Origin of the sequence: Methylobacter arcticus, assembly GCF_050917435.1 — a bacterium.
Taxonomy (GTDB): domain Bacteria; phylum Pseudomonadota; class Gammaproteobacteria; order Methylococcales; family Methylomonadaceae; genus Methylobacter_A; species Methylobacter_A titanis.
Map to the genome: position 1 here is coordinate 57,672 of NZ_CP159583.1, position 57,671 is coordinate 115,342.

The 57,671-nt window shown below is 48.2% G+C and carries 48 protein-coding genes, 2 tRNA genes, 3 rRNA genes and 2 pseudogenes (2 of these 55 cut by a window edge); 35 read left to right on the top strand and 20 right to left on the bottom strand.

Annotation, left to right across the window (positions count from 1 at the left end; all coding sequences use genetic code 11):
• The 3 genes in view from ABXJ76_RS00295 to ABXJ76_RS00305 are tightly spaced (at most 11 nt apart) and all read left to right on the top strand, a layout consistent with a single transcriptional unit that may run on beyond the window.
• A protein-coding gene (locus ABXJ76_RS00295; RefSeq protein WP_432743052.1) for a DUF2782 domain-containing protein crosses the window boundary here: on the top strand, positions 1-35 show its final stretch. It extends 301 nt beyond the left edge of the window; the window shows 35 of its 336 coding nt (coding positions 302-336); its start codon lies off the left edge, out of view; its stop codon occupies positions 33-35.
• Between the two features lie 11 nt (positions 36-46).
• Positions 47-1,015: a homoserine kinase gene (locus tag ABXJ76_RS00300; protein ID WP_432743054.1), complete on the top strand. Its 969-nt coding sequence runs from the start codon at positions 47-49 to the stop codon at positions 1,013-1,015.
• A complete protein-coding gene (locus ABXJ76_RS00305; protein ID WP_432743056.1) occupies positions 1,012-1,374 on the top strand; it encodes a SirB2 family protein in 363 nt (120 codons plus the stop codon). Before ABXJ76_RS00300 ends, ABXJ76_RS00305 begins: the two co-directional genes overlap by 4 nt.
• A gap of 4 nt (positions 1,375-1,378) precedes the next feature.
• Here the strand turns inward: ABXJ76_RS00305 and ABXJ76_RS00310 are convergent, their stop codons facing one another.
• Positions 1,379-2,200 (bottom strand): hypothetical protein, encoded by an 822-nt coding sequence (locus tag ABXJ76_RS00310; protein ID WP_432743058.1) that lies wholly within the window; start codon positions 2,198-2,200, stop codon positions 1,379-1,381.
• A gap of 3 nt (positions 2,201-2,203) precedes the next feature.
• Positions 2,204-2,650, bottom strand: coding sequence for an Rrf2 family transcriptional regulator (locus tag ABXJ76_RS00315; RefSeq protein WP_432743059.1), 447 nt, complete (start codon positions 2,648-2,650; stop codon positions 2,204-2,206).
• 181 nt (positions 2,651-2,831) lie between these two features.
• On the opposite strand from ABXJ76_RS00315, the gene ABXJ76_RS00320 reads away from it, so the two are divergent.
• The 3 genes from ABXJ76_RS00320 to ABXJ76_RS00330 all read left to right on the top strand — a co-directional run bounded on the left by ABXJ76_RS00320 (position 2,832) and on the right by ABXJ76_RS00330 (position 5,110).
• Positions 2,832-3,203: a group I truncated hemoglobin gene (locus ABXJ76_RS00320; RefSeq protein ID WP_432743061.1), complete on the top strand. Its 372-nt coding sequence runs from the start codon at positions 2,832-2,834 to the stop codon at positions 3,201-3,203.
• Between the two features lie 28 nt (positions 3,204-3,231).
• Positions 3,232-4,212, top strand: a complete 981-nt coding sequence (locus ABXJ76_RS00325) for an FAD-binding oxidoreductase (protein WP_432743063.1) — start codon at positions 3,232-3,234, stop codon at positions 4,210-4,212.
• An 88-nt stretch (positions 4,213-4,300) separates the two neighbouring features.
• Complete coding sequence (locus tag ABXJ76_RS00330; RefSeq protein ID WP_432743065.1) at positions 4,301-5,110, top strand: MOSC domain-containing protein; 810 nt, start codon at positions 4,301-4,303, stop codon at positions 5,108-5,110.
• A 297-nt stretch (positions 5,111-5,407) separates the two neighbouring features.
• Here the strand turns inward: ABXJ76_RS00330 and ABXJ76_RS00335 are convergent, their stop codons facing one another.
• The 13 genes and pseudogenes from ABXJ76_RS00335 to ABXJ76_RS00395 form a co-directional block, all read right to left on the bottom strand.
• Positions 5,408-5,800 carry a group I truncated hemoglobin gene (locus tag ABXJ76_RS00335; protein WP_432743067.1) on the bottom strand — a complete coding sequence of 131 codons (393 nt, stop codon included), beginning with the start codon at positions 5,798-5,800 and terminating at the stop codon, positions 5,408-5,410.
• 124 nt (positions 5,801-5,924) lie between these two features.
• Positions 5,925-6,746, bottom strand: a complete 822-nt coding sequence (locus ABXJ76_RS00340; RefSeq protein WP_432743069.1) for a glycosyltransferase family 2 protein — start codon at positions 6,744-6,746, stop codon at positions 5,925-5,927.
• A gap of 233 nt (positions 6,747-6,979) precedes the next feature.
• Positions 6,980-8,328: pseudogene (locus tag ABXJ76_RS00345) on the bottom strand (IS4 family transposase).
• A 219-nt stretch (positions 8,329-8,547) separates the two neighbouring features.
• The gene (locus tag ABXJ76_RS00350; protein WP_432743071.1) at positions 8,548-9,162 is read right to left on the bottom strand and encodes a plasmid pRiA4b ORF-3 family protein; all 615 of its coding nucleotides are present in this window, start codon (positions 9,160-9,162) and stop codon (positions 8,548-8,550) included.
• Positions 9,163-9,520: 358 nt separating this feature from the next.
• On the bottom strand, positions 9,521-9,811 hold the full coding sequence (locus ABXJ76_RS00355; RefSeq protein ID WP_432743073.1) for a DUF1640 domain-containing protein: 291 nt from the start codon (positions 9,809-9,811) through the stop codon (positions 9,521-9,523).
• A 144-nt stretch (positions 9,812-9,955) separates the two neighbouring features.
• Entirely contained in the window at positions 9,956-10,288 is a 333-nt protein-coding gene (locus tag ABXJ76_RS00360; RefSeq protein ID WP_432746583.1) for a DMT family transporter, read from the bottom strand.
• A 163-nt stretch (positions 10,289-10,451) separates the two neighbouring features.
• Positions 10,452-10,652 (bottom strand): GDCCVxC domain-containing (seleno)protein, encoded by a 201-nt coding sequence (locus ABXJ76_RS00365; protein WP_432746584.1) that lies wholly within the window; start codon positions 10,650-10,652, stop codon positions 10,452-10,454.
• Positions 10,653-10,760: 108 nt separating this feature from the next.
• Positions 10,761-11,054 (bottom strand): annotated as a pseudogene (locus ABXJ76_RS00370) (MerC family mercury resistance protein); the annotation flags it as partial.
• Between the two features lie 68 nt (positions 11,055-11,122).
• Positions 11,123-11,629, bottom strand: a complete 507-nt coding sequence (locus ABXJ76_RS00375) for a MerR family DNA-binding protein (protein ID WP_432743074.1) — start codon at positions 11,627-11,629, stop codon at positions 11,123-11,125.
• A gap of 1 nt (position 11,630) precedes the next feature.
• Positions 11,631-12,020, bottom strand: a complete 390-nt coding sequence (locus tag ABXJ76_RS00380) for a VOC family protein (RefSeq protein WP_432743076.1) — start codon at positions 12,018-12,020, stop codon at positions 11,631-11,633.
• A gap of 103 nt (positions 12,021-12,123) precedes the next feature.
• The gene (locus tag ABXJ76_RS00385) at positions 12,124-12,723 is read right to left on the bottom strand and encodes a DJ-1/PfpI family protein (RefSeq protein WP_432743077.1); all 600 of its coding nucleotides are present in this window, start codon (positions 12,721-12,723) and stop codon (positions 12,124-12,126) included.
• Between the two features lie 80 nt (positions 12,724-12,803).
• The gene (locus ABXJ76_RS00390; protein ID WP_432743079.1) at positions 12,804-13,448 is read right to left on the bottom strand and encodes a LysE family translocator; all 645 of its coding nucleotides are present in this window, start codon (positions 13,446-13,448) and stop codon (positions 12,804-12,806) included.
• A 193-nt stretch (positions 13,449-13,641) separates the two neighbouring features.
• The gene (locus ABXJ76_RS00395; protein ID WP_432743081.1) at positions 13,642-14,154 is read right to left on the bottom strand and encodes a hypothetical protein; all 513 of its coding nucleotides are present in this window, start codon (positions 14,152-14,154) and stop codon (positions 13,642-13,644) included.
• Positions 14,155-14,770: 616 nt separating this feature from the next.
• Here ABXJ76_RS00395 and ABXJ76_RS00400 point away from each other — a divergent pair.
• From ABXJ76_RS00400 to tadA, 6 genes are all read left to right on the top strand, one after another.
• Positions 14,771-15,652 carry an integron integrase gene (locus tag ABXJ76_RS00400; protein ID WP_432743082.1) on the top strand — a complete coding sequence of 294 codons (882 nt, stop codon included), beginning with the start codon at positions 14,771-14,773 and terminating at the stop codon, positions 15,650-15,652.
• 138 nt (positions 15,653-15,790) lie between these two features.
• Complete coding sequence (gene guaB, locus ABXJ76_RS00405; protein WP_432743083.1) at positions 15,791-17,257, top strand: IMP dehydrogenase; 1,467 nt, start codon at positions 15,791-15,793, stop codon at positions 17,255-17,257.
• 109 nt (positions 17,258-17,366) lie between these two features.
• Complete coding sequence (gene guaA / locus ABXJ76_RS00410) at positions 17,367-18,953, top strand: glutamine-hydrolyzing GMP synthase (protein ID WP_432743085.1); 1,587 nt, start codon at positions 17,367-17,369, stop codon at positions 18,951-18,953.
• Between the two features lie 168 nt (positions 18,954-19,121).
• The gene (locus ABXJ76_RS00415) at positions 19,122-20,066 is read left to right on the top strand and encodes an IS1595 family transposase (protein WP_432740541.1); all 945 of its coding nucleotides are present in this window, start codon (positions 19,122-19,124) and stop codon (positions 20,064-20,066) included.
• A gap of 17 nt (positions 20,067-20,083) precedes the next feature.
• Positions 20,084-21,226, top strand: a complete 1,143-nt coding sequence (locus tag ABXJ76_RS00420; RefSeq protein ID WP_432743087.1) for an acyltransferase family protein — start codon at positions 20,084-20,086, stop codon at positions 21,224-21,226.
• 175 nt (positions 21,227-21,401) lie between these two features.
• On the top strand, positions 21,402-21,863 hold the full coding sequence (gene tadA, locus ABXJ76_RS00425; RefSeq protein ID WP_432743089.1) for a tRNA adenosine(34) deaminase TadA: 462 nt from the start codon (positions 21,402-21,404) through the stop codon (positions 21,861-21,863).
• A gap of 7 nt (positions 21,864-21,870) precedes the next feature.
• Here the strand turns inward: tadA and mltF are convergent, their stop codons facing one another.
• On the bottom strand, positions 21,871-23,427 hold the full coding sequence (mltF, locus tag ABXJ76_RS00430; RefSeq protein ID WP_432743091.1) for a membrane-bound lytic murein transglycosylase MltF: 1,557 nt from the start codon (positions 23,425-23,427) through the stop codon (positions 21,871-21,873).
• A 14-nt stretch (positions 23,428-23,441) separates the two neighbouring features.
• Positions 23,442-25,097 carry a glucose-6-phosphate isomerase gene (pgi, locus tag ABXJ76_RS00435; protein ID WP_432743093.1) on the bottom strand — a complete coding sequence of 552 codons (1,656 nt, stop codon included), beginning with the start codon at positions 25,095-25,097 and terminating at the stop codon, positions 23,442-23,444.
• Between the two features lie 269 nt (positions 25,098-25,366).
• Between pgi and ABXJ76_RS00440 the strand changes: the two genes are divergently transcribed.
• The 19 genes from ABXJ76_RS00440 to rrf all read left to right on the top strand — a co-directional run bounded on the left by ABXJ76_RS00440 (position 25,367) and on the right by rrf (position 44,294).
• A complete protein-coding gene (locus ABXJ76_RS00440) occupies positions 25,367-25,957 on the top strand; it encodes a hypothetical protein (protein ID WP_432743095.1) in 591 nt (196 codons plus the stop codon).
• Positions 25,958-26,070: 113 nt separating this feature from the next.
• A complete protein-coding gene (locus ABXJ76_RS00445; RefSeq protein ID WP_432743096.1) occupies positions 26,071-26,973 on the top strand; it encodes a copper oxidase in 903 nt (300 codons plus the stop codon).
• Between the two features lie 62 nt (positions 26,974-27,035).
• The gene (locus ABXJ76_RS00450; protein WP_432743098.1) at positions 27,036-27,461 is read left to right on the top strand and encodes a YqaA family protein; all 426 of its coding nucleotides are present in this window, start codon (positions 27,036-27,038) and stop codon (positions 27,459-27,461) included.
• 58 nt (positions 27,462-27,519) lie between these two features.
• Positions 27,520-28,305 (top strand): hypothetical protein, encoded by a 786-nt coding sequence (locus ABXJ76_RS00455; RefSeq protein WP_432743099.1) that lies wholly within the window; start codon positions 27,520-27,522, stop codon positions 28,303-28,305.
• A 94-nt stretch (positions 28,306-28,399) separates the two neighbouring features.
• Positions 28,400-28,825, top strand: coding sequence for a desulfoferrodoxin family protein (locus ABXJ76_RS00460; protein ID WP_432743101.1), 426 nt, complete (start codon positions 28,400-28,402; stop codon positions 28,823-28,825).
• A 162-nt stretch (positions 28,826-28,987) separates the two neighbouring features.
• The gene (locus tag ABXJ76_RS00465) at positions 28,988-30,031 is read left to right on the top strand and encodes a glycosyltransferase family 9 protein (protein WP_432743102.1); all 1,044 of its coding nucleotides are present in this window, start codon (positions 28,988-28,990) and stop codon (positions 30,029-30,031) included.
• Positions 30,032-30,088: 57 nt separating this feature from the next.
• On the top strand, positions 30,089-30,820 hold the full coding sequence (locus ABXJ76_RS00470; RefSeq protein ID WP_432743103.1) for a glycosyltransferase family 25 protein: 732 nt from the start codon (positions 30,089-30,091) through the stop codon (positions 30,818-30,820).
• The gene (locus tag ABXJ76_RS00475; RefSeq protein ID WP_432743105.1) at positions 30,811-32,052 is read left to right on the top strand and encodes an O-antigen ligase family protein; all 1,242 of its coding nucleotides are present in this window, start codon (positions 30,811-30,813) and stop codon (positions 32,050-32,052) included. The genes ABXJ76_RS00470 and ABXJ76_RS00475 overlap by 10 nt, the downstream gene beginning before the upstream one ends.
• Positions 32,045-32,893, top strand: a complete 849-nt coding sequence (locus tag ABXJ76_RS00480) for a glycosyltransferase family 2 protein (RefSeq protein WP_432743107.1) — start codon at positions 32,045-32,047, stop codon at positions 32,891-32,893. The genes ABXJ76_RS00475 and ABXJ76_RS00480 overlap by 8 nt, the downstream gene beginning before the upstream one ends.
• The gene (locus ABXJ76_RS00485) at positions 32,893-33,738 is read left to right on the top strand and encodes a glycosyltransferase family 2 protein (RefSeq protein WP_432743109.1); all 846 of its coding nucleotides are present in this window, start codon (positions 32,893-32,895) and stop codon (positions 33,736-33,738) included. The genes ABXJ76_RS00480 and ABXJ76_RS00485 overlap by 1 nt, the downstream gene beginning before the upstream one ends.
• Before the next feature lie 16 nt (positions 33,739-33,754).
• Positions 33,755-35,557: a lipid A export permease/ATP-binding protein MsbA gene (msbA, locus tag ABXJ76_RS00490; protein WP_432743111.1), complete on the top strand. Its 1,803-nt coding sequence runs from the start codon at positions 33,755-33,757 to the stop codon at positions 35,555-35,557.
• 23 nt (positions 35,558-35,580) lie between these two features.
• The gene (locus tag ABXJ76_RS00495) at positions 35,581-36,156 is read left to right on the top strand and encodes a D-sedoheptulose-7-phosphate isomerase (protein ID WP_432743113.1); all 576 of its coding nucleotides are present in this window, start codon (positions 35,581-35,583) and stop codon (positions 36,154-36,156) included.
• A 37-nt stretch (positions 36,157-36,193) separates the two neighbouring features.
• Positions 36,194-37,561: a bifunctional D-glycero-beta-D-manno-heptose-7-phosphate kinase/D-glycero-beta-D-manno-heptose 1-phosphate adenylyltransferase HldE gene (hldE, locus tag ABXJ76_RS00500; protein WP_432746586.1), complete on the top strand. Its 1,368-nt coding sequence runs from the start codon at positions 36,194-36,196 to the stop codon at positions 37,559-37,561.
• Positions 37,558-38,502 carry an ADP-glyceromanno-heptose 6-epimerase gene (gene rfaD / locus ABXJ76_RS00505; RefSeq protein WP_432743115.1) on the top strand — a complete coding sequence of 315 codons (945 nt, stop codon included), beginning with the start codon at positions 37,558-37,560 and terminating at the stop codon, positions 38,500-38,502. Before hldE ends, rfaD begins: the two co-directional genes overlap by 4 nt.
• A gap of 419 nt (positions 38,503-38,921) precedes the next feature.
• Positions 38,922-40,456 (top strand): 16S ribosomal RNA (locus ABXJ76_RS00510).
• A gap of 69 nt (positions 40,457-40,525) precedes the next feature.
• Positions 40,526-40,602, top strand: a tRNA-Ile gene (locus ABXJ76_RS00515).
• Between the two features lie 50 nt (positions 40,603-40,652).
• Positions 40,653-40,728 (top strand) — tRNA-Ala (locus ABXJ76_RS00520).
• Between the two features lie 366 nt (positions 40,729-41,094).
• A 23S ribosomal RNA gene (locus tag ABXJ76_RS00525) occupies positions 41,095-43,987 on the top strand.
• Between the two features lie 191 nt (positions 43,988-44,178).
• Positions 44,179-44,294: ribosomal RNA gene (rrf, locus tag ABXJ76_RS00530) — 5S ribosomal RNA — on the top strand.
• The 16S, 23S and 5S rRNA genes sit together here with 2 tRNA genes alongside, the layout of an rRNA operon.
• Before the next feature lie 340 nt (positions 44,295-44,634).
• On the opposite strand, the gene ABXJ76_RS00535 is transcribed toward rrf, so the two are convergent.
• The 3 genes from ABXJ76_RS00535 to ABXJ76_RS00545 all read right to left on the bottom strand — a co-directional run bounded on the left by ABXJ76_RS00535 (position 44,635) and on the right by ABXJ76_RS00545 (position 46,916).
• Entirely contained in the window at positions 44,635-44,802 is a 168-nt protein-coding gene (locus tag ABXJ76_RS00535) for a hypothetical protein (protein ID WP_432743117.1), read from the bottom strand.
• 476 nt (positions 44,803-45,278) lie between these two features.
• Entirely contained in the window at positions 45,279-46,151 is an 873-nt protein-coding gene (locus ABXJ76_RS00540) for a MotB family protein (protein ID WP_432743119.1), read from the bottom strand.
• 6 nt (positions 46,152-46,157) lie between these two features.
• Positions 46,158-46,916 (bottom strand): MotA/TolQ/ExbB proton channel family protein, encoded by a 759-nt coding sequence (locus tag ABXJ76_RS00545; RefSeq protein ID WP_432743120.1) that lies wholly within the window; start codon positions 46,914-46,916, stop codon positions 46,158-46,160.
• Between the two features lie 933 nt (positions 46,917-47,849).
• Between ABXJ76_RS00545 and ABXJ76_RS00550 the strand changes: the two genes are divergently transcribed.
• From ABXJ76_RS00550 to ABXJ76_RS00565, 4 genes are all read left to right on the top strand, one after another.
• Entirely contained in the window at positions 47,850-48,416 is a 567-nt protein-coding gene (locus ABXJ76_RS00550; protein ID WP_432743122.1) for an ankyrin repeat domain-containing protein, read from the top strand.
• 151 nt (positions 48,417-48,567) lie between these two features.
• Entirely contained in the window at positions 48,568-53,883 is a 5,316-nt protein-coding gene (locus ABXJ76_RS00555; protein WP_432743124.1) for an amino acid adenylation domain-containing protein, read from the top strand.
• A gap of 261 nt (positions 53,884-54,144) precedes the next feature.
• Complete coding sequence (locus ABXJ76_RS00560; RefSeq protein ID WP_432743126.1) at positions 54,145-55,752, top strand: MBL fold metallo-hydrolase; 1,608 nt, start codon at positions 54,145-54,147, stop codon at positions 55,750-55,752.
• A 164-nt stretch (positions 55,753-55,916) separates the two neighbouring features.
• Positions 55,917-57,671, top strand: partial view of a non-ribosomal peptide synthetase gene (locus ABXJ76_RS00565; protein ID WP_432743128.1) — the 5' portion only. Its footprint extends 1,596 nt past the window's final position; only the first 1,755 of its 3,351 coding nucleotides appear in the window; it begins with the start codon at positions 55,917-55,919; its stop codon lies off the right edge, out of view.

Below are 57,671 nucleotides of genomic sequence, written 5' to 3' on the forward strand. Positions count from 1 at the left end.
CCGAAATCAATATGTGGAAGTTGTTGGAATGGTAGTCGCTTAAGCAGTGTCTGTATTTACCCGCATAACCCGTCCGCAATTCGATCAGTTCTTTAGTGCTTATACCCTGGGTGAAGTCATTAGTTTTGAGGGTATAACGGACGGCATAGACAATACCAATTATGTTGTAATAACCACGCAAGGCAGCTTCGTTTTGACCCTGTTTGAGTCGCTGACTTTCGATGAATTGCCGCATTTTTTAAAATTACTGGCATATCTGGGCAAAAACAGTCTGTTATGCCCCAGTCCTCAAAGCGACCGGCAGAAAAATGCCTTACGCCAGCTTCATGGCAAGCCTGTTGCGATATTTAAACGATTATCCGGCTTAGCCATCGCAACGCCATCCATTTTACATTGTCAGGAAATCGGCTTGCAGCTGGCAAGTTTGCATCGTTGCACACAAGACTACGTGTTCCCGATAAAAAGCGGCAATGATTTAAGTTGGTGCAAAACGGTGCTGCATAAAATCGACGCTCATTTATCGGCAGAAGATCGTGAGTTGATTGATGATGAGCTGGCTTATCAAACTAAAAACAGTCAGGCCGATCTGCCGCGAGGCGTTATTCACGCCGATCTGTTCAGGGATAATGCCTTGTTTGTCGATGACCGTCTCAGCGGACTATTGGATTTTTACAGCGCCTGTACCGATACCTTATTGCTCGATGTTGCGATAGCGGCTAACGACTGGTGCTGTGATAACGGCACCGTTAATGATCAAAAATTTGCGGCGCTGTTAGCGGCTTATGAAAGCCTGAGGCCATTGGAACCGCTGGAAAAACAACACTGGCCGACCCTGCTTAGGGCGGCGGCATTACGTTTTTGGCTATCCCGATTGGAACATCAATATTATCCGCGCCCCGGCGAAATGATCCAGCAAAAAGATCCGTTGGTGTTCCGGCGTATACTAGGGCAGCATCGACAATCGAGCTGTTTATCGAGCCACATAAATACCGTTAACCTCAGGAGCACCGCATGATTAAAATACTTCATCTCACCTTTATTTTATTGTCTATTACCAGTTTTGTGGTCAGGGTCTTTCTGGCAGAAAAACGCCCTGAAGTACTGGAGCAGAAATGGATAAAAATCGGGCCGCATATCGTTAATACTTTTTTGCTGATTACCGGTTTTATGTTGATATTTCAAGGGCAATGGTTGTCAGGCGAGTTCGGCTGGATTGTGGCTAAAATAATAGCGCTGCTGGGCTATATCGGCTTGGGTATGGTGGCTATCAAGAGCCAGGGTGCTCTGCGTTGGCAAGCTTTTGCCGGTGCACTTGCCTGCTTTATTTATATCGGCATAGTCGCGGTCAGCAAGAATGCCTTTTTCTTTTTATAGCTCGCTATAAAGAAAATTCAATTTTACTGATTTGTTGATTCAGCCAACATAAAACATCCTTGCCTTTGTGAAACGAGCTTTGATCAAATTCAGGGATTGGGGTCTTGGTTAATACCGTCCAGCGGGACAGTTGGTTTTTGAGCTGTCCCCGTTCGCTGCCGGTAAAATGATAGCGTTGTAGCAGCTGTGCAAACAGCTTGGGTTCCGGCACTGTCACCAGCTTGGCCAGACGGCTTAACTCCGCCAGCAGGGCTTCAATCGTTACCATATGCGCGGCTATTAATGCCGCAACCTGCTTTGGCTGGATGTCCCCCGCCGGGGATAATTCATTATCTGAAATGACCTTCAGGCAGTGGATTAATTCACCGGTCGAAAAGCGCACCGCCGTTTCATAAAACGCAGACGCTTCCATATCGCACAGATGTTCCTGGCTATAAACCAGCTGCGGCCTTGATACTGTTTGAATGCTTGCCGAGGAGCAAGGCGGCGTAAAAACCAGCGGCGGATAATAGCTTTTCCGGCTGTCGACATCGGTAATTTTATCGATTAAAAACAGGCTGCCGACTGTATGGTCTTTATGTCCGGCGATACCAATATTGAGCAGCACCGGCGGGTTAATCGCAGCAAACAAAGCCTGGGTGTAAGCCACACCGGCAGCCATCGCGCTTTTCCCCAGCCCGGTGACTGTCAGGCAGGTCTCCTTATTCAAATAAACCGCAAACGGCTGAACAGTCGTATCTTTCTTTAAATTGAAATGTTCGACCAGCGGCTTGGCCTCGCAAGGCAGAGCGGCATAGATAAAAATTTTAGGCGGATTTTGTTGCATAGTTTACGGTTTACCTACAGATAATGTTGACAGGCCGATGTTAGCGTCTAAGCTGGCAGCATCAGCCAGGGTGTATTTGTCTAGCACCGTCATAAATGCGCGTTGCGCTTCATATAAAGTGGCCTTGAGGAAGCAGTTGCGGATCAGGCGGCACTGGTTATTCGGGGTATCGAAGCACTCAACCAGATTCATGTTAAGCTCGGTTTTTCGCACGACTTCACCGACACCAATGGTATTGGCGGGTCGGGCCAACTGGATGCCGCCGCCCTTGCCTCGGGTTGTCATAATAAAGCCTTGGTTGGACAGACTGCTCGCTACTTTCACCAAATGGTTACGGGAAACTTGATGATACTCGGCGATTTCTGCAATGGTCGCCATGCCCGGTTCCGGCAAGCGGGCAAGATAAATCAGCAGACGCAGCGAAAGATCGGTGAATTGCGTAAGTTGCATAATTGATACTCCTTTAAAGTTATCGGTATTCCATTTTAAACTTTAAAATTAATAGATAGGGCTTGACGATTTAATCATCACGCCATAAGATGTATTTCAAATGCATCTTATTATCAAGGCCACTGAAAACCCGGTATATTGAGATGTATTTTAAACACCTTTTCATTATTTGGAGAAAAATATGTCAGAACAATCTTTGTTTGAGAAAATAGGCGGCGAAGCCGCTGTTGATGCCGCCGTTGATATTTTTTACCGCAAGGTATTGAGCGATGACCGCATCAGTGCCTTTTTCGAAGGCGTAGACATGGATAAACAGGCCGCAAAACAAAAATCATTCCTGACCATGGCTTTCGGCGGACCGCATAATTACACCGGACTCGATATGCGTCTTGGCCATGCCCATCTGGTCGAACGCGGATTGAATGATTCACACGTCGATGCGGTGATCGAAGACCTTGGCGCTACCCTCCGCGAGTTGAACGTAGGTGAAGATCTGATCGCTCAGGTTGCGGCCATCGCCGAAAGCACTCGAAACGACGTGCTCTGCCGTTAACTCCCCTCTTTGAATCAGGTACGCCGCTATGGTTACTATTCGTTATGCAAAAGACAATTTCGAGCTGAATGAAAACCAATCCGTTCTGGATTGTTTGACCGGTCACGGTGTACCCGTTCCTTTTTCCTGTCGCAGCGGCGTCTGTCAGACCTGTCTGATGCGCGCCACGGGCGGCACGCCTCCTGAAATTTCGCAACACGGTTTAAAGGATAGTCTCAAGCTTCAGAACTATTTCCTTGCTTGCGTTTGTCATCCTAGCGCAGATCTTGAAGTCGCCCTGCCGGATGACGATGATATTCAGGCGGTGATTCCCGCTACCGTCAAAAGTTTGAAATTGCTCAATTCAGACATCATGCATGTGGTTCTGGAATGCCATCTGCCTATTGATTACAGAGCGGGACAATTCATCAACCTGTTTCAAAATCAGGCGCTAGGCCGCAGTTACTCACTCGCCAGCGTGCCGCACGAAGATGAGTATCTTCATCTTCATGTCCGCCGTTTGCCGCAAGGCCGGGTAAGCGGCTGGATACATGAGGAATTACGTCCTGGCGAGACCGTCGAGATTCGTGGGCCCGGCGGCGACTGCTTTTACATACCCGGCAATAGCGAACAGGGCTTGGTTCTAATCGGTACGGGCTCCGGGCTTGCGCCTCTTTACGGCATTATCCGCGACGCCCTCAGTCAGGGCCACACCGGCCCTATCCATTTGTTTCACGGCAGCCGTGATTTGAACGGGCTTTACCTGACCGGAGAACTGCACGATCTGGTTCAGCAATATTCGAATTTCAATTATGTGCCCTGTCTGTCCGGTGATGACGTGCCCCACGGCTTTGCTGCGGGACGAGCCGATGATGTGGCTTTTCAACAGATCCCCAATCTCAAGAACTGGCGCATGTTTCTCTGCGGACATCCTGAAATGGTCAAAATAGCCAAGAAGAAGGCTTTTATGGCCGGTGCATCGATGAAGGATATTTATGTCGATGCGTTTAATGTCAGTCAGTCTTCGTGACTTGCTGTAAACCAAGCAGATGCGTTACCGCCAACTGGAAAACTAAGAGCGGAAGGTAACCTTAAACTTCACCGATGGAGATTGCCTGATGCCGCGCGTCGTTGCTTTATATCGTTATCCCGTGAAGGGTTTTACGCCCGAACAGTGCGAAGTTGTCAATATCCTTGATGAAGGGCGAATTGTCGGCGATAGAGTTCTTGGCGTCCGTTTTTCCGACTCAGGTGTGAGCGATGATGCCTGGAGTAAAAAACACCAGTTTGTTGCTTTAATGAATACACCCGGCATAGCAAGGCTTCAGCTTCGGTTCGATCATCAGAAGCGTAGACTATGCATCGGCTTGGAAGGTGAGGTTTTGGTTAATGAGGTATTGGACGAGAAGGGGCGCAGCAAAATTGCCGCTGCAATTGAAAATTATGTACTCAAGCTGGATGAAAATCCGCTTTCCTCTCACCCGGAGCGGCTGCCGTTACGATTGGTGGGTAACGGGATTACGCCCCGTTATCAGGACAATGAGGCCGGGCAGATAACCTTGCACGGCCGCGCAAGTTTGGCGGCTGTCGGTGCCGCTGTCGGCGATAATGATCTCAATGAACTTCGCTTCCGCTCAAATATCGTTATCGATGGTCTGGAGGCATGGGAAGAGCAAAGTTGGGTGGGGCGCAGGATTTGTATCGGTCAGGTTAATTTCGACGTGGTCATGCCGAAAAGCCGATGCCTTGCCACGCAAGCGAATCCCAGCTCCGGCAAACGGGATTTGCCGATTCTTAAAACGCTAACCCGTGTGTTTAATCAGGAAAAGCCGACTTTCGCCGTTGCGATGCTGACCCGCGGTGTTGGCGGGCCGATTCAACTTGGCGATAAAGCCAGTCTCATTGATTCGATGCACCTTGCCGATTGAGCAAAACAATCGTCATATCCTGCTCAGGATACGCAGCTATCTACACAAGTTAAATTGTAGGGGCGATCCGGCACGACTGCATGGATGCAGGAGGTAGAGCAACGCAGGAGCAGTTGCCGAGGTCGCCTATTATCACTATGCTCAGGATGACAAAGGCACACCAGAAAATAGTTTTGCTTTTGCAGGATGTCTTGAAGACTGACTTGGGCAAAGACAGGTGGAGTGTTATCAAGACTGCGTATTTGGCAGGCTTGGACGGCAACCTATTAATAGGTCTTCCTCCACCTGATATTTCAGTTATTTGCCCAATACATCATTGCGCGTGCTTTCGGCAATCGCGGCAACTTGAGCGATCAGTGCTGACGGCACATTTAACTCGGCTAAGGTTGCGCTAAGATGCTCCATGACCGCATCAAAATGGCTAGCGTTCAAGCCCATTTTGACCAGGCGGGCATGAGCAGTGCGCATATCTGTTCCGCTGTAATTATTGGGGCCGCCAAAGGCCATGGTCAAAAAAGCTTTTTGTTTGGCCGCTTGTTTTTCCATGTCGGAATTGTCGAAAAAACGGTTAATGCGGTAATCCGCCAGCACTTTGCGATAAAAAATATCGACAGCCGCATCAACAGCCGCTTCGCCGCCAAGTTGTTCATAGAGTGTTTGGGTTGAAGCTGTTTCTTGTGATTCGCTCATTATTGTCTCCAGTAGTATCTAATTATTTTTATTTAAGCAAACTCGCTCAAGCGGAAGTTTATAACAGCAGATGAATTTTTGCTATAAAACAGCGGGACGAAAGCTGGTTTTTTGTCCTTTGTCTTTAGCATTCATATTTTTCAATCAGCCGTTGATAACAGTCAGCCTCATCCGTTTTGCCTCGTTTGGTAGCGCCGTTAAGATAAATACCGGATTTTTTTAGCAGCATGTTGACTGCCGCCTGCCGGTTTTTCTCAGACAATTGACCGGCATCAATGATTTTTTGCAAGGCGCTGATTCGAAACCGATCCATACCCCAATATGCACAAGATAACTGGTCTTCATGACCGCCATGCTTGTTTATTTGCGGCTGTTCAAGCAATAAAACCGGATAATTTGCAGTGATTCTGAGCCACAGGTCGTAGTCTTCACAAGCGGGCAGTTGCGTATCGAACAGGCCAATAGCGGCAAATACCGAGCGGTGTATCAACACCGTGGACGGCGACATCGCGCAGAGCGGCAAGCAATGGGTAAAAATCCAGCCGCCGGTTTTGGCGTATTTTTTGGGTACGTTAACCTGAGTTCCATTGCGAATCCAATTTTCTTCAGTGTGGCAAATCTGGTGTTCAGGGTGATCCGTCAGTGCCTTCATCTGTTTAGCCAGTTTTTCCGGCAGCCATTCGTCATCGGAGTCCAGAAAAGCCAGCCAGTCGCCGGTCGCTTGTTGAATGCCGAGATTGCGCGCCGCGCTGACGCCGAGATTTTCCTGATAGCGATAATTTACCTGAGGAAATTCTTGTTGGAGCATAGCTTCCGTGCCATCGGTAGAGCCATCGTCAATGACCGCAACTTCTGTCGGTAATAAGCTTTGGGAATAGACGGATAATAGCGCTCGTTTCAGCAGATCACGGCGATTGTAGCTGGGGATGACAACCGAAATATTCATATAATGAACCTTGCATTCAACTTATAAGCCAATGGAGTATTCATATTAAATTGCTTGCAGGTTAGATAGCGCATAACGGAAAGCTGAAAAAACAAAACCGGATTATAACCGCGCTCCGGTTGAGCGTTGTGTTGGGCTTTAGGATATGCAAACTAAAGCCAAAACATCAAGAAGCAACTAAATCAATCGAGTCTGACTCCAATACTGCTACCGTAAAAATAAAACAAATAAAATCAGAGTATTAAGCATGCCTCGTTTCTTGGCACCGTTAGCAAAGGAAAGGGTTTTGGTCGGCGCTTGACAGCCCTTGGTCGGCTCTTGCGTTTTTGTTTTCCAATGGGTGTTGATACCATCGCCTTTAATAATGCCTGCAAGGCGTTTATAAGCCGGCCCCCTGTTAAGTCGACGATCTGCTTGGAAGCTTGAATTACAAGCTGTACTGCCGATCTGAAACTAAGTTGGCGTGGGATCTTTTCATGCAGACTGGCGGCCTGTGCCAAATTCCCACGAATTATGTTATATGCCAATAGGGGGATGGCTATTTCCTTGTTTACCCTGTCCGGCGTTTTACACCGCAACATTTCCATGCCCCTATTGGTTTTGATCGAACGAAAATCCAACTCGATCGTCCAGCGTTTTTTATAAAGCCTGGCAAGCTCTTGCTTATGAAAGCTCTTTGCATTCAGCCGTGTTGCCACATAGACCCTCCCATTCACCGCAAACTCGCGGACGGTGATCGTTTCCGGCAAGTCGGCGTATTCTTGCTTAGACATCCAGACAGGTTTCCGTTTGGGTTTCGTCCAGTCCATTAAATGATCTCTTATACCCAGGCGGATACCTTGACTGAAATCCACCTTTTTCCTGGCATGTATTGGAAATAGCACCGGAACTTCAAGAGCCTGCATGAGAGCGATAATAGCGAAAGTGCAGTAATATCGGTCTGCCATTAGTAAATCCCCAACTGACAGACTACCCAATAGTTGGCTGAGTAGCGATGTTTCCCCTGATCCCTTACCTTGATAGGCTCCCAGACTATAGTCCATCACGGTTCCTGCCGCCAAGGAGATCAGTACAACCCTACGTGCAATCGGAAAGCCTAAGCCAGGTTTTTGACTGTCTAGTTGAGGGTAGTTCGCTTGGTTCTCAGGTGTATCTGGCATCTGTACCGTTGCTCCATCGGTAAGGACAACGTTATAACCCTTCCATCGCCATGCTGCGAGAGTCTGTTGGTGGAGGCGAAAACCAGCTGCTGTGGTAGCTTCCCTTGGTTCCTTCAGCGGTAGGCGTTGCCGTGCTTTACAGTAAGGCCCCGTGTTGACCGTATTGGCTGATTGTCCATCGACGATGCGGCCAACCAATACGCCTGCGACTGCCTGTTTGCAGGAACCGTCATCACTTAATACTTGGAAAATAAAGGCTTTAAGTGTGACTAAGGGCAAGAATACCGAGGATCGTTTGTGCGGGGTATTGGCGATAATGTCGGCAATACTGTTGGCAGAAAAAAATCCTCAAAGGCTAAGCCTTGGGGCTGTAAAAAGGACTTTTTGAATCGGTCGATTTGCTGCTTAATGCGGCTTTTCATAAGAGGTGGCAGGGTTAAGTTATTCATCGGGCAAGGTAATGCCCTGTACTCTATCAGAATAGAGCCTGATCTTAACCTTAATCTTAATCTTATTCTTGTTACATCTAGTTGTAATTTATAGATTAATTACATTTGCGGTAGCAGTATTGGAGTCTGACCCCATTGGTTTTGCCATTGAGTTAATTTGAGTCTGTGTTGAATGATGGGTTAGAACTCGCTTTAAGCATGCTGACCAAAAGCAATTTGCCAGCGTTTTTTTGGATTCCAGAATTTCACTTCACAGGGGTCAAAGTGCTCCGGCTTATAAGGAAAGTAGCTTTTTGCATGGCCTTTCAGCCAAGCATTCATGTCTTTACATTCTTCTGTGCGTGGCTTGACGAGAACATTCAGTAATGTTTCATATCCGGGAATGCCTCCGCAGTCCTCGGGTGGACAGGCTCGCTCTCCAGTGACGCACACGGGATATTTGACAGAGGATTCTTTGAGGAGGATACCTTCGAGCAAAACCTCGTGGCACCAGCCGTCGCCAAAATCGTAGTCGTAAGCTGCGGCAACACCCGGAGTAACAAAGTATTCTGATATTGGCACTTCCCACCCCGCTATAACACTATGGTCTGTCTCAGTATCTGGAATTCCTATTACGTCTACTTTGCGACTTCTTGGCTTATTCACTCGAAACTCGTGCAGGTGATAGTCAAGCCAGCCCATTGAGTCTTGGATTGCTACGTGCAAATCCCAGAAAGAGTAGTCGGCGGGTACCTGAATTCTTCTCCAGATCGGAGGGGTGATCTCCAGAAGGGTTACACGGAACTGATAGATTAACTTGTTGGCCATAAGGATTACCTGAAGAGTTCTAACGTAAAGCTAAGCCGACCGGTGGAGCGTAGTGGAACCGGTTCGGCTTGAGCGCAAAATGTCGGGTTACGCTACGCTAACCCGACAAGACTATTTTTTAATGGGTATTACTCTAATGTAAAAACAATCCTTCAAAACTGCCAACTAGCGGCGAAACTTTACTCACGGCAGAGAAGCCCAAAAAACTGACCGCAAATACCGAGACTTACGCAGGCAAACCTAAGCCGACGCAGCCATCCCTATAACGTCTAACGTAAAGCTAACTGGGCGCGGCACGGAAAGCTGAAAAATAAAACCGTAGTATAACCGCGCTCCGGTTGAGCGCCATGTTAGGCCTTTAAAGCAACTTAACTAGTGCGGCAACTATGCCAATGGCTAATGCTATCAGTGCGCCTAGCTTGATGATAAGACGTTGTTCCATTTCGCGCATATCACGACGTACGTCTTCAATATCGCGGTGAAGCTCATTTTTAACCGACAGTAAATCTTCTTTAGTGACCAAGTCCTTGAGATTTACTTCCAGAACTTCGGACAGTGCCACGGCCTCTGCTTCTGCTTGCGCAAGAGGAACTCCGGCAGCTTTAAGAGTGTTGGCATATTTTAAGGTATCAAATGTAACGGCGGTCATAGCTTTACTTCCTGTTCTTGATTTAATGGTCAGTTTACCATGTTCAACAACCGCCCCGCCACTTCGGTGGTGGAGCATAACGTGGAGCTAAGGGGTTGCGCGCTTTCACGCAGTCCCGCTTGAGCGTAGGGTTAGACATGGCGCTCAATGCCCCACTGTCGTTGAAGAGAGATTTAGAACCACCACACCCGAAACTATTAGTGCGATGCCGACAATCGCCCCTGTACTCAATGATTGATGATAGATGACCCAACCAATTATTGAAACGAACGCCACACCGACACCAGACCAAATGGCATAAGCGATGCCGAGTGGAATGGTGCGTAGGGTAAGCGAAAGAAAATAAAATGCCGAGGCATAGCCAATAACGACTAGTAACGAGGGCCACAGCCGAGTGAACCCTTCGGCGGCCTTGAGAGCGGAAGTGGCAACGACTTCCGACATTATTGCGATAGCTAAATAGAGCCAGTTCATAATTTTGAATGTTTAACGTTACGGTAAGGGGCGCGCCGCTAACGAAAGCCAAGCGAAGCCACCGAACTTTGATAAAAACAAAACTTCAAAACCGCCAACGGGCGGCGCGTCTCTTTGACTGGCTTGTTGGACTTGGAAATACAGCCAAAGCTCAACCAACCTTGGATTAAGCACAACAACTGCCTTGCTGCTGGATAGGTGGACAAGGCACTGAACCGTAAGAGCAAAACACGCAACAATGGCCTGTATTGGGACGCAACAACTTGTGACAACCAGAACACTCATAGAAAAACAGGCAACTGTCGGTAGGCATAAGTTCTTTTTTAGCAGTGCCGCAATGCGGGCAAGTAATAACAGACTCAAGAATAACCGCTTTTGCTTTGCTGGGTTCACAGGCTTTACATTGTTTAGTAGCACGATGGTTAAGAACCGAAGCGACCAAAAGGCCAGCCAAGCCGCCATAAATCAAGATGGCCTGACGAAATCCATGATAATAAGCCAAAATGGCGACAACTGCACCAAGCATAACTAACAAGGGGAGAAGCTGTTTATGGCGGCGAAACGCTACAACGGCTCCAAAGAGGGCTAGGAAGGCGAAGCCCTGAAAAACCCACTCCGAAACAGACTGGTAGGGCATAAGGAAGCTGAGGCCGAGAGACGCACCCGCCGTAGCGAGCAAAGGTAGGCAACATGGAGTAGCGGCAGCAAAGGCGGCAAAAATACTGCCGATGCTGCCGACTTTATCAAGATGGCTAAATTGTTCTGACATTTTTTGAACTCCTACAACTGGTGGGGATGTTGAGAAGCTTAAACGTCGTACCTAGGTGCTGAGTCAAGTTACTTTTTTGAAATGACAGTGATGATGGGGCAGCCTTGATGGGTTGAATTAGATTCACAAGATTGGATGAGTTTTTCTAATGTGCTTGCTATAGCTTGCAAATCGTGAAGCTTGCTTTTGATTACCTCTAGCTTATGAGCCGCAAGCTCTTTTGTTTCGGCACATCGACCATTACCCAAGGCTAAAAGACTGGCACAATCAGCAAGGCTGAAACCAAGCTCTTTAGCGCGTTGAATAAAAAGCAACCTTGTAACAATGCCTTCAGAATAAATACGATAGCCAGACAGCGGTTTTTCAGGTTGTTCAATAAGCCCAATGCGCTGATAGTAGCGTATTGTTTCAATTCCGACACCTGATTTTTTTGCTACGACATTGATGGTTAATGGCTTTTTAGACATTGCAGCGATTTCATGGATTTGAATGCCTAATTTAGAAGCTAACCGGGCGCGACCCGGAAAGCTGAAAAAACAAAACTGCATTATAACCGTGATCCGGTTGAGCGCCATGTTAGGTTTGCGATGCCTTCCATTCGGTGATGGACGGATAGCAAACTTCCAAAATATTACCTGATGGGTCACGAAACAAGATTGTTTCACCACCACGTTGCTCTTTAGGGCCAGAAACAATTTCAAGGCCGTAGCTTTGAACCTTTGTGACCACATTGGGGAAATCGGGTTTACCGCAGGGGAAAGCAAGATGCGCCATTGTGTATGTGCGGTAATCATAGTTTGGTATTTCCATCAGGCCAAGTACGATGCCATTGGCCCCAATGAACGCTTGCTTTAGGCTATCCCATTTCTCAATAACCGAGAAGCCGAACATATCTTGGTAGAAGGCAATGCTTTTCTCCAAATCTGCAACGTTCAATCCTACGTGGTCGAGTTCTTTTCTAATCATAACGGTACCGTGGTTTCAGCAAGCCTAACGTAAAGTTAAGGGGCTCGCCCGCTTCTGGGCGAGTCCCGCTTGAACGACGGGTTGGGCGTCATTGCTCACGGGACTACGGTAGATAGGGAGCAATATTCTTCATTGCGCGGGAAACATACTCTTCCTTCTCGCCGACCGGCGCGACATAGTGAAGTGCATTTCTCGCGGCCTCTTCGCCCTCGGTGCGCGCGATGATCCAAGCGGCAAGATACTGCGACGCAAAGCAGCCACCTGCGGTTGCAACGTTACCTTGAGCGTAGAAAGGCTGATCGAGAACCTTGATGCCAGCGTCCTGTACCCAAGGCTTCGTTGTGAGATCAGTACACGCAGGAACGTTACCAAGGAAACCGAGCTTCGCCAGAAGCAGCGTGCCGGAACATTGGGCGCCAATTAGCTGACGTGCAGGGTCTAGCTGGAGCTTTGCCATCAGTTCTGGGTTGTTTACGATATCCCGGGTTTGAATGCCGCTTCCGATGATGACCGCATCCGCCGCGCAGGCTTCGGCCAACGTTGACTGTGCATGCACGGTTACGCCGTTCATCGAGGTGACAGACGGCGCTGGGCATGAGAGCGTTACTCGCCAGCCAGGTTTCTTGATGCGATTGAGTACCCCCAAGGCGATTAAGGAGTCGAGTTCATTGAACCCTTCGAAGGTGAGGATGGCTATGTGCATGGCAATATTCCGTATGATGCCCAACGTTTGAGGTAAGAGGCGCGCTTTAGCGCGTCCCGCTTGATGGATAGGTTGGGCTTTTATTTGCTGGATGCAAGGCGCAGCCCTAAAAAGACAAAAAGCGCACCCGCACTACGATTAAGAAAGTGCATGAATTTAGCATTGCCCCGAAACTGATTGCCGAGCAATGAAGAAGACCACGCCAGAAACAAATACCACAATAGGCCGATGCCGACGTAGCACAAACCTAAGGTGATAAATGCAGCAAACTTGTTAGAACTTGCAACATCAATAAACTGCGGCACAAAAGCCAGAAAGAAAAGAGCCACTTTAGGGTTAAGCACATTAGTTAATAGCCCCTGCTTGAAAATTTCTGCAAAATCTGCAGACGAGAAACCTGTTGGAAGTGCGCTCGCTGAACTGCGAGAAAAGAGCATTTTTACACCGAGATATACAAGGTAAGCAGCACCCGCAAGCTTAACGAAAAGAAAAGCCGATGCTGATGCCGCCAGCAAAGCTGAAAGCCCCAGCGCAGCCGCAAAGGTATGAATGACAGAGCCGCAGGAAATACCAATGACAGAGGCAATACCTTTGCCTCGCCCTTGCGCCACACTACGTCCGAGGATAAACAGGGTGTCTGGTCCAGGAATCAACGCCATAACAATGCTGGTTGCGAAAAACACATCAAAGTTGTGAATGCCATAAAAATTATGAATAGGAAACATCTGTGGATACCTAAATTAACTGTAGCTTACGCATTATGATTGCCCAACGTAAAGTTAAGGGGCTCGCCTTCACGGAAGATTGGCGAAGCCACCGAAGCCGGAAAAATAACAGACCTTCAAAACCGCTACGAAAAGGCGCGTCCCCCTTGAGCGTAATGTTAGGCAGCCGACTATTATTTGGTGAACCTTTTATTCATGCTTCCATCTTCGGCGGTAAGCCGAGAATATGTTCGGTACTTACATTACTAACGTGAATCGGTTGCTCCCATGGCCAGCGCCAAGAAAGCGACATACCTTTATCAGGCATATCGCAAGCAGGCGGCTCTGCCGACATAAATGCAGACATTAGTGCTGACTCCAAGCGCTGCCTTATACGCCTATCTACGTCCGCGCGCGCAACGAAAACACGATATCCGTCGAGCCATCGATTGGTTGCATCTTCAATCTCAGCAGTCCGTTGGAGAAAGTCATCAACCATTTCGGGTGAGCGTGGCCTCTTTGACCAGAAACCCGTCCATACCTTTACGCGTTTGCCGACTGCAAATTCCCCTTGATCAAAGATGGTATAAGTTCCATCCCGGTAAAGCTTGTCATGTTGACGAAATCGCTTGCGAAAGTGGGATGTGTAGCCTGCGCAATAGACCAGGTATCCGGCCTTGTGCTCGACTGAGAAAAGGTAAACGCCACCGTGCTCAAGTGCTTCCACGCGTGGTTGCCTGCCTGCTCGTGGCCAGCGGTGAGGTCCAGACCAACATAAAGTCAGCGATTCGATAATTATATTCTCCAAAATTGGCCTAACGTAAAGCTAACCGGGCGCGGCACGGGAAGCTGAAAAATAAAACCGTAGTATAACCGCGCTCCGGTTGAGCGACGGGTTAGGCCGATAAGCAGAACTACCGCAGCCCCAACCGAGACCAACCCCAAAGCTTAAAAATTATGCCGATAACCGATAAAAACACCGACTTTGCGGCTTGCATCATGCGCGGCAAACCAACCCGGATAAAAGCATAACAGCCACGGCCCGCGCATGACGCAAACGCATGAAACTACGCAGCCCGAACCGCTCACCCAAACGCCAGCGACCTTCAAATAAGCAACCATTACAAAACATCAAACTAAAAACGCCTAACTAATATTAGACAGCCTAATAGACGCAAAACATTGCGTCAAACGATTGTCTAATGATTTATAAAAATATAAAATCGTTTTAAATTCATTTAAGTAGCGAAATTTAGCACACCCTAAAATAAATGTAACACCCATCAGAAAATTTACCTAACCAAAAACCTAAGCTGCTTGATTAAGTCAGGGGCAAAATTCGTTTGAAGCATTACAGCATCCGCACCGAGCAGGCTGATACGGACTGGATTAAACGCTTTATTCTGCATTTTGGCAAGAAACATCCTCGTGACATGGGCGCCGCTGAGGTGGAGCAGTTTTTAACGCATTTGGCGGTTAATGGCCGAGTGGCGGCTTCTACGCAAAATCAGGCCAAATGCGAGTTGTTGTTTCTTTATAAAGAAGTGTTGGCAATCGAGTTGCCGTGGCTGGATAACGTGGAGCAAGCCAAAGTACCTAAGCGTTTGCCGGTGGTGTTAAATCGCGATGAGGTTCAGGCGATTTTATCGCGGTTGACCGGTACGCATTGGCTGATTGCGAGCCTGTTGTACGGAACGGGGATGCGGATTATGGAAGCTTTGCGTTTGCGGGTGCAGGATGTTGATGTTAAGCGGCATGAGATTTTAATTCGTGACGGCAAGGGTTTTAAAGATCGAGTGACGGTGTTGCCGGTATCGTTGTTAGCACCTTTACAGGCGCATTTATTCAAGGTACGAGAACTGCACGAGAGCGATTTAACGCAGGATTTTGGCGCGGTCTATATGCCTTATGCGTTAGAACGTAAATATCTTAATGCAGCAAAAGAATGGGGTTGGCAGTATGTGTTTCCTGCGGCTAAATTATCGACAGATCCACGTACCAAAGTGGTGCGTCGCCATCAGGTACAGGAACAGGCGATACAACGGGCGGTTAAGCAGGCGGTGCGTGATGCGGATTTGACCAAAGCGGCTACGCCGCATACTTTTCGCCATTCGTTTGCGACCCATTTGCTGGAAGGCGGTTACGATATTCGCACGGTGCAGGAGTTGCTGGCTGGGTCATGCCGATGTCAGTACGACGATGATTTATACCCATGTGCTGAATAAGGGCGGTAAAGGCGTGACCAGTCCTTTGGATCAGTTGGTGTGAGTATTGTTGTCGGAAACGCTGGGTTTCGCTCGCGCTTTACCCATCCCCCGATGTATAATGCGCGGTTATTTTCACTGATATATAAGGTGTGGTCTATGCAAATTCTTCAGGAAGCGCTCACGTTTGATGACGTTTTATTAGTGCCTGCGCACTCGACTGTGCTGCCACGCGACGTAGAGATGAAGACTCAGCTGACGCGGGGCATCACGCTGAATATCCCGTTGGTCGCTGCCGCGATGGATACGGTTACCGAAGCTCGACTGGCCATTGCGATTGCCCAGGAAGGCGGTATCGGCATTATTCATAAGAATATGACCGCTGAGCAGCAGGCGCGTGAAGTGCGCAGTGTTAAAAAATACGAGAGCGGGGTGATTAAAGATCCGATCACGGTGACGCCGGATGTGAGTATCCGAGATGTCATCAAGCTGACCCGCTCTAAAAATATTTCCGGTGTGCCTGTAGTCAACGGCGCCGAGTTGGTCGGTATTGTGACCAGTCGCGATTTACGCTTTGAGACGCGCTTTGATGAGCCGGTTTCAAAAGTTATGACACCCAAAGAGCGTTTGATCACGGTTACTGAAAGCGCCGATCGTAAGGAAGTGATTGCGCTGCTGCATAAGCATCGCATTGAAAAAGTGTTGGTGGTTAACGATGCCTTCCATTTGTGCGGCTTGATTACGGTAAAAGATATACAAAAAGCCAAAGATTACCCCTTAGCCTGTAAAGACGAACAGGAACGGTTGCGGGTCGGTGCGGCAATCGGTACCGGACAGGGCACGGAAGAGCGTGTCGCTGCTCTGGTTGCCGCCGGTGTGGATGTGATTATCGTTGATACGGCGCATGGCCATTCGCAAGGTGTGCTGGACAGAGTCCGGTGGGTAAAGCAGAACTATCCGCAGGTGCAGGTCATCGGTGGCAATATTGCTACCGCAGCGGCGGCACTGGCCATGGTTGAGGCGGGCGCCGATGGCGTTAAGGTGGGTATAGGTCCCGGTTCTATTTGTACGACTCGGATTATTGCCGGTGTCGGTGTGCCGCAAATTACTGCCGTCAGTAATGTCGCCGATGCGTTAAAGGGAACCGGTGTGCCGGTAATTGCCGATGGCGGTATACGCTATTCCGGCGATGTCGCTAAAGCGCTGGCTGCCGGTGCGCATGCGGTGATGCTGGGCGGCCTGTTTGCCGGTACCGAAGAAGCGCCGGGCGAGGTTGAACTGTTTCAGGGCAGGTCTTATAAATCCTATCGCGGCATGGGGTCTTTGGGCGCGATGTCGCAACAGGAAGGTTCCAGCGATCGCTATTTTCAGGAAGAAACCGATTCGGCTGAGAAATTGGTGCCGGAAGGTATTGAAGGCCGGGTGCCGTATAAAGGCAGTTTGTTGGCTGTTCTTCATCAGTTGCTGGGCGGTATTCGTGCCAGTATGGGTTACACCGGCAGTCAAACGATAGTCATGATGCATGAAAAGGCGCAGTTTGTACGGGTGACTAGCGCCGGTATGCGGGAAAGCCATGTACATGATGTGACTATTACTAAAGAAGCGCCTAATTACCGGATGGAGTGATTTTTTTAGGCGAAAGGCGAAAGATGAAAGGTGAAAAACCTGGATGTTAATACAATCGCCTTTCGCCTTTCGCCTTTAACCTTTTGCCTGATCTTAAAAGAGCTCTATCGTGAAACAACAATCCTTAAACATTCATACTCACAAAATCCTTATCCTGGATTTCGGCTCACAATACACCCAACTGATCGCGCGTCGCATCCGTGAAATTGGCGTTTATTGCGAAATTTATTCCTGTGAATGCAGCGCTGAACAAGTCGAAAAATTTGCACCCAACGGCATTATTTTATCCGGCGGACCGGACACGGTAACCAGCGGCGATACGCCAAGAGCGCCGCAAATCGTTTTTGAACTGGGCGTTCCTGTATTGGGCATATGCTATGGCTTGCAGACCATGACAGAACAATTGGGTGGCAAGGTTGAAAGTTCCGATCATAGGGAGTTCGGTTACGCGCAAATCAGGGCGAGGGGTCATTCAAAATTGCTGAACGGCATAGAAGATCATTTGTCGGCGGAAGGCTTTGGCCTGCTGGACGTCTGGATGAGTCACGGCGACCGCGTGGTTGATTTGCCGGTCGGCTTTACGCTGATCGCCAGCTCGGACGGCGCGCCGATTGCCGGTATCGCCAATGAAGACAAGGGCTTTTACGGCTTACAGTTTCATCCCGAAGTGACCCATACCAAACAAGGCGGACGGATATTATCGCGCTTTGTACTGGAAATTTGCGGTTGTGAAGCCTTGTGGACATCCAGCAATATTATCGAAGACAGTATTGCGGCCGTTCGCAAAATGGTCGGCAGCGATCATGTGATTTTGGGGTTGTCCGGCGGCGTCGATTCGTCGGTCGTTGCCGCATTGCTGCACAAAGCGATTGAAGACCGGTTGACCTGTGTTTTTGTCGATACCGGTTTGCTGCGTTTGCGCGAAGGCGATCAGGTGATGGCGACGTTTGCCGAACACATGGGCGTTAAAGTGATTCGGGTAAACGCTGAACAGCGCTATCTGGACGCCCTGAGCGGCATCACCGATCCGGAACAAAAACGCAAAATCATCGGCAGTCTGTTTATTGACATCTTCGATGAAGAGGCCTCAAAAATTACCGATGCCAAATGGCTGGCGCAAGGCACGATTTATCCGGATGTGATTGAATCGGCCGGCTCCAAAAGTGGCAAGGCGCATTTGATCAAATCGCATCACAATGTCGGCGGTTTGCCGGAAAACATGACTTTAAAGCTGGTCGAGCCGTTGCGCGAACTGTTCAAGGATGAAGTCAGAAATCTGGGCGTAGAGTTAGGTTTACCGGCGGATATGGTGTATCGCCACCCGTTCCCCGGTCCCGGTTTGGGCGTCAGAATTTTAGGCGAAGTGAAAAAGGAGTTTGCCGATTTATTGCGCCAGGCCGATGCGATTTTTATCGAAGAGCTGTATCGCCATGATCTTTACGACAAGGTCAGTCAGGCGTTTGCGGTATTTTTGCCGGTCAAGTCGGTCGGCGTGATGGGCGATGGCCGTCGCTATGATTACGTGATCGCGATACGCGCTGTCGAAACCATCGATTTTATGACGGCTCGCTGGGCGCATTTGCCGTATGAGTTTCTGGATTTGATTTCCCGTCGCATTATCAATGAAGTCCCTGGTATTTCCCGCGTGGCTTACGACATCAGCGGCAAGCCCCCCGCAACTATCGAGTGGGAATAGATTATTTGTATATCCTGTAATGCTGAGCCAAAGCTAGACTGAAACTTTATGGATTCAATCTCTTTAACCTCAGTACTGCCATATTTTTTCCTAATTACCCATAAAGAACAGCCAATGTTACAAGAATGTCTATACTGACAGTATCTACCATACGGATGGGATAACGTCATGAAAAACAAAGTTCAATTTCAAAAAGGCTATAGCCTGGGCGAGTTCATGAAAAATTATGGGAGTGAAGGGCAATGCCGAAAAGCCTTGTTTCAGTGGCGCTGGCCTCAAGGCTATGTTTGCCCTGAATGCGGTGGGCAAAGCTACTGCTCCCTGAAAACACGAGTGGTTTATCAGTGCAATCACTGCCACCATCAACATTCCCTCATTAGTGGCACCATTTTTTCTGCGACGAAACTCCCGTTAACAACTTGGTTTCTCGCGATCCACTTGACCACACAAGCAAAAACTGGCGTTTCTGCCCTTTCACTGCGCCGTCAATTAGGTGTTTCATACAATACCGCCTGGAGCATCAAACAGAAGCTGATGCAAGTAATGAAGGAGCGTGATGATAGTAAGCCGTTATCCGGCGTCATCCAACTGGATGACGTGTATTGGGGCGGCGAACATCGGGGAGGCAAGCGTGGACGGGGTTCACCCAACAAAACACCTTTTGTGGCGGCTGTGTCGGTCAACGAAAAAGGACATCCTATTGCCATGAACATGACTGTGGTCAACGGGTTCCGCTCCAAAGAAATCACTCGTTGGGCGAAGCGCCATCTTAGCACCGATAGTCACGTGGTCTCGGACGGACTGGCCTGTTTTGCCGCTGTTACCAAGGCAGGATGCCAGCATACCAGCATCGTAACCGGTGGAGGCCCTGAATGTGTCTCGCTGGAACCCTTCACTTGGGTCAATACGATGATAGGTAATGTCAAAAGGTCGATTGACGGGACTTATCACGCTATCAATCATAAACACCTTCCGCGCTATTTGGCAGAATTTTGTTATCGCTTCAATCGGCGATTTGTCCTTGAGGATATGCTGCCCCGCCTATGTTACGTTGCAGTCAGAACACCACCTATGCCTATGCGGCTACTGAAGATGGCTGAGGATTATGGGTAATCAGGTATTTTTTTATTATGGGGTTATGTTTCTTTTTTGCTAATAACATCCAATGGTTATTGCCCGAAAGATATTATCTGGAGTCATCAACACAAAGACATCAAGGCATTAATGGCATCAGATCTATTCTTGCCCTTAGTGTCTTCATGCATCATGCCGTGATTACCTATTATTTTTACCAACATGGGCGTTGGGAAGTGCCGCCATCAAGTTTTTATACGCTTTTAGGGCAGGTGCCTGTAGGAATATTTTTCTCAATTACCGGGTTTCTATTTTGGGAAAAAGCAATTCATAGTGCAGGGCGGGTGTCATATAAAAAACTCATGATATCTCGAGTAAAACGAATTGCTCCGGCTTACATGCTTGCGGCAACTATTATTTTGGGAATAGTCGCATGGGAATCAAAGCTAACGGTAGTTGTTTCTAATGGGGAATTAATTGAAAAAACCCTTGAGTTTCTTTTTGGAATTGGTTTTTTGAGCGTTCAAACTGTTAATAATATTCATACGGCGGTTTTTGGATCAAGTGTATTTTGGACATTGCGCTATGAATGGAAGTTCTATATCGCTCTTCCGTTGATTGCCATTTTTTTACGCAATATTATCCTCAAGCGTACGGGCTTTGTGCTGTTAGTTGCTTATTTCTTATACAAAATATCATTTTATTATTCTTCAATGCCCATGATTTTCTCGTTTCTTCCTGGAATGATCAGTGCGCATTTATATAATAACAACGTTACACGAAATATCTTAAGCGAAAATCGATTCTTGCCATTCATAGGGGCCGTCGCGCTAATTTGTATTTTTACCTTCAGTAGTACTATGTATAACTATTTTTCTTTGTTTTTTATGTGCATTTTTTTTATATCGTTAGTACACATGGAAACAGGAAGTTTGGTCTATAAGTTATTGCAAACCAGATCCGCAAAACTTCTTGGCAGCATTAGTTATTCAACATATATCATCCATTGCATAATTCTCTACTTGAGTTTTTATATGATGAACATGATTTATCCAATCAAACAATTTAATGAGTTGCAGTTTTGGATGTTTATCACTTCCATAGCCCTTTTCCTGGTTGCTGTTTCTGCATTAAGTTATAGGTATGTAGAATATCCATTTTTAAATGTTAAAAAGAAGTTCGATATTCAACATGCGTGAGATTTTGCATTTGAGTCATTCAAAAATGCAGTAAAAACTTGCTTGCCAATGCCTTAAAATATCTACTGCCGCATTTAGTTCAACTTGGCTTGGTGATTTGTTGAAGTCTTTTCGTTGTTACAAGCTTACTATTGCTCATGAAAAACTCAATAACTTATATGGAAAAAGCCGTCGAATGGAAATAAGCCAAGCAACGGATGAAGCATGGATGCGCTATGCGATCAGGCTGGCGCAACGGGCCGAGCAGCAGGGCGAAGTCCCGGTCGGCGCTATCGTGGTCAGGGACAATCGATGCATTGCGGAAGGCTGGAATATTCCGATAACCAGCCATGATCCGACTGCCCACGCCGAGGTGGTTGCCATGCGAGGCGCCGGTGTTCATGTTGCCAATTATCGGCTGACTGATGCGACCTTGTACGTGACCCTGGAGCCTTGCGTGATGTGCATAGGAGCCATGAGTCATGCGCGAATTAAACGGTTGGTTTTCGGTGCGTATGATCCAAAACGGGGCGCAGTATGCAATGCATTAAGCCTGACCGACGCCAGTTTTTTAAATCACAAGATCAGCTGGGACGGCGGCGTGCTGGAGACGGAATGCGCGGAAATGTTGAGGGCTTTTTTTAAAGCCAGACGGTGAAAGCCGTTTAAAGCGCGGCCGGATCAATAGTTACTGCTTCATTCTCGGGCTTTTTACTGTCGACTTCCATGGCATTTTTCTTAATTTGGTTTTCCTCGGTCAACCAGACCAGTAAGTCGTAATAGCTGCGTATGTTTTCTACAAATATAACCGGCTCCTTGCCTCGGGCATAGCCGTGTTTGGTCTGTTGATGCCACTTTTTCTGGGTGAGTAATGGCAGATGCTGTTTGACATCCATCCATTTATCGGGGTTTCCGCCTTGCTTTTCAGTTAATACTCTAGCGTCTTCAAGATGACCCAGGCCAACATTATAGGAGGCTAATGCAAACCAGGTACGATCCGGTTCTGGAATCTGCTCGGAAATTAACTGGATTCTTTGTTGAAAATAGCGTGCGCCGCCATCAATACTTTGACTCGAATCGGTTCGATCTTGAATGCCGAGTTCTGCGGCGGTGGTATTGGTTAGCATCATAATACCCTCTACGCCGGTCGGGGAAACGGCTTTATCCAGCCAATGGGATTCCTGATAGCCGATTGCAGCCAACAAACGCCAATCTATATTGTATTGTGCGGCCGCCAAATTAAAATATTTTTGATGCTGGGAAAGTCTGCTTTTTATTTGCTGGCGGAAGGTGCAGTTGCCGATATAGCTCAAGCTGCTGGTATGTCCGTAATGTTTTTCAAGGAGTTGATCGAGGGTTTTATCTTTTTTTATCCGATTGAAAAAACGGACAACTTCATCGTATAAACTGTTGTCGTCCGATGGGCTTAATGCCCAAGCCAGTTGGCGTGGTTCGGAAATGTCGAAGGCAATGTTAAGTTTGGGGTAAAAACGACGAATTAATATGGCCTGATTCGAGTCCGCTACGGTGTAATCGATAAGTCCTTCATTAACCAGATACAGCAGGCCATTGGTATCGAGCTCGTCGTTAACATTCCAGTCCAGTTCAGGCGTATCCTCTTTTAGATAGGCTAGGCTATCGATATGGCTGGTGTTTTTGGCAACTTCAATAATTCCTTGAGTCAGGCTGATGATGTTATTGGGGCGGCGAGTGCCTGAGCGGTAAATAAGCTGTTCAGTTATTTCATGGTAGGCAGGGGCAAAGCGCATGCTTTTGTTGCGCTGTTCGGTAATGGTCAGTCCGGCGGCGGCAATGTCGGCTTTGCCTTTGGAGATGCGTTTTAGGATGTCAGCAAAGGTACTGGGGGTTTCAAACTTTGCTTTAACGCCTAATTGCTCAGCGAAAAGCATAACCAAGTCATATTCAAGGCCGGTATATCCTTCCGGACTTTCATAGTAGGTTGTCGGGTCATTTCGGGTTAATACGTGCAGAGTTCCTGCCCGTTTAACTTGCTCCAGCTTGTTAATCGATAGGAATCCGCTGTCGCAAGTCGTCAGGGTGGCGGCAAGTAGTAAACCGATAATCAGTCTGGATAGGAAAATCAAGATTATCGGTTGCATCGGTTCCCGACTGATTGCGATACTTCTGACCGCCATGGATGGAGGAAATGCCGGCGACTGCCGGGAGCAGTCGCGGCCGCCATCCCTGGCAGTCGGTCGCATCGGTTCCTGAGCGATTACGACACTTCCGCCATCCTTGGCAGTCGTAATTGTTTGTAGGTATTAATCAATGCATTGGTTGAAGAATCGTGGCTGTCGATTATTTTGTCGTTTTGAAGTTCTGGTAAGATGACTTTGGCTAAGGTTTTTCCCAATTCGACACCCATCTGATCAAATGAGTTGATATTCCAGATAACCCCTTGAACATAAATTTTATGCTCATAAAACGCAATCAGTGAGCCTAAGGTTTTGGGCGTCAGTTTACTAAATAAAAACGAATTAGACGGTTTATTGCCGTCAAATATTTTGGAGGCGACCAGTACCTTATCGGCTTGGTCTTCAGTCGACAGCTCCTGCTTAACTTCTTCGGCTGTTTTACCTTTCATCAAGGCTTCCGGCTGGGCAAGAAAGTTTGAAATCAAAATATCATGATGCTCGGGTAATTTGTAGTGACTGTTCGCGGCGGCCAGAAAATCACAGGGTATCAGTTTGGTGCCTTGATGGATAAGCTGGAAAAAAGCGTGTTGACCATTGGTGCCGGGTTGCCCCCAAATAATCTGGCCGGTACTGTAATCCACTTTGTCACCGTTAAGGTCTATGCTTTTGCCGTTGCTTTCCATGTCTCCTTGCTGAAAATAATCAGCAAAATAAAGCATCGACTGGTCGTAAGGTAAAAGAGCATGGGATTCGGCATTATAGAAGTTGTTATACCAGATGCCCAGCAAGCCCATGATGACCGGGATATTTTTTTCAAAAGGCGTGGCGCGAAAATGCTCGTCAGCTTCATGAGCACCTTGTAAAAGTTCTTCAAAATTATCCATACCTACATATAAAGCAATAGATAGTCCTATGGCTGACCAGAGTGAATAGCGTCCGCCGACCCAATGCCTGAATTCAAACATATTATTGGTATCTATGCCGAATTCGGCAACATTCTTGGTGCTGGTAGAAATCGCAACAAAATGCTTGGCAATGGCCTGTTGATCTTTCGCGCTCTCAAGAAACCAGCTTCTTGCCGATTTTGCATTGGTCATGGTCTCTTGCGTCGTAAATGTTTTGGACGCAATAAGAAATAGTGTCGTTTCAGGGGATAAATGCGTTAGGGTTTCAACAAGGTCGGCTTGGTCGATATTAGAGACAAAATGAACTTTTAATGACTCAGAAGCATAGGGAGTAAGAGCTGTTGACACCATCTTGGGTCCCAAATCGGAGCCGCCTATGCCAATGTTGACGATGTCAGTAATAGCTTTGCCGGTATAACCCCGCCATTCGCCAGAGCGAACACAGGTGCTGAAAGTCCGCATTTGGGCGAGAACGCTGTTAATTTGCGGCATCACATCCTGTCCGTCTACATAAACAGGTTGGTTGCAGCGATTGCGCAAAGCGGTATGCAAAACGGATCGGTGTTCGGTCTTATTGATTTCTGCCCCGGAAAACATGGCCTTGATTTTTTCGTCTAGCCCGGCATGTTTAGCCAGATCAATCAGTAAGGGCAGAGTTTGATCCGTTATTCTATTTTTGGAGTAATCAAAAAGAATGTCATTAAAATGGAGAGAGAATTTGATGTGGCGATTGTTATCCGCATTGAAACTGTCGCGTAGGAGAATGTTTTTAGTTTCGTTGTGATGCTTTTTTAAAGCTGTCCAGGCCGTAGAAGAGGTCAAAAATGACATGCGGTAAAGCTCCGTTTGAATGAAATTAGTTTAAGTCTACGAAAAGCTGGGAAGGCTAGCAATAGTACTGCAGCGCATTACTTTTATAACGGCATTTGTAGGCTAGTCTGCCATCAATTCCTTTATTTGGCCAAATTGATGTGCTAGAGTAATCCATTGCTATTAATCAAAAATACAGTGAAAGATGCTTGTTTGTGATGAGTTCAAGCTATATTGATAGCATTTACATTTTTCCCATAATAATAAATTGATAAAAACTAGAAGGCATTATGAACAGTATACACATTTTAAGAAAGGGTTCCCTGGTACTTCTGGGATTGTTATTTTCTGCATCATTATGGGCGCATGGTGGGGCCGCAGGTACCGATACCGACCAATGTAAATTTGAATTGGAACCTACTCATTGGTTGCATTATACCGCCTATCAGCCTAACGCGTTTCCTGCTGAAGATTTTTGCGCCAATATTCCACGCGCTAACGAACTGACTTTACTGGTATTTGATTATCAAGATATAAAGTATAGAAATATGTCTGTTGAGTTTGAAGTGACTAAAGAGCCTGAAGGCACTAGCGTATTCAAACTGCCGGCGGCAAAACATAAAAAAGGCTCGGTTGAATTGAGATTGCCAAATGGCGTGCCGGAAGCAGGTAATTATCTGATTCATATTACTCTGGTTCCCGATTCTGGCGATAGATTGGATGCGCACATGAGTTTTAAAGCCGGTGGCGGTCAAGCAGTGACCAGAAATAATATGCTTTTGTATGCTCTTTTTGCATTTGCCGGTCTCTATGTCCTTTATCTGTCTCATGCTGGATTTAAAAGCAAAGTGGATGAAATAATAGCGAAAATTAAAAGCTAAACAGGCGAGATTGTTGCTAGGTGTGTGTTGATGCCATTGCGCCGTGATGGGTAATGGCATCGCCTAAAGCGCCTACTTTTGGTGGTTTTATTGAGCAACGGGGGAAATGAGTAATGGTGAAGTTATTATCGGCAGGGGCATTGATTTTTCTTTTTTCTGCGCCAGTATTGGCAGTGGAGTATGAAGATCATAGCGGTATGCTCATGGATCACGGTGATGGGCATTTAATGGACATGGCCGGTGGTATGGTTATGGGGCAGAATGCCAGTACCTTGCCCGGTGGCTGCGACAGTATTTCTGAGACCAAGGAAATTACTGTGCATGCCGGACATAAACACGCTGAGAAATTTCCCGGTAGAATGTTTGCGTTTGATACTCAGGAATTTAAGTTTAAACCGTGTACTAAATTGACGGTTAATTTTGTTAATGATGATCATATTCGTCATCAATGGATGATGCACGGCTTGCCGAAATATTTATACCCAAAAGGCATGTTTCATTTAGAGGTAACCGGCCCTGCAAAAATTTCAGGAACATTAATTCTTCCTCCCGGCGATAAAACCTATCTAGTACATTGTGACATTGCCCAGCACATGGAAAAAGGCATGAAAGCACAGTTGAAAGTCGGTGACGGTGATGGGGATTTGCCTAGTATTCCCGGCGTGACGGCTTACGTCATACCCGATGACTACGAGGGAAGTTTGTCGACAGTAATGGCTGATGTTTTGGCCGCAGCGGAAATCGCACCAATTGTTGGAGCAAATCCGACAGCAGCATCCCAACTCAAGACACCAAAAGAAGATTCTTTTATTTCAGGTGTTACTGTGATTGGTTTAGCGATAGGCTTGTTGCTAGCGCCATTTTTAGCGAAAAAATTTAAAGGTATGAGCGCATCAGAAGTGATCGCTACTATTTTTGAGTTGTTAAGAACAGGAATTGAACTTATTATAAAGCTGTTGTCTGGTTTGGTTAAGCTAATTATGTCTAACAAAAACAAGATATTGCCTGGAAGTTAAGTTCTGGTAACGTAAAAACCCCCTGCTCTCTTTGAGTGCAGGGGTTTTTTTTGAGAGAAAAAGTGCAAAATATAGGATTTGAAATAGGCGGGCTGTTTATCAGCGCATTTATATCATCAACGATAGCGCCTGGGGGCTCAGAAGCCATTTTGGCATATATGGTTGCGGCAGGACATTATCAGGTTGAGCTTTTGGTCATCGTTGCCACGATAGGTAACACGCTGGGCGCCATGACAACATGGGGCTTGGGTGTATTGGCAGCAAAGAAATTCCCCGTATCTACGCGTTTATCAGAAAGAAAACAGAAAGCGCTGGATGTAGTCAGAAAAAAAGGTCTCTGGACGCTGTTTTTTACCTGGTTGCCGTTGGTCGGCGATGCCTTGTGTTTTGCGGGCGGATGGCTAAAACTACCCTTCTTTCAGGCTTGTTTAATCATATTGCTGGGTAAGTTGGGTCGATATGCGATGATAGCCTGGGTGTTCATATAGTGTAGGCTTTGGCCACAACCGTAGAGTTAAAATCAATGAAAATCAAAAAGAGGTAATTGTGTTACGCCATTTTCCACAAGTTAACGTTGCTTATGCTCATAATAAACGCGATTATTTTATAGCAGTTTTCACTTTTCTTTGTGTGGCTGTCTGCTTAATGAGTGATGCCAATGCGAGTTTAGAAAAGCAAAATGCCCTCGGCGTTTGCGGCTGGGTGTTTTTGACCGGATGGTTGCTAGGAGAAAATAGGGAAATAAGAATGCAAGTTGTCATTGCCGTCATTTTTGCTACTATCGGCGAACACTTTGCCTCGCCTTTTATGGGCGGATACACTTACCGGTTTGAGAACGTGCCGGCCTATGTACCGCCCGGACACGGCATGGTCTATTTAACGGCTGTTGCGCTGGGTCGATCCGGATTATTCCTGCGCTATGCCAGGCAAATCGCTGCCTTTGTCGTATTAGTGTGCGGTGTGTGGTCAATTTGGGGTATCAGCGGCTATGCTGAGCAGGGAGATTCAGTCGGAGCCTTACTTTTTTGCGTTTTTTTGGGGTATCTTTTTAAAGGCCGCTCACCGATGGTTTATCTGGCGGCGTTTTTTATTACCACATGGTTAGAGTTAATTGGCACAGCCGTCGGAACCTGGACATGGGCGGCAATAGATCCGGTTCTTGGGTTGCCTCAGGGGAATCCACCCAGTGGTGTCGCTGCTTGGTATTGTCTGGTTGATGCGGTAGCCATGGGTGGCGCCGCACCGGTATTAAAAAATTCGAAGAATGCCCTCGACTGGTTAAAGTCTGGCAAATTGCGAAAAAGTGCTTATCAAGCTTCAGGCAATAAATAAGTTGAAAAAATAAAATCATGTAGAGCGGCTAATTTAAGCAAAGCAGCTCTGCCATAAACATATGTGTAATCAGCAAGCAAAAAAGGAAAATAGTATGGAACGTCGTGATTTTATTCGATTAAGTGTCGCAAGTGTTGGTGCCGGTATAATAGCGCCAACAATCGCACTGGCTAACACTAGCAAACCGGCAGTGGGCGCGGACGTCTATTATACAAAAGAAGCGCCCGGTCGCTGGAGCGGGAAAGTTGCAACACACTCGCCCAGCATTGAAATAGAAAAAGCGGGCGGCAAGGTCACTGTAAAAATCGTAACAGCGCACGAAATGAAAGGTTACGAGCACTATATTGTTAAGCACGTTTTGCTGGATCAAAACTATGCGTTTATAGACGAGCAGCTATTTGACCCGACCAAGAATCAAGCAGCAATATCAACATTTACACTGCATGACTACAGTGGCCCGATTTACGCGCTGAGTATGTGTAATAAGCATGACCTCTGGTTGAATGGTGCAGAAGTGTAAGGAAGATTTTCAGATTATTATGTTGGCGTTGATTTTATGGTAAGCGGCTTATTGGATCGCTTTATATCCGATGAGTTGCTTAGTAGTCACCTGAACATAATGTAAGCAATGAATAGCCGCCAATCATTACAACCGAAGCCGACAAAAATCCTGGTAATCGCAATGCGATACCTCGGTGATGTGTTGTTGACTACGCCCTTATTGCATTCGTTGCGACAGGCTTATCCTGATGCACGGCTGGATGTGTTGGTGTTTGCTAATACGGCATCCATGCTCGAAGGTAATCCTGACATTAATCAGATTATTACTGCGCCTAACCGCCCTAAGTTTGCCGATAATTGCCGATTATTCAGGCAATTATTTCGGCGCTATGATCTTGCCGTTGCAACGCAGGCAGGGGATCGCCCCTTTTTGTATTCATTAGTTGCTGCGCCATTTCGGGTTGCCGTCGTGCCGCCGAAAAACGCCACCGGCTGGTGGAAACGGTTTTTTGTGCAACGCTGGACAGAGTTTGACAGCAACATGCACACCGTTTTGCAACACCTGAAATTGCTGGATTTGGTTAATGTTCCACGGTGTTTTTCACTGGTTCCGCCACAACTCGCTAATGCGCAACAGTTAATACAGCAGTTTTCTTTTTTATCGGATAATACCGGTTATGCGGTGCTGCACCCGCATCCGCAGTGGACATACAAGCAATGGACTGTAGAGGGCTGGATAGAAGTGGGCCTGTATCTCAAAAAACTGGGATTAAGACTGGTGCTTTCGTGTGGACCTGCGCAACAGGAAATCGATTATGTCGCCAACATTCAGCGGCAACTGCCCGATGATACCATCAATCTGGCAGGCCAGGTTTCGTTGGCTCAACTGGCATACATTATCGCCCAAGCAAAATTGTATATCGGCCCTGATACCGGTATCACCCATCTAGCTGCTGCCACCGGAATCCCGGTGATCGCGCTTTATGGGCCGACTAATCCGGTAAAATGGTCGCCGTTTCCTTTTGGCTATCAGGAAAACGTTAATCCTTTTGCTAAAACAGGCAATCAACAGGTTAATAATATTTGCTTCGTACAAGGCGCAGGCGATTGTGTGCCGTGTGATTTAGAAGGCTGTGATCACCATCAACAAAGCCGTAGCCGATGTTTGGATAATGTGTCACCGGACGTTATTAAACGTTTAGTGCGGCAATTGCTACACAAATGAAGGCGTAATATTCTAAATTGAGTTTGTCACAGCCGATTAATTTAAGATTTTGAAATTATGAGCATAGCAAAAAATACACAACTTGATCATATTTACATTCTTAACGTTAAAAAATTTACCCGACGTCGCGCTTTTATGGAAAAGCAGCTTGCTGAGGCGGGATTGGAGGCGGAGTTTATATTTGATTGGGATGCTGATGAGTTGACGGATGACATAGTTGACCGTTATTTTTCGAAAAATAATACTTTATCAGCTGCACAAAAATCCTGTGCTCTCAAGCATATTACTGCTTTACAAAAAGTCGCGGCAAGTAACAGTTCGTTCAATTTGATTTTGGAAGATGATGCGGTTCTGGCCAAAAATTTTAGTTTAGGCTTGCAACGCGCAGTAACACAAAGTGAACAGTTTTCTGGTGATAAAGTCATTTATATAGGCTCAGGGGGGAATTTTTTTACTCCGAAAAGCCAGCGCAAGCCGGGACAATATTTATATCTCGGTGTACGTGGTCGATTTGCAGATTCCTATATTATTGATAGCATCACTGCAGAAAAAAGGCTGGATTGGATTATTACCCATAAAGTGAATGATCCTATCGATAATCAGTTTGAACAAATCGATAAGCAACTTGGTATCAAGATAGTGTGGTTAGAAGATCCTGTTGTTGAGCAAGGTAGTAAAAATGGTTTGTTTGACAGTGCCTTAGAATCGGCCCCGCCAACTTGGTTACAAAATTTGTTATTTAACTTTGAAAAGTTAAAACGCAAATATATTTATCAATTATGGCGTTAATTAAAAAACCTATGTTTTCTTATTCTGTTGTTGCTGAAAAATCCCTATTAACTTGCCGCTATTTGGCGATAATTGCCGCTATTGCAGCCCCTGCCTCTACGGCTGTTACCAGTGCGGCTTGTATTGCCATGTTAATAACATGGCTTATGTCAGGGCACGTTTGGCAGAGCCTGAAAATATCGGCGGGGCAGCCGGCGGGGAAAATACTGCTACTGTTTTTTGCCTGGCTTATTATCAGCAGTTTGTATGCGGACACGGATTGGACGGATAAAATTAGCACGCTGTCTAGCTGGAAAAAGTTATTTTACACTTTTGTGTTATTAGGTCTGTTTTACCCAACGCAATGGAAGGCACGTTTTGTTTATTATTATTTAGCCGCGATGTCTCTGGCCGCTGTTATGGCCGTTACTTTGTGGTTATTGGATATTCAGCTAAGCCCGAACCGAGAGATTGGCATTTTTATGAGCAATCACTCTTCGCAAAGTTTAGCCTTTGTCGTTGCCGCCTTATGTTGTATTTTTTTGCTTAAAGAATCGCTTAGCCTGTGGGAAAAGCGTTTGTTAGTAGTCATGTTGGCTTTGTTTTTATTTAACATTTTCTTTATCAGCCCGTCTCGTAGCGGCTATCTTGCTTTGCCTGTCGCTGCTGTTTTTGCCATTGTTAATCTTTACGGTTATAAAAAATTACCGCATATTTTGGGGATTACGGCAACAGCACTTTTACTGGCGGTATTGACTTCCAGCACCTTACAACAGCGAATTAAATTGGGTTGGGAAGAAAAGACAAACTATCAAACCAGTGAAGATATAACGTCTATAGGAATTCGGGTTATTTTTGCGCAAAATACGTTGGAATTAATTCAACAAAAGCCCTGGCTGGGTTATGGAACATCTTCCTTTAAGAACACTTACAGCGCCCATGTCGCTGCCAAATATCAAGACTGGCGCGGCGCTCCAGCATCCGATCCGCATAATCAATATTTATTTGTCTGGTTGGAAAACGGTCTAATCGGCTTGTTGATATTTTTAGCTTATATTTACACGGCTATCAGGCAGGGAGCGACTCAGCAACCGTACGGAGCAATGGGTGCCAGTGTACTGGTTGCAATTGCAGTCGTTAGTTTGTTTAACTCAAACTTTAAAACCTTTCCAGAGGGACATTTGCTGGCTTTTTTTGTGGGTTGTTTATTGGCTCAGCAGTCGGCAAACAATACGGAGAAAGACAGTGCTTAGTGTGATTATTATTACTAAAAATGAAGCTGAACACATCAGCCGCTGTTTAGCTTCTGTAAACTGGGCCGATGAGATCATTATCCTGGATTCCGGCAGTAGCGATAACACCGTTGACCTTTGTAAAGCTTACACCGATAAGGTTTTTATGACCGATTGGCCGGGCTTTGGTAAACAAAAACAACGTGCATTGGATAAGGCGCAGGGAGACTGGGTTTTGTCGATTGATGCCGACGAAGTTGTCACTTCGGAATTAAGGGTGGAAATTGAAAAAGCGCTTCAGCAGGAACGATATCAGGGTTACGAAATCCCCCGTCTTTCCAGTTATTGCGGCAGGCAAATGCGTCATGGGGGCTGGTGGCCAGACTATGTTTTAAGATTGTTTCGTCGTGATTGCGCTCAATTTACTGATTCAGTCGTACATGAGCGTATTATTGTTCAGGGACAAATCAGTCAGTTAATCACTCCGCTGCTTCATGATGCTTTTGTAAATTTGGATGAAGTCTTGCATAAAGTAAATAGCTATTCAGCTTTGGGTGCAGAAATGCTCTACCAACGAGGTGTTCGCTCATCTTTGGCCAAGGCCATCTTAAAAGGACTTTGGACATTCATTCGCACTTATTGGCTTAAAGCCGGTATTCTGGATGGGCGACAAGGGTTGATGCTGTCAATTTCTAATGCGGAAGGTGCTTATTATAAATACCTTAAATTGCTGGAATTGCAAAACCGGGAGTCGGTCGCATCGGTTCCCGGCCGATTGCGACACTTTCGCCATCCTTGGCAGTCGGTCGCATCAGTTCCCTACCGATTACGACACTTTCGCCATCCTTGGCAGTCGAAATAATGAATCTAATTTCTGTTATCGTCACCACTTATAACTGGCCTGCGGCATTAGAACTTTGTCTTGATAGTTTATTTGCCCAACATGACCAGGCGTTTGAAATTATCATCGCTGACGATGGATCTGCGTTCGAAAACAAGGTGCAGGCCCAAGCTTATTGCGGTAAAAGTCCGGTATCTATTCAGTACGTGCATCATGATGATCAAGGATTTAGAGCGGGGACTATCAGGAATAAAGCTGTTGCGAGCAGTCAGGGTGAATATTTGCTGTTTATTGATGGCGACTGTGTTTGTGGCGCTGATTTTATCGCCCGGCATCGACAGCTTGCGGCGCCCGGATGTTTTGTGCCCGGGAATAGGGTGTTATTGAGCCAGGCGTTTACTCGGGAAATCATTGAAAAACAGATTCCACTGCATCAAAAGCCGCTAAGTTATTTTGTTGCCCTCTGGCTACAAAATAAAATAAATAGAATTTCGCCTTTTATTCGACTGCCGTTGGGTTTTTTAAGGAAATTGCAGCCCCAAAAGTGGCAAAAAGCCATGACTTGTAATCTGGCGTTATGGAAAAACGACTTTTTACGGGTAAATGGTTTTGATGAGCTTTTTGAAGGCTGGGGTTTTGAGGATTCCGATCTGGTTATTCGTTTGATACATGCAGGCATTAAACGCAAGGAAGGCCGATTTGCTGTGCCTGTGTTGCATCTATGGCATCCTCATAATGACAAAAGTAAGCAAGATCTTAATTACCAGCGATTGCTAGAACGCTTAGACAACCAGGATTTTATGGTCGCAAAAAAAGGCGTTTCCCAGTATCTTTGTAGGGGCGACCGGTTGGTCGCCCGCCGTTAATGAAATCTTCAAAAATATGAACAAAACATCCAAAGCAAGCGCTCAAATATATAAGCGATTATTGGCCTATGTAAAACCGCATCGTGGTCTTTTTGCCATCAGTATTGTCGGTTTTCTGATGTATTCAGGTACTCAGACCCTATTCGCGGCATTGATTAAACATATTATTGATACGCTGCAAACTGAGTCACGGGAGGGAATGTATTATTTACCGTTATTGTTCAGCGGTTTAATTGTAGTGCATGGCATTGGCGCTTATTTGGGCAACTATTTTTTGGCCAAAGTATCGACCAATGTCGTGCATACCTTGAGGTGTCAGATCTTTGACCAATATACCCGATTGCCAACAGCTTATTTTGATGGGCATAACAGCGGTTATATGATTTCAAGGATAACCAATAATGTAGGACTGGTTACTCAGGCCGCTACGGATGCGGTGCGTACCATTGTGCGTGAAGGGTTTACCGCAATAGGCTTGCTAATTTATTTGTTTTATTCAAACTGGATGTTGTCTTTGGTTTTTGTTGCTATCGCGCCGATTATTGTGGTGTTGGTAGGTTATGTGAGTAAGCGTCTCCGAGGGATCAGTAAGAAAATCCAAGAATCGATAGGCGACATGACCCATATTACCTCGGAATTGGTCGGCGGGCATCGGGTAGTGCGCAGTTACTGCGGGGAAGAATATGAACGGCGGCGATTTTTGGATAGCAGTTCATTTAATCGGCGGCAATCGTTAAAACTATCAACGACGATGGCGATACACAATCCGATCATGCAGCTTATTATCGCCATCGCATTGTCATTTCTAATGTATATGGCCTTATTTTTCATGAAGCAAGCCAGTGTCGGCGAGTTTGTCGGCTACTTGACGGCGGCATTTTTATTGCCGAGACCCATCAGGCAGTTGAGTGACGCTAATGGCGATATTCAAAAAGGCATCGCGGCCGCCGAATCGTTATTTGAAATTTTAGATGAGCCTGGCGAGTCTGATGAAGGCACTTATCAGGTCGAAAGATGTAAGGGGGCGTTGGAATTTAAAAACCTATCGTTTCGATATGCGGGTTCAAATGAACCGGCGCTTATTGACATCAACTTTAAGGCCGAGCCGGGACAGACCATTGCGCTGGTAGGAGCTTCGGGCGGAGGCAAAAGTACGCTCGCTAATTTAGTCTCACGTTTTTATCCCCATAGCACCGGTGAGATATTGTTGGACGGTGTTGAAATAAATACTTATGAATTGGCAAACTTGAGAAAGCAGTTGGCATTGGTCAATCAGCAAGTCACTTTATTCAATGATACGATAGCCAACAATATCGCCTACGGGGCGCTTGCAACGGCAACCCGAAGTGAAATAACCGCTGCTGCAACAGACGCCTATGCGATGGAATTTATCGCCAAACTGGACCAAGGGTTGGATACGGAAATAGGTGAGAATGGCGTCAAGTTGTCTGGAGGGCAACGACAAAGATTAGCTTTGGCGAGGGCATTACTAAAGGATGCGCCCCTATTAATACTGGATGAGGCAACATCGGCGCTGGATACAGAATCGGAGCGGTATATACAGGCGGCGTTGCAAAAAGTAATGAGCAATCGGACGACTCTGGTTATTGCTCACCGGCTATCGACCATTGAAAACGCTGATATAATTTTAGTTATGGATCATGGACGTATTGTTGAAAGAGGATCTCATCGGGAGCTTATTGCAAAAAATGGAGTCTACGCACGATTGCATTCCATGCAATTTAAGGAGCATCCTGAAAAAATTAACAGTCTCAGTTCCCCGCAACAGCTTGGAAGCTTAGATGACGTATCAAATTAAGACATTGTTTAAGGGGTATAATTTTGAAATCATTTATTGCCGAGCTTGATGCGCATCAGGCAACGATAGCGCGGTTAGCGGATTGTTCCGGTGCTATTGAAGCGGCCGGAGAGTTGCTGATTGAAACATTAAAACAAGGTGGAAAAATTTTATTGTGCGGTAATGGCGGCAGTGCCGCGGATTGTCAGCATATCGCTGCAGAACTAGTGGTGCAATACCAAAAAAACCGGAAGGCATTGGCTGCAATAGCATTGACCACCGACAGCTCGATTTTAACGGCGCACAGCAATGACTTTGGATTTGAAACTGTGTATGCCCGGCAGATTGAGGCTATCGCCAGTGAAAAAGATTGTTTGATAGCCATTTCCACGTCAGGTAAAAGTAGCAATATATTAAAAGCGGTTGATGCTGCAAGGTTGAAAGGCATGGCTGTTATCGGTTTAACCGGGTGCGAAGGCGGCAAATTGAAGAAGCACGTTACGCATTCGATTATTGTTCCCTCGGATGTGACGGCAAGAATCCAAGAGGCGCATATATTGATAGGCCACTGGTGGTGTGGCGTGATTGAGGAGGCATTAAGTGTTGGCGATTATTCCTGAATTTACCAAGGCTCGCATCATAGTCATTGGTGACGTGATGCTGGATCGATACTGGTCCGGGCAGGCGGCGCGTATTTCGCCGGAAGCGCCGGTGCCGGTGGTGAGAGTTAACACAATTGAAGATCGCGTAGGCGGTGCGGGTAATGTCGCACTCAATATAGCTAAATTAGGCGGCAAGGTCACTCTGCTGGGCGTCGTTGGTGATGATGCCGAGGGTGACATATTACGACGATTACTGGAAGCTGAAGGCGTCATCTGCGATTTTGTTGTCGAGCAGGAAATTCGCAGTATCTGCAAGTTGCGGGTTATGGCACAGCATCAGCAACTCATTCGTATCGATTTTGAAGAGTCGGCTCTTAAGTTTGATTCGGATGTCTTGTTGGCGAAGCTGGCTAAGCATCTGCCTGAAAATAATACGGTTGTTTTTTCGGACTATGGCAAAGGAACCTTGGCGAATGTTTCAACTTATATTCTTGCAGCCAAGCAAGCTGGCATTAAGGTTTTGGTCGATCCGAAAGGCGTGGATTATCAGCGTTATGCTCATGCAGACCTGATAACGCCAAATTTGTCTGAATTGCAGGCTGTCGTTGGCGTTGCTGAAAACGAAGAGGATTTGCTGGAAAAAGGACGTGGGCTGTTAAAGCAACATCAAATTCCGACACTTCTGCTGACTCGTGGCGAAGCGGGTATGACCTTGATACAAGAGACTCAGGTGCATTCATTGCCGGCTCAGGCCAAGGATGTTTTTGATGTGACCGGAGCGGGTGATACGGTTATTGCGGTAATGGCTCTGGGTGTGGCGTTGGATATGGTTTTGGATGATACGATGTATCTGGCCAACTTGGCGGGCGGCATTGTGGTCGGCAAACTGGGAACATCAACGGTATCAATGCAGGAGTTAACTCGGGCCATGCACGGCGACCGGGATTCCCGATACGGTATCGTTTCAGAGCAGGAGTTAGCGCAAATATTGGTCGGAGCTAAAGCCCATGACGAGCGTATTATCATGACCAATGGCTGCTTCGATTTATTGCACGTCGGACATGTGACTTATTTACAGCAGGCAAAGGCACTGGGTGATCGCTTGGTGGTGGCGGTAAACTCCGACGCATCGGTCAGGCAGCTTAAAGGAGAGACTCGGCCTATTAATGGTTTGCAGGAACGAATGACGGTTTTAGCGGCATTGGCCTGCGTGGATTGGGTGGTTTCATTCGAAGAGGAAACCCCCGAAAGACTGTATTGCCGACTGTTACCGGATGTCATCGTCAAGGGCGGCGATTACAGTTCGGAGCAAGTCGCTGGTGGCGATTGTGTGATTCGTGCGGGTGGCGAAGTAAAGATATTACAGTTTGTTGACGGTCAGTCGACAACGGCGATGATTAAAAAAGCGAGGGGATTAGAATGATTGTTGTGACGGGAGGTGCCGGTTTTATTGGCAGTAATCTTATTCGGGCATTAAATCAGCGGGGCGAACGCGATATATTGCTGGTGGATCATCTGTCTAATGGAAGAAAAATGCACAATATCGCCGATCTTGATATCGCCGATTACATGGACAAGGAAGAGTTTATAGAGAAAATCGGGGTGGTTCATTTTTTTGATGGGGTACGGGCAGTTTTCCATCAGGGAGCCTGCTCTGCAACCACGGAATGGGATGGGCGGTATGTGATGAGGAATAATTATGATTATTCCAAACGTTTATTGCATTGGTGTATCTCAAAAAATGTCGCTTTTATGTATGCGTCCTCGGCTTCGGTTTACGGGGATGGCAAACAGGGGTTTCAAGTTGATCGCAGTTGCGAGCAGCCTATCAATATGTATGCCTATTCGAAATTTCAATTCGACCAATATGTTCGGCCTTTATTAACTAGGACAAAAAGTCCGATTGTCGGTTTCCGTTACTTTAATGTTTACGGACCAAGAGAGCAGCATAAAGGCTCCATGAGTAGTACTATATTTCACTTTAATCAGCAGGTTCTAGAGCAAAAAAGAGCGAAATTATTTAAGGGGTGTGATGGCATGGCTGATGGTGAGCAAAAGCGGGATTTTGTTCATGTCGATGATGTTGTTAATGTAAACTTGTGGTTTTTAGACCATCCTGAGCAACGCGGTATTTATAATGTAGGAACGGGACGGGCGGAAACGTTTAATGCAGTCGCTCAAGCTGTAACTGATTGGCATACAGAAGGGGATATTGAGTACATTCCGTTCCCAGAGCATTTGAAAGGGGCTTACCAGAGTTATACTCAAGCGGATATTTCCGGGCTAAGAGACGCGGGCTATGCAGAAGAGTTTTTAACGGTTAAGCAAGGCGTCGCAAGATATTTAGATTGGTTGAATAAATAACTGCTTGACCTTATGAAAAGGCGTTGTATAATACGCAGCTCTTCCGGGGTAAACGCCCTGGCAGAGACGTAGCAAGAAATAAAAGTTAACAGGATGTTGACAAGCGGACGGGATAGGTTACAATGGTCGGCTTCTTCGGGGTTCGGTAAACGACTTCGACAAGGACGGCAAGAGAAATAAAATCAACAAAGTGTTGACAAACTGAATTGGATCTGTATAATTGTCCAGCTCAACCGGGGTTTACTCCGACGCTCTTTAAAAATATGATCAAAATAATTTGTGTGGGTGCTTGTGACGAGCTATTTACGTTTGTAATAAATAGTCGACATGAGAACTTACGTAGATAAGAAATTATAAACGTTTGAATCTGTAGTCGAGCCAAGATTGGCTACTCATCTTATTGAGTGGCAAAATGATATAAACTGAAGAGTTTGATCATGGCTCAGATTGAACGCTGGCGGTATGCTTAACACATGCAAGTCGAACGGTAACAGGCCTTCGGGCGCTGACGAGTGGCGGACGGGTGAGTAACGCGTAGGAATCTGCCTCATAGTGGGGGACAACGTGGGGAAACCCACGCTAATACCGCATACGCCCTACGGGGGAAAGGAGGGGATCTTCGGACCTTTCGCTATGAGATGAGCCTGCGTTAGATTAGCTAGTTGGTAGGGTAAAGGCCTACCAAGGCGACGATCTATAGCTGGTCTGAGAGGACGATCAGCCACACTGGGACTGAGACACGGCCCAGACTCCTACGGGAGGCAGCAGTGGGGAATATTGGACAATGGGCGCAAGCCTGATCCAGCAATACCGCGTGTGTGAAGAAGGCCTTAGGGTTGTAAAGCACTTTCAATTGGGAGGAAAACAGGCAGGTCAATACCCTGTCTCTTGACATTACCTTTAGAAGAAGCACCGGCTAACTCCGTGCCAGCAGCCGCGGTAATACGGAGGGTGCGAGCGTTAATCGGAATTACTGGGCGTAAAGCGTGCGTAGGCGGTTCGTTAAGTCAGATGTGAAAGCCCTGGGCTCAACCTGGGAACTGCATTTGAAACTGGCGGACTAGAGTTTAGTAGAGGGGAGTGGAATTTCAGGTGTAGCGGTGAAATGCGTAGATATCTGAAGGAACACCAGTGGCGAAGGCGACTCCCTGGACTAGAACTGACGCTGAGGTACGAAAGCGTGGGTAGCAAACAGGATTAGATACCCTGGTAGTCCACGCCGTAAACGATGTCGACTAGCCGTTGGGCCTATATACAGGTTTAGTGGCGCAGCTAACGCATTAAGTCGACCGCCTGGGGAGTACGGCCGCAAGGTTAAAACTCAAATGAATTGACGGGGGCCCGCACAAGCGGTGGAGCATGTGGTTTAATTCGATGCAACGCGAAGAACCTTACCTACCCTTGACATCCAGAGAATCTGTTAGAGATAGTAGAGTGCCTTCGGGAGCTCTGAGACAGGTGCTGCATGGCTGTCGTCAGCTCGTGTCGTGAGATGTTGGGTTAAGTCCCGTAACGAGCGCAACCCTTGTCCTTAGTTGCCAGCGGGTAATGCCGGGAACTCTAGGGAGACTGCCGGTGATAAACCGGAGGAAGGTGGGGACGACGTCAAGTCATCATGGCCCTTATGGGTAGGGCTACACACGTGCTACAATGGCCGGTACAGAGGGCTGCGAACTTGCGAAAGTAAGCAAATCCCAGAAAGCCGGTCCTAGTCCGGATTGGAGTCTGCAACTCGACTCCATGAAGTCGGAATCGCTAGTAATCGCGAATCAGAATGTCGCGGTGAATACGTTCCCGGGCCTTGTACACACCGCCCGTCACACCATGGGAGTGGGTTGCAAAAGAAGTGGGTAGTCTAACCTTCGGGAGGGCGCTCACCACTTTGTGATTCATGACTGGGGTGAAGTCGTAACAAGGTAGCCCTAGGGGAACCTGGGGCTGGATCACCTCCTTACAAATTGCAACTGAATGTTGTCATGAGTACTCACAACAAATTATTTTGATCACACGCAGTATGAGCCTAGGGCCTGTAGCTCAGTTGGTTAGAGCGCACCCCTGATAAGGGTGAGGTCGGTGGTTCGAGTCCACCCAGGCCCACCACCTTGCCGTGATGGCAAACGTGATGTGGCTAAGGGGACTCAGCAAACACTGGGGCTATAGCTCAGCTGGGAGAGCACCTGCCTTGCACGCAGGGGGTCAGCGGTTCGATCCCGCTTAGCTCCACCAATTCTATAACGTCTCGATTCTAAAAAAGAATCGGCAGAGACCTTATAGAATTGGTGCATGAAATTGCATTAATAGCTCTTTAACAAAATGGAAATCTGTAACAAAGAAACTTCATGGAATAAAACCATGAGGCGACTTAAAACGAGTTCGAGTCAACCGAGGTTACAACAAAAAGCAAGCGAAGTCGATAGTGCCAAGCAATTAGCAAAGAACACCGAGTCAGCAAAAATGTTGAAACCGAAGTAAACAAGAATGAGTTCTCAAAAGCAGAAAAAAGCGATTAAGAAAGCTGATCGATATAACACAAGACATCTCTTAATCATTATTCAAACGAATAGTGAAAAAGCAGACTTATTGGGGTTATATGGTCAAGTGAATAAGCGCATACGGTGGATGCCTAGGCAGTGAGAGGCGATGAAGGACGTTGTAGCATGCGATAAGTTTCGGGGAGCTTGCAAACTAGCTTTGATCCGAAAATTTCCGAATGGGGAAACCCGGCCCACATCAGTGGGTCACATTACAGTGAATACATAGCTGTATTGAGCGAACCTGGGGAACTGAAACATCTAAGTACCCAGAGGAAAAGAAATCAACCGAGATTCCCTTAGTAGCGGCGAGCGAACGGGGATTAGCCCTTAAGTTGTACAGTTGTTAGTGGAACAGTCTGGAAAGTCTGGCGATACAGGGTGATAGCCCCGTACACGAAAACGCTGTGCAGTGAAATCGAGTAGGTCGGAGCACGTGAAACTTTGACTGAACATGGGGGGACCATCCTCCAAGGCTAAATACTCCTTACTGACCGATAGTGAACCAGTACCGTGAGGGAAAGGCGAAAAGAACCCCGGAGAGGGGAGTGAAATAGATCCTGAAACCGTATGCGTACAAGCAGTGGGAGCATACTTGTTATGTGACTGCGTACCTTTTGTATAATGGGTCAGCGACTTAATCTCAGTGGCAAGCTTAACCGAATAGGGGAGGCGTAGCGAAAGCGAGTCTTAATAGGGCGTTTAGTCGCTGGGATTAGACCCGAAACCGGGCGATCTATCCATGGCCAGGCTGAAGGTGGGGTAATACTTACTGGAGGGCCGAACCCACTTATGTTGAAAAATGAGGGGATGAGCTGTGGATCGGAGTGAAAGGCTAATCAAGCTCGGAGATAGCTGGTTCTCCTCGAAAGCTATTTAGGTAGCGCCTCGTGTATAACTGTTGGGGGTAGAGCACTGTTTCGGCTAGGGGGTCATCTCGACTTACCAACCCGATGCAAACTCCGAATACCAACAAGTTTGAGCACGGGAGACACACGGCGGGTGATAAGGTCCGTCGTGGAAAGGGAAACAGCCCAGACCGTCAGCTAAGGTCCCAAAATCTATGCTCAGTGGGAAACGATGTGGAAAGGCACAGACAGCCAGGAGGTTGGCTTAGAAGCAGCCATCCTTTAAAGAAAGCGTAATAGCTCACTGGTCGAGTCGGTCTGCGCGGAAGATTTACCGGGGCTAAGCATAGTACCGAAGCTACGGGTCACACTTTTAGTGTGGCGGTAGAGGAGCGTTCTGTACGCCTGCGAAGGTTCATTGAGAAGTGGGCTGGAGGTATCAGAAGTGCGAATGCTGACATGAGTAACGATAATGGGGGTGAAAAACCCCCACGCCGAAAATCCAAGGTTTCCTGCGCAACGCTAATCGACGCAGGGTTAGTCGGTACCTAAGGCGAGGCCGAAAGGCGTAGTCGATGGAAAGCAGGTTAATATTCCTGCACCAGTGGTAACTGCGATGGGGTGACGGAGAAGGCTAGGTCAGCTGTCTGTTGGAATAGGCAGTTTAAGCGAGTAGGGAGGGTTCTTAGGCAAATCCGGGAACCTCTATTCTGAGACGTGATGACGAGTTGTTCTTAGGAACGACGAAGTGATTGATGCCATGCTTCCAAGAAAAACCTCTAAGCTTCAGGTTACCAGTGGCCGTACCCCAAACCGACACAGGTGGATGGGATGAGAATTCTAAGGCGCTTGAGAGAACTCGGCTGAAGGAACTAGGCAAAATGGTACCGTAACTTCGGGAGAAGGTACACCCCAAGTAGGTGAAGGCACTTGCTGCTGGAGCTGAACGGGGTTGCAATAAATTGGTGGCTGCGACTGTTTAGCAAAAACATAGCACTCTGCAAACTCGAAAGAGGAAGTATAGGGTGTGACGCCTGCCCGGTGCTGGAAGGTTAATTGATGGGGTCATCTTCGGAGAAGCTCTTGATCGAAGCCCCAGTAAACGGCGGCCGTAACTATAACGGTCCTAAGGTAGCGAAATTCCTTGTCGGGTAAGTTCCGACCTGCACGAATGGCGTAACGATGGCCACACTGTCTCCAGCCGAGACTCAGTGAAATTGAAATTGCGGTGAAGATGCCGTATACCCGCGGCTAGACGGAAAGACCCCGTGAACCTTTACTATAGCTTTGCACTGGACTTTGAACCTATTTGTGTAGGATAGGTGGGAGGCTTCGAAGCAGGAACGCCAGTTCTTGTGGAGCCAACCTTGAAATACCACCCTGGTATGTTCGAAGTTCTAACCTAGGTCCGTTATCCGGATTGGGGACAGTGTATGGTGGGTAGTTTGACTGGGGCGGTCTCCTCCTAAAGAGTAACGGAGGAGCACGAAGGTACCCTCAGCCTGGTCGGAAATCAGGCGATGAGTGCAATGGCATAAGGGTGCTTGACTGCGAGACGGACAAGTCGAGCAGGTACGAAAGTAGGTCATAGTGATCCGGTGGTTCTGTATGGAAGGGCCATCGCTCAACGGATAAAAGGTACTCCGGGGATAACAGGCTGATACCGCCCAAGAGTTCATATCGACGGCGGTGTTTGGCACCTCGATGTCGGCTCATCACATCCTGGGGCTGAAGCAGGTCCCAAGGGTATGGCTGTTCGCCATTTAAAGTGGTACGCGAGCTGGGTTCAGAACGTCGTGAGACAGTTCGGTCCCTATCTGCCGTGGGCGTTTGAGATTTGAGGGAAGCTGCTCCTAGTACGAGAGGACCGGAGTGGACGAACCTCTGGTGTTCCGGTTGTCACGCCAGTGGCATCGCCGGGTAGCTATGTTCGGACAGGATAACCGCTGAAAGCATCTAAGCGGGAAGCCCCTCCCAAGATGAGATCTCACTGGGACTATAAGTCCCCTGAAGGGCTGTTGAAGACTACAACGTTGATAGGCACGGTGTGGAAGCGCAGTAATGTGTGAAGCTAACGTGTACTAATTGCCCGTGAGGCTTGACCATATAACACCCAATCAGTTTGAAGGTGTTATCAACTAAGGAAACTTAGAGACAGCTTAACATCGCAAATTTGAGCATAGATTAAAGAGAAGTTACAGATTTCCATAAAAGCAGGTGCAAGGCGAAAGGCTGAAAAGCCACCGCGTATCGTACCTGTTGCATGACAGTTGGTGCAAACCGACTATACCAGTTTGCTTGGTGACCATAGCGAATGTAAACCACCCGATCCCATCCCGAACTCGGAAGTGAAACCATTTAGCGCCGATGATAGTGTGGCAGTTTGCCATGCGAAAGTAGGGAATTGCCAAGCGCTTAAATTAAAAACCCAAGTCTCTGCACTTGGGTTTTTTTTTGCCTGAAATTGCTCTCTACTTGTTGCCGAATTATTTTAGTTCCGGGATTCCACATACCTTCAGTCACTTCCAGAATATATAACCTCATAGCGCCACCCCAACAATTGCAGTAAGGCGACCTGATGATTGTTCAAATTCAATACGAGTGTCTGCATTTGATCAATGGCAAAGACATGAATGTCGCTAAAGAACTGAAACATCCAACGCACGGTGAGCTTCCTTTTTAATTAGGAAAGGTCTGCTGATGAGTCTTTAGCGCCTCTTGAGTGCGGTATCCAGTGCAGTGTAGACCAGCAATCAGAGGGTCATTACCATCATCAGCGGCATGATGCGTTTGGGAGATTTGGGACATAGGGTTAATGCCATGGACAGAGGGTCTTTGAGAAAGCGAAAGCCGCACTCAACCTTTTGTTGATCTTTGTCGGCGGCAATAAGCGCTTCGTCGGTCAGTTCCTTGCAATCCAACTAATTACTGGCGAGGATAAAGGAACTTTTACGTTCCAATCTGTGAGCCCTTATTTACCGCAGGGTAACCTAGTCCACCCTTCAATACGATAAACATAAAAATCCGGCTCACGATTCTGTGCAGGGCAGCCTTTTTCTTTGAAGCGTGACAACGCCTTCACTTGCGGCTCGTCCTTTATCGACAGCTTTGTTTTCGAGTATCTATGCTTTTTTCAAACTTGAACAACTCAAGCTTAAACATCAGCTCAACTATTTCGCGTTTAGAAGTAAGCTTTACCTCAAAGCCTTACAATCCAGTTTTGCCGAACTGCAACGACTCGGTGCGCAACATCAGTTATTAAGTTAAAAAATGGATGACAACCTTAGGTCAGTATAGAAAAACCTTAATGTATAGCAGCTCGAAGTATAAATTCAAGATTTGAAATAGATTCAGCACCGCCACGGCAAAGATGAATAACCCGTGTCATTGCTAACAGTCAATTGATTTTGTCTGTATCAATTAACGCACCGGCATCAATATTTTTTTGATCCAACTCTAACGTAGGATCTTCACCGACTATAATAACTTCGACACGTCTGTTTTTTGTTCGATTTTCTGCTGACGTATTCGGCGCTAAGGGTTGCGTGTCAGCATAACCTTGTATGACGACTCGCCCTTTATCGACAGCTTTGTTTTCGAGTATCTGCTGAGCGACTGTGACTGCCCGTGATGCTGATAAATCCCAATTCGAACGATAATTGACATTGGCAATAGGAATATCGTCAGTGTGTCCCGCAACCTGAACTTTGCCTTTCGCTTCGATCACAGCAGTGGTGATTTTATTCATGACTGCCGAAAACCCGGGTTGAAGATCAGCACTACCGGAAGCAAATGAGCCTTTTTCCTGAATTCGCATGACAATTGTCAAATCAATGGTTTCTACCATGACTTGGTCTTGTTGTATTTCTTCTTTCAATAACGCTTTAATTTTCTCAGCTTCCTTTGCAATTTCGTTGAGCTTGATTTCCATGAGCTGTTTTTTTGCTTCTTCGATATTAGCACCCAGAGTTGCTGATTGCTGGATTGTTGTCTGTCTGCCTTCATCCATTATGGTGGCTTCTGTTTGTGCAGGAGACAATTCCTGGGCGATAACGCTGGTACCCATCGGCGTATCAGGTTGGGTAATTTCGTTTTGCACATCGAATGCCATTTTCATAGAGCTGGCTACTTGCTTGAATTTTTGCGCATCCTGGGTTGCTGTTGACAGCATCAATACAAAAAAACACAGCAGCAAAGTACACAGATCTGCAAACGTTGCCAGCCAAGCCGGTGCGCCAGGTGGAGGGCACTTGGGACATTTATCAGACATGTTGCATTATTCGTCGTCTTTTTTGCGTTTTTTATTGGAAATATAGGAGGTTAATAATGTTTCCAGCATTTTTGGATTCATACCCTCCTGAATGCCATTAATGATTTCAACAATCAGTTCCATATTGGTTTGCTCATATTGCAGTACCGAGGCCAGCTTATCGATAATCGGTATGGCGAAACAGTTGGCTATCATAGCGCCGTAAAGCGTGGTTAACAGCGCTATAGCCATGGCGGGGCCGATGCTGGACGGGTCAGACATATTGGCCAGCATCTGCACCAAACCCACCAAGGTTCCAATCATACCCATCGCTGGAGCCAGATCGGCAACGCCTTTCCATAATGATTGCCCGGATTCATTGCGGGAAATCATTTGATCTATTTCTTTGTTAAGCATTTTCCTGACTAACTCAGGGTCATGTCCGTCAACACAGAAGCTGATGCCTTTTTTTAAAAAAGAATTGGAAATTTCTTCATTGTCCAGTGCCAGCAAACCGGTTTTTCTCGCTACCACGGAAAGACGTACTGCATCTTCAATCAGGAGTTGGCGGTCTTCTCTTTTATTGAAAAAAGCTTTTCCTACCACGGAAAATGAACGGGAAAATTCATTAAGCGGAATACGCATTAGCGACGCGCCGAAGGTACCGCCAAAAACAATCATGACAGAAGGCATGTCGACAAATAACATGATGTCGCCACCGCTGGCAATGGCGGCAAAAATAATGCCTACGCCCAGGAAAAAACCAACTAGAGAAGCGATATCCATTATCGGTTTCCGTATGTTATTGAATACATAAAGTCAGTGTCGTTTTTTAAAAATTTTTGCCCATATTGCTTCTCATTAACGAGAATAAAACCATCAATAGACATGACATAGAGTGAATTCATCAAAAATAATCGTGATAACAAGCAAGTTCGGGTAACAAAGTCTTGTGTTGGCTGAAATTCAGCCATGAAAGTCCAGCCACCAAAGGCCGATCAATTATACTGCAAATAGGTTAATCAATCTTCCTTGCTGTTTAAACCTCGGCCTTTAGGCCGAAAAGAGCGCCCCCAACAAGCGAAGCGATGTTGCTTTATCGGGCGCGGATTGGGGAGGGGATGCATAGCCCTTCCCAATCGTTGGTTTCATCCCAACGGGATGTTTGCTTCTTGCTGGAAGTTTTGCCGGCTTCGTCAAAAATTACCTTCGCGTAAACGTTTGTTCGATGATGCGAAGGCACTGACGACGTACTTGTGCTTTGATAGCTGGGAGCACCTGCTCGATTTTATGCTGGAAAGCTGGCCTCATACGCGGAAAAGCCGAATTATTCGACCTCCCAAGCCTGGAATCGGATAGATTTTGGTCATAATGAGAATTGCTGACCCGCAGTGAGGCGGGGCAAAAGCGGAAAGTGCCGAGATACTTTTGCCAGTTTAAAGAAAACCTGTCTAAAGCATAGGCTTTCATTTTGGCATTATCTTAAAGATAGGCTGCTGGGTGGGTGAAGGCAACATTCCACCACTATCCGATATCCGATTTAATTCGGGCTGCGGTTACCTGTGGGTAATGAGAGGTTACGAAATCGGCTATGAGGAAAAAATTACAGCCAATCGTCTACTGTGTGTTAGAGCCATTCAGCTCAGTTCGGTGATGTTATAAATTTCTTTGGTTTTTTTAACATGATTGAATATTTCACCTATTTATAAGGAACGGTTGATGAATAAGCCACAGCTGATCGAAGCCGCGAAAACGGACGACCTTAATCGGGTGCATGCCTTGATTGAAGGCAGCGATGATTTGGAGCAAAAGGACGATTACGGTTGGACGGCATTGAACTGGGCAGCCGGTCGTGGCGACTTGGCTATCGTCCTGCTTTTGCTAAAAGCCGGAGCCAATGCAGTCAATAGCGGTCGCGATCTCAGGACGCCTTATCAAATCGCCTTGGCGGCCGCGCAGGTGGAAGTCGCAACTCTGTTGCAGCAGGCAGAGCAAAACAGCGGCATCATGTCAAAGAGGCCTGTCCTCCCGTATTGCAAAGCCTATCCGGTCAAAGCATTCGATCACAACCCGGCTGGCTGGCTGGCGCGGCAAGCGTTGGCGGCTGACGCCGTGGTCTATTTGCATCAGGATTTTAGCGTCACCGCGTCGATGTGGTACGGGGAGGACGTGGTGTTTGACCGGGTTTCGGAAGACTGGCGAAATTATTGCCGGGACCGGCTGGGTTTTCATGTGCCGACCGATTTGGAACTTGCCGCCGATTATCGGCAACGTAGGCCGGAATAAGACTACCCAAGCGTAGCGACGGTGGCGTTTCCGGCGAATTCGGGTAGTGCGCCGGAAACACCCGTTTTCGCTGTCGCTCGAACCGGCTTATTACGGCCTACAGGACTGCAATTCAAGACAATCTCATTCGAAGATAGATGGTGGAGCAGATATGTTAAATAAACAGCACAGCCTTGGCAGACTCAATGAGGATACACTGATCGACAACGCCGCATCACTGGTTGAATTATTGCAGTTGCGGGCGGACCGGCAAGCTCATCGTACGGCCTATACGTTCCTGGAAAACGGCGAACAACCGACTAAGTCGATGACTTACGGAGAGCTGGATTTGCAGGCCAGACAGCTGGCCATGCAGTTGCAGGCGCTGGGGTTGCAGGGCGAGCGCGCTATTTTGCTGTATCCGCTGGAATTGGACTATATCGTGGCGTTTTTCGCCTGTCTTTACGGAGGTTTGATTGCGGTGCCGGCGTATCCGCCGAGCAACGGCCGACACATGCCGCGTTTGCAGGCGATCATCGATGACAGTCAGGCGGCGGTGATACTCAGCACGCAAAGCGTCGCCAATGCAGTGCGCCAATTTGCAGTCGACAGTGCCGGTTTGTTAGACAAAAACTGGCTGATTACCGATAATCTTGTCGCCGTCGATGCAAGCGCCTGGCGTTCGCCGACATTGCACGACCATGATCCGGCTTTTTTGCAATACACCTCGGGTTCCACCGGCAATGCGAAGGGCGTAATAATCAACCACGGCAATTTGATGGCGAATCAGCAGCTGATCAAGCGGCGCTTCGGCCACAATGCCCATTCGACGGTAGTCGGCTGGTTGCCGCTCTACCATGATATGGGTTTGATCGGCAATGTCATGCAGCCTTTGTATTGCGGGGCCAGCGCTATTTTAATGTCGCCGATGGCGTTCCTTGAAAAGCCTGTCCGCTGGCTGCAAGCGATCAACGATTATCGCGCTCATACCAGCGGCGGGCCGAATTTTGCGTTTGAACTATGCGCACGGAAAATAACCGCCGAAGAAAAAGCGGGGCTGGATCTTGGCAGCTGGCGGCTGGCTTTCAACGGCGCAGAACCAATCAACCCCGATACTATGGAACGTTTTTCCGCCGCTTTTTCAGAATGCGGATTTAGTCGTAAAGCTTTTTATCCCTGTTACGGCTTGGCGGAAGCAACCTTGCTGGCGACCGGCGGCGATAAAAATGCCGAGCCTACGGTGGCGGCTTTTTATAAGGCCGGTCTGGAACACGGCAAGGTGCATCCGGCCATAAACGGTGACGACGAGATCCGACAGCTGGTTGGCTGCGGCGGCATCGATGTTGACGCCGCGCAACGGATTCGGATTGTCGATCCGGAGTCCGGCGAGCTGTGTAGGCACGATCAAATCGGCGAGATTCAACTCGGAGGCCCCAGTATCAGTCCAGGCTATTGGCAGAATTCGGCGGCCACCCAGCAGGCTTTTGTCGGCGATGCAAACGGTAAAAACCGCTGGCTGCGCACCGGCGATTTGGGTTTTATTGAAGGCGGCGAATTGTTCGTTTCAGGACGGTTGAAAGATCTGATTATCATCCGCGGCCGCAACTATTATCCCCACGATCTGGAATATGCAATCGAAGCGGCGACCGATGCGTTAAATCCAGGTTGTGCGGCCGCCTTTGCGGTGAGCGGAGACGACGGCGAAAAATTGGTTGTGTTGGCCGAACTGAAGCGCAACCGATTAAGGCAGCCCGATTACCGAACCGAGTTTGTCGCGATACGCACTAGGCTGGTCGAGGAATGCGGCATACAGGCCGACACCGTGATGCTGTTGAAACCGGGGGCGATCTTGAAAACCAGCAGCGGCAAAATCAGGCGCTCGGCTTGTCGGCAGGCCTTCGAGCAGCAGCAACTTAAGGCTGTTGCCGTCGATATTCGGGACGGCGAAAACCTATGCAGCAACGATTCGGCGGCTAAACCGGCGACTAGCCCGGAGCGGACTTTAACAAGACAAGCCTTGCTGTCGGTTGCCGATGTCGAGGGCGCATACTTACTGGCGCAGACTCTGGCTGGAAAAGTGGCGGCTTTGTCCGGCTTGACGGTCGACACTATCGATATAGCGCAATCGTTGCCGAGTCTGGATCTGGATTCGCTAAAAGCGGTGGAACTGAAATACTTTATCGACGAGTTGCTGGCTATCGATTTGCCGGTGGTGCAGCTGCTTGGCAATCATTCTCTGGCGGTGTGCGCGGAACAGGCGTTGAAGTTGGCGAAAGTCATCCAAGTTCAAATCGCGCCGGTGGCTGCGACAGAAGACTACGAGCAGCCGTTATCGTTCGGACAGCAAGCGCTGTGGACTGTCAACCGGATAGAAAAAGACAGTCCGCTATATAACATGCCGGTTGCAATGCACATTCGCGCCAAGCTCGATAAAACCGCATTGCACGGCGCACTGGCTGCTTTGTTTGAGCGTCATGCACAATTACGTAGCGGCTTTCGGCTTAACCGGCAAACCCGGACCGTGCGTATCCCGCTGGCGGAGGTTCAGCCCCGGCATCGATTGGTCAGCGTGACTTGCTACGATGAGCGGCAACGCAGAGAAGCTATCGCCGCTTTCGTGCGCAAACCGCTCGATTTAGAGAAAGGTCCGTTATTGCGAGCCGCCTTGTTCAGCTGTGCTGACGATGATCATGTTTTGGTATTTTGTGCGCATCATATCGTCGTCGATTTTCGCTCGTTGTCGACTCTGCTGGAAGAGTTTAAGGCGCTTTATCTAGGACATGATCTTGATTTGCCTGAGCCTGCGGCGAGTTATGCCGATTATGTGGCTTGGCAATCGGCCTATCTGATAGATCAGCGCGCCGAGCAGGATTGGCAATACTGGCAGCGGCAGTTGTCCGGCGAGCTGCCGAAACTGGTTCTGCCTATCGAAAGTCAAATGTCCTGTTTGCCGTCATGCCGGGGCCGTGCGGAAACGCTGAATATCGCACCGGATACCCTGCAAAAGCTCAAACGACTGGCCGCCGAGCAGCACACAACCTTGTATACGCTGTTGCTGACCGTGTTCAAAACCCTGCTTTACCGCTACAGCGGCCAGCAGGACATCATCGTCGGCTCGCCGACACTGGGCAGGCCGAAGCGGCAGTTTGCCGATACCGTCGGTTATTTCGTTAACCCGGTGGCGCTACGTTCGCACCCTGCCGCCGAGCAGCGCTTTAGCGATTATCTGGCGGAGGTTAACACGACTGTGCTGGATGCGCTGGCGCATCAGCATTATCCGTTTTCGCTGCTGGTGGAAAAATTGCAGCCCGAGCGGGAGCAGGGGGCTTCAGCGTTTTATCAATCCTGGTTCGTGCTGCAAAGCGGCGGCGCATCCGGCGCTGCCGAGCTGGCTTTGGGCATACCGGGCATCGCACTGGATTGGGCAGGTTTGTCGGCCGAAAGCTATGCGCTGGACGATGTCGCCGTGCAATTCGATATGACCTTGCTGATGGCGGAGACTAAGCAGGGTCTGGCCGCTTCGTTTCAGTACCGCAGTGATTTGTTGTCCCGCACCACGGTGTTAAGATTTATAGCCCATTTCCAATGCCTGCTGCACGGCATCCTTGCCAATCCCATAGGCCGCTTGTCGGAATTGCCGCTGCTGACCGTGCCCGAGCGCAAGCAGTTGACGGCATGGAACGCAACCGGCGTCGATTACCCGTGCAGCAACACGATACACGGTCTTTTCGAAGCCGTTGTCCTGCAACAGCCGCAAGCCATCGCACTGGTTTATCAGGAACGGCATATTAGTTATGCCGAGCTTAATGCACAGGCCAACCGCCTGGCGCATAGTTTACGGTCGCAAGGCGCAGGGCCGGAAAAGCGCGTTGCCCTGTGCATGCTGCGCTGCCCGGAACTGGTGGTGGGGATCCTGGCTATACTCAAAGCCGGTGCGGTTTATGTACTGATCGATCCCGCTTATCCCCAAGAGAGACTAGCTTATTTGATGCAGGATGCCGGTTGCGAGTGGCTGTTGACCGGCGCCGCACTGCTGCCAAGTCTGGGCTGCGCGGATACGGCGACGCTATGCGTGGATGATGTTGACGCCTATGCCGATTACAGCAGCGATAATCTGGAAATACCGCTCCAGGCAGACCACGCGGCCTATGTCATTTACACCTCGGGCTCGACCGGTAAGCCTAAAGGCGTGGTGGTCAGCCACGGCAACCTGATGCATTCCACCCGGGCCAGAAATACCTATTACCAGGAGCCGGTCGGCTGCTATCTGCTGCTGTCATCGTTTGCGTTCGACAGTTCGGTGGCGGGAATTTTCTGGACGCTGAGTCAGGGCGGCTGTTTGTGTTTGCCGGAGGATGACCAGATTAAGGATCCGGCCGCTTTGGGCGCACTGATCGAACGCCGTCGGGTAACGCATCTGCTGGCGCTGCCGTCGTTTTATGAACTGCTGCTGGAGCATGTGCCGACGGTCGCGCTCAAAACCTTGAAGACTGTTGTCGTTGCCGGTGAAGCCTGCACCAACCCGCTCACTGAGCTGCATTTCAAACGTCTGCCGGATGCGGCTTTGTTTAATGAATACGGTCCCACCGAAGCCACAGTGTGGAGTAGCGTTTACGCTATTACGCAGCCGCAAGGCGAACACGCCGTGCCGATAGGCAAGCCGATCGGCAATATGCACATCTATGTGGTGGACGATGCACTGCACAAACTGCCGGTCGGCGTCGCCGGGGAATTGCTGGTCGGCGGTGCCGGTATCAGTCGCGGTTATCTCGATCAATCCGGGCTGACCGCGGAAAGATTCATCCCCGATCCGTTCGGCGCGGTCGGCGGCAGGCTATATAAAACCGGCGACCGGGTGCGTTATTTGGCCGACGGCAATATCGAGTTTTTAGGCCGCCTCGATCAGCAGGTCAAAATCAGGGGTTACCGGATAGAGTTGGGCGAAATCGAAGCCTGTCTGCTGCGGCATTCCTCGATAAAAGCGGCAGCTGTACTTGTTCGCGAGGACGTGCCGGGCAATAAGCGCCTGACCGCTTACCTGGTCGGGGAATCCGGCAATACTACGGATACGGACGCTTTAAAAGCGCACATCAAGCGCTGTTTGCCGGAGTACATGCTGCCGTCTGCCTGGCTATGGCTGGACGCGATGCCGTTGAACGCCAACGGCAAGCTGGATCGCAACGCATTGCCCGCGTCGGCAACCCAAACCGACAACGCAGCGTCGTATGTTGCGCCGCGCGATGAGGCGGAACAAGCGGTGGCCGACATTTGGCGGGAAGTGCTGGGTGTTCAGCAATTGAGCATTCATGACGACTTTTTCGAGCTGGGCGGCCATTCATTGTCCGGCGTGCAGGTGACGGCAAAAGTGCAGGAGCTGTTCAATATCGAGGTGCCGGTCAATATTTTGTTCGAGGCTGCGACCGTCGCCAAGTTTGTCGACCGGATGGCGGAATATCAGGCGATAGAGCCGCTTGAGGTTGTGCAATGAGCGGTATATATAAATGGCCGGGCATATATAGGTTGAATTGCATTTTTTGCAATCCAACGCTTGGTGCTTCGATGTGTTTTCTCGTTCCCACGCGCCGCGTGGGAACGCAGTCAAGGCGCGCTGCGCCGTGAGTCACTGTTAGCACATCGAAAATGCAGATCGGACAAATCGGGACGCAGCGCGTCCCGCAATGCATTCCCACGCAGCGCGTGGGAACGAGGCCAAACAACCGAATAATTGCAATGATTGGAGAACAACATCATGAACAATAAAACCCTGTACCGTCTGGCCGACTCCACTGCGGTGGAGGCACTGGTCGATAACTGGGTGGCCTGGCCGCATACTTTTTCGCCGGTGCCTTACAGCCTGCACATGCTGAACTATCAGAAAAAAAACCTGAGTTCATATCTGCAAAACCCCGAGATTCATGTCAAATCCAGCGCCAATCCCAAGTTGCTGGGCGGGCCGTTTGTCAATATTCCGGTCGAGCGAAAAGCGGAAGTTGCAGAGATGCTGGAACGGATGGACAGCGAGCACGGAGGTAACTTGAAAATGGCGCAAGATTTGATCGATTTTCAGAACCTGCTGGATCGGGAGGCCGCAGGGCAAAGCCTGGAGCCGTATTACGCAATGCTGCCGGAGTCGATGCGCGGCTATGTCGAATTGCTGTACGACTACCATAATCGACCTATCGTGCGTTGCATCGAAAGCCTGTTTTACAAAAGTCCGCATTACAAAAATCATCTGCAATCGTTGCGCTTGTTTACCCAAACCCATGATCGCGCACGGCCTTATTACATGAGCACACCGCGCCTGCCGGAAAACGACAGTATCGAATGGACCATACCGTTTGCCCAAGCGCAAATTGACGAACTGTTTAAATTGGACAGTCATCCTCAATCTTTGTCTTACATACGCGAGGTGTTGAGGCTTGATGCCGGTGATGGCACAAAACTGATCAAGCTGCTTACCGACCAACCGCCGCGCATGGCCGAAGCTTGGCAAGGCAGTGGCGTGAGGGTTCGCTATCTTGGGCATGCCAGTGTGCTGATCGAATACAACGGCGTTGCGATTTTGATCGATCCTTTTATTGCGGTGCAGTCCAGCCAGGGCGGTATTGACCGTTACAGCTTCCATGACTTGCCGCCGCATATCGATTATGTGCTGATCACCCATGTCCATCACGATCACTACGTGTTTGAAACGTTGCTACGCCTTCGGCACAAAATTGGTTGCTTGGTAGTGCCGAAAAGCTCGGGCATTTTTTACGGCGACATTTCAATGAAACTGCTGGCCCGCGAGTTGGGTTTTACTGATGTGATCGAAGTCGATCCGCTGGATACGATTGTGTTTCCCGGCGGCGAAATCATCGCCGCTCCGTTTCTCGGCGAACATAACGACCTGCCGTTTGCTAAAAGTGGCTACCTGATCAGTACCGGTCAGCAACGCATGCTGTTTGCCGCCGATTCCAACTGCCTGGATAAGCGCATGTACGAAAATCTGTGCGCGGAGTACGGCCCCATCCAGACCGTATTTTTGGGCATGGAATGCATAGGCGCGCCGTTGTCCTGGGTGTACGGGCCATTGCTGCCGAAACTGCCCGAGCACAAGCATTGCCAGTCGCGGCGTTCGAAAGGCAGCGATGCCGATGCGGCTTTGAGCCTTTTGGACACGGTGCAAGCCGAGCGGGTTTATATCTATGCCATAGGCCGCGAACCCTGGCTGCAATATTTCATGGCCTTGGAGCCGGAAGACGACGATGCCTATATCAAGGAAATCGGCAAGGTGCTGGAGGCCTGTCAACGCAAAGGCTTTGCCGATGCGCGGAGGCTGTACGGCCGGGACGATATTCATTTGGGCGGCGAGTAAGTGATGCGCAAGTCCTCGTTCCCACGCGCTGCGTGGGAATGCAGTCAAGGTGCGCTGCGCCGCGAGTCACGGTTAGCGTATAAATTCAGGCCATATCAATACGGGACGCAGCGCGTCCTGCAATGCATTCCCACGCAGCGCGTGGGAACGAGGGTAAACAAATCATGACCGATACAACGATACAGAACAAGCAACAGCAAGCTAATCGCACACAGCTAATTGCCAGACTCAGGAAAGGCAATACCCCAGCCGACGGTGTTATTGCCAAGCGCAACGGCGACCAACCGGTACCGTTGTCGTATTCGCAGGAACGGTTGTGGATCATGTTGCAGCTGGAGCCGGACAATCCGATCTACAACGTCGCCGGTGCCGTGCAGTTCGACGGCTTGCTGAACACGAAAGCCTTGCAGCACAGTCTGGACGAGGTGGTCAGACGTCACGAAATCCTGCGCAGCCGGTTTGTCGCTGAGTGTCAGCAACAAGTATTGCCTGGCAGCGAATTGGCTTTGTCTTGCCTGGATCTTGCCGAGTTCACTCAGGAACGGGCGATGGAATTGTTCCAACACTGCGCCGACGATTTTATCCGTCGACCATTCCGGCTTGCCGAACAGCCCCCGCTACGGGCGCTGCTGGTCGTATTGGGCGAGCGGCGGCATATTCTGCTGTTGACTTTGCATCATATCGTTTCGGATCGCTGGTCGGTCGGCGTGCTGATGCAGGAGGTTTCAGCGCTATATGGTGCATACAGCCAAGGCAAGCCGTCGGCGTTACCGGAACTGCCGATTCAATATGGCGACTATTGCGTATGGCAACGCGGGCAGCAGGAAAAATGGGTCAAGCATTTGGATTATTGGCGGCAGAAACTGACAGGCGCGCCGCCGCTGTTGGAATTGCCGACCGATTGGCCACGGCCGCCGGTGCCCAGTTATCGTGGAGATATGTACAATTTCGAATTTTGCGTAGAGCTGAGTCGCGAGTTGAAAGAGCTGGGCAAACAATACAACGCCACGCTGTTCATGGTGATAGCCGCCGCCTTCAACACGCTGCTGTATCGCTATACCGGCAGCAAGGATATCTGCATCGGTTATCCGGTGGCCGGGCGCAGCCAAAGCCAGATGGCGGCTTTGATAGGCTTTTTTGTCAACACGCTGGTGCTGCGCTGTCAGCTGGAACCGGATCTGCTGTTTTCGGAACTGCTGCTGCAACTGCGTGAACAAGCTTTACAAGACCAGAACCATCAGGAGCTTTCCTTCGGCCAATTGCTGGAAGCGCTGAATCCGGTTCGTAATACTAGTCATACTCCTTTGTTCCAGGTGATGCTGGCGGTGCAGAATGTGCCGATGCCGGATTTTCGGATGCAGGATGTGTCGGCCGTGCCGCTGACCATGAACAACCGCATAGCCCAATTCGACCTGAGCTTGTTTATCGAGGAACGTGATGGCAAGCTGCTAGGTAGTTTCGAATACAGCACCGATTTATTCGACGCCGAGATTATCGGCAGAATGGCCGGGCATCTGCAAATGTTGTTAACGAGTGTTGCCGATAATCCGTCCACGCCTTTAAAACGGTTGGAAATGCTGCTTGCAAATGAACGGCAGCAGTTGCTGGACGAATTCAACAGTACGGCAATCGATTATGTAGGGGAAAAACTGATTCACCGTTTGTTCGAGCAGCAAGCCGAAAAAACACCCGAAGCCTGCGCGTTGGTTTTTGACGGCCAAACCATCAGTTACGAGCAATTGAACCGGCGTGCCAACCGCTTGGCCCATTACCTGCTGGCGTTGGGGGTGCATTGCGAAGATCGCATTGCTATTTGTTTGGAGCGCGGTTTTGAGATGGTGGTCGGCTTATTGGGCATTCTTAAAGCCGGTGCAGCTTATGTGCCGCTCGATCCCGATTATCCGGACGAACGTTTGGAA

Bases quoted from the DNA above. Each gene is read 5' to 3' on its own strand.
- ABXJ76_RS00305 (WP_432743056.1), top strand. From the start codon at position 1,012: ATGATTAAAATACTTCATCTCACCTTTATTTTATTGTCTATTACCAGT.
- ABXJ76_RS00310 (WP_432743058.1), bottom strand. From the start codon at position 2,200: ATGCAACAAAATCCGCCTAAAATTTTTATCTATGCCGCTCTGCCTTGC.
- ABXJ76_RS00315 (WP_432743059.1), bottom strand. From the start codon at position 2,650: ATGCAACTTACGCAATTCACCGATCTTTCGCTGCGTCTGCTGATTTAT.
- ABXJ76_RS00320 (WP_432743061.1), top strand. From the start codon at position 2,832: ATGTCAGAACAATCTTTGTTTGAGAAAATAGGCGGCGAAGCCGCTGTT.
- ABXJ76_RS00325 (WP_432743063.1), top strand. From the start codon at position 3,232: ATGGTTACTATTCGTTATGCAAAAGACAATTTCGAGCTGAATGAAAAC.
- ABXJ76_RS00330 (WP_432743065.1), top strand. From the start codon at position 4,301: ATGCCGCGCGTCGTTGCTTTATATCGTTATCCCGTGAAGGGTTTTACG.
- ABXJ76_RS00335 (WP_432743067.1), bottom strand. From the start codon at position 5,800: ATGAGCGAATCACAAGAAACAGCTTCAACCCAAACACTCTATGAACAA.
- ABXJ76_RS00340 (WP_432743069.1), bottom strand. From the start codon at position 6,746: ATGAATATTTCGGTTGTCATCCCCAGCTACAATCGCCGTGATCTGCTG.
- ABXJ76_RS00350 (WP_432743071.1), bottom strand. From the start codon at position 9,162: ATGGCCAACAAGTTAATCTATCAGTTCCGTGTAACCCTTCTGGAGATC.
- ABXJ76_RS00355 (WP_432743073.1), bottom strand. From the start codon at position 9,811: ATGACCGCCGTTACATTTGATACCTTAAAATATGCCAACACTCTTAAA.
- ABXJ76_RS00375 (WP_432743074.1), bottom strand. From the start codon at position 11,629: ATGGCGCTCAACCGGATCACGGTTATAATGCAGTTTTGTTTTTTCAGC.
- ABXJ76_RS00380 (WP_432743076.1), bottom strand. From the start codon at position 12,020: ATGATTAGAAAAGAACTCGACCACGTAGGATTGAACGTTGCAGATTTG.
- ABXJ76_RS00385 (WP_432743077.1), bottom strand. From the start codon at position 12,723: ATGCACATAGCCATCCTCACCTTCGAAGGGTTCAATGAACTCGACTCC.
- ABXJ76_RS00390 (WP_432743079.1), bottom strand. From the start codon at position 13,448: ATGTTTCCTATTCATAATTTTTATGGCATTCACAACTTTGATGTGTTT.
- guaB (WP_432743083.1), top strand. From the start codon at position 15,791: ATGCAAATTCTTCAGGAAGCGCTCACGTTTGATGACGTTTTATTAGTG.
- ABXJ76_RS00415 (WP_432740541.1), top strand. From the start codon at position 19,122: ATGAAAAACAAAGTTCAATTTCAAAAAGGCTATAGCCTGGGCGAGTTC.
- ABXJ76_RS00420 (WP_432743087.1), top strand. From the start codon at position 20,084: ATGGGGTTATGTTTCTTTTTTGCTAATAACATCCAATGGTTATTGCCC.
- tadA (WP_432743089.1), top strand. From the start codon at position 21,402: ATGGAAATAAGCCAAGCAACGGATGAAGCATGGATGCGCTATGCGATC.
- mltF (WP_432743091.1), bottom strand. From the start codon at position 23,427: ATGCGACCGACTGCCAGGGATGGCGGCCGCGACTGCTCCCGGCAGTCG.
- pgi (WP_432743093.1), bottom strand. From the start codon at position 25,097: ATGTCATTTTTGACCTCTTCTACGGCCTGGACAGCTTTAAAAAAGCAT.
- ABXJ76_RS00440 (WP_432743095.1), top strand. From the start codon at position 25,367: ATGAACAGTATACACATTTTAAGAAAGGGTTCCCTGGTACTTCTGGGA.
- ABXJ76_RS00445 (WP_432743096.1), top strand. From the start codon at position 26,071: ATGGTGAAGTTATTATCGGCAGGGGCATTGATTTTTCTTTTTTCTGCG.
- ABXJ76_RS00460 (WP_432743101.1), top strand. From the start codon at position 28,400: ATGGAACGTCGTGATTTTATTCGATTAAGTGTCGCAAGTGTTGGTGCC.
- ABXJ76_RS00465 (WP_432743102.1), top strand. From the start codon at position 28,988: ATGCGATACCTCGGTGATGTGTTGTTGACTACGCCCTTATTGCATTCG.
- ABXJ76_RS00470 (WP_432743103.1), top strand. From the start codon at position 30,089: ATGAGCATAGCAAAAAATACACAACTTGATCATATTTACATTCTTAAC.
- ABXJ76_RS00475 (WP_432743105.1), top strand. From the start codon at position 30,811: ATGGCGTTAATTAAAAAACCTATGTTTTCTTATTCTGTTGTTGCTGAA.
- ABXJ76_RS00485 (WP_432743109.1), top strand. From the start codon at position 32,893: ATGAATCTAATTTCTGTTATCGTCACCACTTATAACTGGCCTGCGGCA.
- msbA (WP_432743111.1), top strand. From the start codon at position 33,755: ATGAACAAAACATCCAAAGCAAGCGCTCAAATATATAAGCGATTATTG.
- hldE (WP_432746586.1), top strand. From the start codon at position 36,194: ATGCTGGATCGATACTGGTCCGGGCAGGCGGCGCGTATTTCGCCGGAA.
- rfaD (WP_432743115.1), top strand. From the start codon at position 37,558: ATGATTGTTGTGACGGGAGGTGCCGGTTTTATTGGCAGTAATCTTATT.
- ABXJ76_RS00540 (WP_432743119.1), bottom strand. From the start codon at position 46,151: ATGTCTGATAAATGTCCCAAGTGCCCTCCACCTGGCGCACCGGCTTGG.
- ABXJ76_RS00545 (WP_432743120.1), bottom strand. From the start codon at position 46,916: ATGGATATCGCTTCTCTAGTTGGTTTTTTCCTGGGCGTAGGCATTATT.
- ABXJ76_RS00550 (WP_432743122.1), top strand. From the start codon at position 47,850: ATGAATAAGCCACAGCTGATCGAAGCCGCGAAAACGGACGACCTTAAT.
- ABXJ76_RS00555 (WP_432743124.1), top strand. From the start codon at position 48,568: ATGTTAAATAAACAGCACAGCCTTGGCAGACTCAATGAGGATACACTG.
- ABXJ76_RS00560 (WP_432743126.1), top strand. From the start codon at position 54,145: ATGAACAATAAAACCCTGTACCGTCTGGCCGACTCCACTGCGGTGGAG.